Origin of the sequence: Psychrobacter sp. BI730 (assembly GCF_013414195.1) — a bacterium.
Classification (GTDB): domain Bacteria; phylum Pseudomonadota; class Gammaproteobacteria; order Pseudomonadales; family Moraxellaceae; genus Psychrobacter.
This window is the reverse complement of the sequence record NZ_JAATTV010000007.1, coordinates 1-57,671: the sequence shown is the minus strand read 5'-3', so window position 1 is coordinate 57,671 and position 57,671 is coordinate 1. Positions and strand designations below refer to the sequence as shown.

Here is a 57,671-nt window from a genome sequence, read left to right as displayed (position 1 = left end):
ATATAGACTCAGTATATCCAACGACTGAGCCAAGGCAGACTGACCATAGTAGTAATACGCTTAAAAAGGGCACGGGCCTTGGACTCACCTTAGTAAAGCAAGTCATTGAGCACCATGGCGGTCAGGTAACTATTGATAATGTCCATGCCAATGATTATAAAGCAGACACTGATAAAGCTAGAACTGATAACACTGATACTGGTAAAAAGCAGCTTTCTGGTGTGATGGTTAGTATTACCTTGCCCTTAGCTTGAGAGTAATAACTTATAACAGTTCATCAACTTTCCATCATGACTACACAGGATTTCTACTTCTTTATTTTACGATAACACTAGGATCTATTGAACCATCAAATTCGTAAAGCAAATTAGGAGTAGAAAATATATGTCATATCAATTAACTGATAACCTTATCATCAAGAACCTAATCGGCCTTAGTCGTCATCAATGCGTACAAACTTTATTGAGCCAAGGTGTCGGTAGTATTGAGTTTGGACATTGGCTAGCGATTCCTAGTCAGCGGTTATTGTTGGTGTTTCGGCATCAGCAATGTGTGGCTATTGATGAGTATCAACTGGCAGCCTGATATCTTGCTCGCTCAACACATTAATTGTATTTAGGTAACACCTGTATTTTATTTGGACATAAAAAAGCCCTTTATTATTTCTAGTATTAAACTACTGGAAACAACAAAGGGCTGATTACTCTACGACAAAAATACTAAGTAATCGATTCTACTGGTGGCTTTACATCCGCATTTTGACCGCGATGGCGCAGATAGTGATCTAGCAAAACAATGGCTAACATGGCTTCTGCAATCGGCGTGGCACGGACACCCACGCAAGGATCATGACGACCCTTAGTCAGCATATCAACTGCTTCACCTTGAGTGTTGATGCTCTTGCCAGCAGTGGTAATACTAGACGTTGGTTTTAGCGCAATACTCACACGGATATCTTGGCCTGATGAGATACCGCCCAAGACACCGCCAGCATGGTTGGCTGCAAACCCATCTGGCGTCAGCTCATCACGAGCGCTATGTCCGAATTGACCTGCCACCGCCATCCCATCGCCAATCTCGACGCCTTTGACCGCATTGATACTCATCATCGCATGAGCAATATCTGCATCTAAACGATCAAATACTGGCTCACCTAAGCCTACTGGCACACCGCTCGCAATGATATCAAGGCGTGCACCACAGCTAGTGCCTTCGCGGCGCAAGTTATCAATCAACGTCTCAAAACGACCGATCGCTTCTTTGTCGGCACAAAAGAACGGATTACTATTTACAAAATCCCAGTCAATTTGGTTTGGGTCTAAGACATTACTATGCTCATTGCCAATCTGAGTCACGTGACCACGGATTTGTACGCCCAAACGTCCTTGCAGATATTTCTTGGCAATAGCACCAGCTGCCACTCGCATAGCCGTCTCACGCGCTGACGAACGACCACCACCACGATAGTCACGGAAACCATATTTCATACTGTAAGTATAGTCAGCGTGTCCAGGACGGAAAGTATCTTTGATATCGCTATAGTCTTTAGATTTTTGATTGGTATTGCGAATCAATAGACCGATAGACGTACCTGTGGTTTTGCCTTCAAACACACCAGAGATAATCTCAACTTCATCAGACTCACGGCGCTGGGTTGAATACTTAGACGTACCTGGTTTGCGACGATCCAAATCTACTTGTAGGTCGTCTGCAGATAATGCTAAACCTGGTGGTACGCCATCAACGATGGCCATAAGGCCTGCCCCATGCGACTCACCGCAAGTGGTAACCGTAAAAACCTGCCCAATACTATTGCCTGCCATAACTGTCCTTAAACAAGTAAACGCTACTGATGACTATTTGACCAATCACTCATGCCACTTATGATGACTGCTTATACTGCTTGTATGTAATGAGTGATTGTATTGTTATTTATAGTTTCGGCTCGTGCAGCCGATGTCTATTTAACCTAATATTTGTCTATTGAAGGCTATCTAATAGCTGAACATAAGAGGCAAACAATTGACGGTTTGAAACTAGCTCATCATAGGTAATCGCAAAGACACCATGTCCACCATGTGCAAACTTCAACCAATCAAATTGGATTTCAGGATAGGCTTGTTTTAATGCCCATTCGCTGTCGCCTACTTCACAGACCAGCAACCCATCTGGGCTAAGGTAATCTGGCGCTTCAAATAAAATACGATGTACCAAATCCAAGCCATCTTGGCCCGCGGCTAATGCATGCTCAGGCTCGTATAAGAACTCAGGCGGTAAATCTGCCATGATAGCAGCGTCTACATACGGCGGATTGGTGACGATAAGCTCATACTGATTTTCAGCAGGTATCTTGGCAAACAAATCAGACTCGATTACGTTTACTTGATGGCCAAGGTCATGATGATCTACGTTGACCATTGCTACTTCTAATGCGCCTTTATCGATATCAACGGCATCAACCAACGCATCAACGAAACGAGTAGCAAGCGCGATAGCGATACAGCCAGAGCCAGTACACAAGTCCAAGATACGCTCAGGCTGCGACAACTGCTTCACATCTAGGCCATGGTCATAAAATACCGCTGACTTTTCGTTCGGACTGACACCCAGTGGTTTGGCCAACTCGGTAACTTCAAAGTACGGATGGAACTGCTGACGAATCAACTCTGCAATCGGTGAACGAGGGATAAGAACACGCTCATCAACATAAAAAGGCAAATCGCAGAAGTACGACAAGTTAATCAAATAACTTAACGGCTTACGTTCAGCGATACGCTCTTCTAACAGCCCTAGTACCAACTGCTTTTCAGACGTGGTCAGACGACAGTCTAAAATCTGCTCATTGGCAGACCAATCGAGAGACAAAGAATGCAAGACAATGGCTGACGCTTCTGCAAACTCATCGGTCGTGCCTTGTGCAACAACAACGTCATAGTTACGCAGCTGCGTGACTGAAAAACGAATAAAGTCGCGAATACTGACGAGCTGCTCACGTGCTTCGTTTAGCTCTGCATGTAAGTTAGCAAATTCATCGTGCTCACCAAGAAGTCCAGTCTCTAAATCATACTCCATCTCACCGTCTAAGCCCTCAGACTCATCATTGAAGTATTGGTTTTGAAACTCTTCTGCACTCATTGTTTGGTCTTCTGACATATCGCACCTTGTGGATTAACTGCTAGCGGGTTAAATTGCTTTTTGCTAAAAATCGTTATATTAAATAAAATTCAGTCATACATTATAGACGTAAACCTCTAGTAGCGCCAATAACTGTCATTTTTACTTGCACAAAAAATAGTGCGAATAATGAACAGTTTGCGTAAGAATCGAGCACGACGCCATACACACCTTGGTTAAATTATTACCCAACTGTAGCGAATACGTCAGCAGTTGACGTTTGGCAAGTCTTAAATGCAAAAAGATGTGTCAAAAATTTGCGATGCAATCAAATTATGCGCATAATAGCCGCATTAGTAGCAACCACAAGTGACTCAATATGATGAAAATAAAGCCAATTATTACTGCCATATCTATCGCAGCTGTAAGTGCTAGTGTAGCCGCACTTGCTGCACCTGCCGATAGTACTCGCACATTGCCAGTACGCACGGCTGACGCTATGCCAGGTCTTGCAAAAAAGGTTAGCCTTAATGTGCAAGAAAACCGTAGTCGCTCAGATGGCGCTGCTACTGTACAGTTAAATACAGAGAAAGCGAAACCAGTCGACAGCATGAACCAGCTTATCAATAATAAGCAAGAAGCCAACCAAAACGTGCCAGCCCCAGTTGCTGATAATATGAGTGCAGCAGAACTAACGCGTAAAGATGAGCAAGCTGACCGCAATGATGACATTAGTGAAGGTCAAGCCGTCGCTGCGCCTAGCGACCTATCATCTATCGACTCGTCTGATCCACTCGCTTTTGAGTTACCAGAGAGTGAGAAGCGTCAAGACTTTAGCGATGATCCAACCATCAAAAACATCGAAGACAAGGATGGTAAGAAGCACACAACGCTGAACTTGTCGAACTATGCTAAGCAAGTGAACGGTGCTGTCTGGTCACCTAATATGAAAGTCAACTCAGCGATGACCATCAAAATGCAGGCGCTGCTCGATTGGAACCATGCTTCTCCTGGTCCTATCGATGGTGGTTGGGGCATGAACAGCAAAAAAGCCCTTGTTAACTTCCAAACGATGAAAGGCTTGCCAGCGACTGGTAAAATGGATCAACAAACTTGGGACGCCTTGGTTAAAAATATCCCTGCAAACAAACCTGTACTGGTCACTTATACGTTGACCGCAGACGATATCAATACCAATTTTGCGACTACGCCTTCTGGTTCAGAAGCGAAGTCAAAAATGAAAGGTCTTTATTATCAAGATATTAAAGAGATGCTAGGTGAACGTTTCCATATGGATGTACGTTACTTAGATAAACTCAACAAAAATAAAAAGTACGCTGTTGGCGAGACTATCACAGTACTAAATACTCGTGACAAGCTGAACCAACGTATCAATCGCGTAGTCGCTAACAAAGCCGACAAAACATTGTATGCCTATAATGGTGACAAATTGGTTGCTACTTATCCGACGACCGTCGGTAGCGATGCCACACCGTCTCCAAAAGGTACGTTCAAAATTATCAATAAAGTGAAAATGCCTTGGTATAAATCAACCGTTGGTGAAGGCGCTCAAAAGAAAGTTCATATGATAGCACCAGGACCAAACAACCCAGTCGGTGTCGTTTGGATGGGATTATCTAAGCCTTCTTACGGTTTACATGGCTCACCAGTACCTGAAGGTATCAGTCGTCAAGGCTCAGCAGGTTGTGTTCGTTTGACCAACTGGGATGTGTTAGAAGTTTATGCCAACATCGAAAATGGCGCGGTTGTCGAACTTCAATAAATAGAACTGTATTAAATCTAGCTTCGATGCTAGTTAGCAAATATTTTTAATGATGACAAAAAAGACCTCAATATTGAGGTCTTTTTTTGTTTGTTGATAGGTGGTTCCACTTTATATCGATAACACTGCTTGTCTTTATTTTTGACTGTTTGACTTTATGTTTTATAGCCTTCTTCATTGCCAGTAATACTGCCAATTTTTTTGGTAAAGAATAATCCTGCAGGTATCGAAGCTAGAACGCCCAATCCCACTGCTATTTGAATATGAAATATCTCATCGAACCCTGTAATGAGAGCACCAATCATAAAAAGTCCGATAGTCACAGTAGCTGCCATTGAGTAGATGACAGAAAATAACGGCCAGTTCATAAATTATTCCTTATCTTTATTGTGGATATAATATATTTAACCTTAATTCCACAAAAAAAGTAAGTATTTATCGTGAACCCTTGTAGCATCTATATTGAATGACTTTAGAATAAAAACCATGCTATTATTAAGGTTTTAGACTTAATCATAAGAAATACCAGTTCTTACTCCCACCTTCTCTCAACTCTTTTTTATATTTTCAAGAATCTCCTATATCTTTATCTATTTATCATTACAATAATGACTTTCTTTACCTACTAAGAACGCTATCTGCTATGTCCTCATCTGAAAAAAACACTGCGCCTAACTCAGTGGATCAAAACGATTCATCAATCGCTACTGACGCCTCTCACAATCAAGACGCGACAATTGACCCAGTAGTTGATGATGCCGCTGTAGACAATGATGAAAGCGAAGACAATCAACACAAGCAATCGACTGATACAGATAGCAAAACAGACTCCGAAGTAGACACTGAATGTGCGCAGCCACCTGACGCTGAGATAACCATGGAAACCATCAGTGACGATGTGGTCGTAGCAACATTGGAGTCGACAGAACCTGAGTCACAATCAAATACTGAAGCATCAGAGGTTGCAGAGTCAGAAACTATAGAAGCGAAAGAAAAGTCCGATTTCTTCCAGTCGGATACGGCAGAAACAACAGAAAAAAGTGCTCGAGATGATAGTGATGCTGAAGTAACGGTAGAAGCAGAAGACAACTATGCCGATGACCCTGCTGATGACACAAATATCGCAGCACAGTCATCAGATAACAAAACAGCCAATCAACAAAAGACAAAAAACAAATCTAGTCGCGATGATGACAATCAAAATAATGACTCAGAAGATAATAACCAAAGTAAAGACACTGATGTAGAAGATAGCGATGTAGAAGACAGCGACGCTCAAAAGTCTCAAGGTGAAAGTGACGAAGATGAGGTTCAAGAGGAAAAAGAAGCCAAACTTGAGTCTTATAAGCAATTTGTCGCCGAGCAATTTAGCAATCAAAAGGTAGATTACCCAGAAGTACGGGTTAGGATTGAGGCGAACGCGCTACCTAGCAAGATGTACTTCATCATGAACATTTTGTCTGCCATCATTGCCAGTTATGGCCTAGTGACCAATTCAGCAGCCGTGGTCATCGGAGCGATGCTGGTTGCGATGATGCTAGGCCCTATCACGGGTATAGCGCTAGCGATTATCGATCACCGTATGCCCTTACTGCGTAAGTCGCTTTTTACCGTCATTATCGGTGTCTCGCTGGTGGTATTGGTCGGCTTTATCGTTGGTTGGCTACATAAAGATCAACCGCTAACGGCAGAAATCCTATCACGTACCCAGCCTACTTCCATGGATCTGATGATTGCCTTAGCAGGTGGTACTGCTGGCGCGTACGCGATGGTATCTCCGCATCTCTCGGTTGCTGTTGTTGGCGTTGCGGTTGCCACAGCCTTAGTACCACCACTGGCTGCTAGTGGTATCTTACTCGCTAATGGCGAGATGCAGCTTGGGCTTGGTGCGCTGTTATTGGCAGCGACAAACATTCTTGCTATCCAGTTTACCAATGCGCTTGTATTGTGGGTGTTAGGGTTCCGTCGTTTGGTCGATGACGATTACAAGTCCAATACCTATCTGACTTTTTTGCAGCGTAACGCGGTGACTTTATTACTACTTGGCGGCTTAGGTGCCTACTTAACCATCAACCTACAGACCAATGCTAAGCAGCAAGTATTCGAGAGTAGTGTCAAAGAAGCCATCAACAACTACTTTATCGATCAAGGCAATGTATTGACCAATACACAGTTTGATACCTCAGAAGAGAACCAAGTGGTGCGGGCGATCGTACGTGGAGAAACTTTACCGAGCTCATACGATGTACGCCAGATTGAGACACTCATTACTAATGATATGGCAGAGAATTTCCCAGAGTACTTGCCAATCAAGCTTCAACTACGTTATTTGCCTGTGCAAGTAATCGAGTCTAATCCAACGACGCAAGACAAATTGGATGAAACGGATGCGGCCATTTTGACCAACTAATATGCATACTTTACAAATTATGCAGTGACTAGCACACGTATAATAACCTAGTAGTTATAACTCTTGTACCAAGAGCTTGGGCGTTTGTGCTAAAATCGCTTGCAAAATTATTTTATGTCATTTACTCAATTCTATCCGTCAGTAAGGAGCCGCTGTGAGCCAGCCATTTCGCTCAGCCGATATTCGCCAAGCCTTTATCGATTTTTTCATAAGCAAGCAGCACACCCAAGTTTCATCGTCTAGCTTGATTCCACACAATGATCCGACATTGCTATTTACCAATGCCGGTATGAATCAGTTTAAAGAAACCTTTTTGGGTATGGAACCACGTGACTATACACGTGCGGTAACCTCGCAAAAGTGTGTACGTGCTGGCGGCAAACATAATGATTTGGATAATGTCGGCTATACCGCCCGTCATCATACTTTCTTTGAAATGCTTGGCAACTTCTCATTTGGTGATTATTTCAAGCAAGCAGGCATCGAGTATATCTGGGAATTTCTAACCTCGGAGAAGTGGTTAGCGATTGATAAAGATCGTCTCTACGTCACTATCTATGAAACTGATGACGAAGCTTTTGAGATTTGGAATAAAAACATCGGCATTCCGAGTGAGCGCATCATTCGTATTGGTGATAATAAAGGTGCTCCCTACGCTTCTGATAACTTTTGGACAATGGGTGACACTGGTCCTTGTGGTCCTTGCACCGAAGTCTTTTATGACCACGGTGCCGATATCGAAGGCGGCCTGCCAGGTACGCCAGAAGAAGACGGCGATCGCTATATTGAGATTTGGAACTGTGTATTCATGCAGTTCAATCGTCAAAAAGACGGCACACTATTACCACTGCCTGCACCTAGCGTCGATACAGGCATGGGGCTTGAGCGTATTAGTGCCATCATGCAAGGCGTTCATGGCAACTACGAGATCGACTTATTTGTCCATTTGATGGATGCAGCGGCTGAAATCCTAGAGATCAATAACGAGCAACAATCATCATTGAAAGTCATCGCCGACCATATTCGTGCCGTGGCGTTTTTGATTGCTGATGGTGTCACGCCAAGTAATGAAGGTCGCGGCTATGTATTGCGCCGTGTCATTCGTCGTGCGGTACGTCATGGCAACAAGCTTGGCGCTGATAGTGAGTTTTTCTATAAAATGGTTGCGCCACTCGTCGCTGAAATGGGCAGTGCTTATCCTGAGCTAAAAGACAAGCAGAGCGTCATCGAAAACGCCATTCAAAAAGAAGAAGCACAGTTTGCTAAAACATTGGCTCAAGGCTTACGTTTACTTGCCAGCGAACTTGAAGGCTTACAAGATGGCGATACGCTATCTGGTGAAGCAGCATTTAAGCTTTATGATACCTATGGTTTCCCACTTGATTTGACCGCCGATATCACTCGTGAGCGTGGTATTGCTATTGATGAAGCCGAATTTGATGAGCATATGCAGGCACAACGTGAGCGTGCGCGTGATGCTGGCAAGTTTGACGTCGATTACAGCAGTGTCATCCAAGTAGAAACGCCAACGACATTTATCGGCTATGAGCAGCTTGAAGAAGACGGCGTGACTATTGACGCGCTTTATCAAGACGGCAACCCAGCAGACAGCTTAACAGAAGGCATGGAAGGCGTTGTGGTATTGGATCGCACCCCATTTTATGCTGAAGGTGGTGGTCAAGTTGGTGAGCTTGGTGAAATCCGTACGGCATCTGGCGTTTTTGAAGTTCAAGACACCAAAAAATCTGGTCAGGCGATTATCCATTATGGTGTCGTGACCATGGGCGATATCAGCACTAAGCAAACCGCTGAAGCACAAGTACTTTCTAGCATTCGTGCTGCTAGTGCCAAAAATCATTCGGCCACTCACCTGTTGCATGCAGCACTAAGAGAAGTGCTGGGCGATGCGGTCACGCAGAAAGGCTCGTTGGTCTCAAGCGAAGTGTTACGTTTTGACTTTGCTTATGACAAACCTGTCAGCGCCGCTGAAATCATGCGTGTTGAACGTCTCGTTAATGAACAAATTCAAGCCAATACCCCTGCCCGCATCGAGCACATGTCGATTGATGAAGCGATGAATCAAGGCGCTATGGCACTGTTTGGTGAAAAGTACGGTAGTGATGTTCGAGTCCTAACCATGGGTACAGACCGTATCGTTGATGGTCAGCGTAAGCCTTTTTCTATCGAGCTATGTGGTGGCTTGCACGTACAGCGTACGGGCGATATCGGTGTGCTAAAAATCACTAGTGAGTCTGGTATTGCGGCTGGTATCCGCCGAGTTGAAGCTGTCACTGGCATGAACGCGGTCAAAAATATTCAGCAAAGCGAGCAACAACTGAGCGAATTGGCAAGTCAGCTGAAAGTAAAACGTCCTGAAGTGGCGCAGCGTGTCCGTACGATGGCTGATAAGCAACGTGACCTAGAAAAACAACTAGAGCGCTTAGAGCAGAAAATCGCCAGTGCTCAAGCAGCCAATTTGCTTGATGATGTACAAACGATCGCAGGTACGCCAGTTCTTATCAGTACTTTAAGCGGTATCGATGGTAAATCCATCCGTACGCTAATGGACGATATCAAATCAAAACTCCCTGATAGCGTGATTGTATTGATTGGTGATAAAGATGACCAATTAGCACTCGCAGCGAGCGTCGCAAAACCTGTCACTGCCAAAGTGAAAGCTGGTGATATTATTCGTCATTTGGCAGGTGAGCTTGGTGGTAAAGGTGGCGGTAAGCCTGACTACGCACAAGGCGGCGCACCGAAGTCTGGCAACAGTACAGCGGTTATCAGCGCTCTACCTGCTTGGATTGAAACCCAGCTAAGCTAAGCTAGCGAATACTAAACTCGTGAATATATTGGTATAGCGCGTCACAATGTACTTTATATTTATCGCATAGCTTTACTCTATTACACATAGAATACGTGATTGGTTATAACTACTATAACCAATCGCCATACATCTAAGCGCTCCTGAGGCTTAAAGTTATGCGGTAGATATGGTATAAAGGTCAACGTTTGGGCATATTGTTCATTCTATAAGGTTGATAGATACCATTAGAAGAATGAAAAACCTAAAGGCATAACTCTTATCATCTGGCTTTATCTATACAAGCATTGACGAGCATCACATTGACTCTCATCAATGACAATAAAAAGTCATTATTGAATAAATAGGTAGATTTTTATGGCGTTAATAGTACAGAAATACGGCGGCACCTCGATGGGTAGTATCGACCGCATCAAAAACGTCGCCAAACGAGTCAAACGCTGGCATGACAATGGTCACCAAGTGGTCGTCGTAGTCTCAGCCATGAGCGGCGAAACCAACCGTTTGATTGATCTAGCTCGCCAAATTAGCACACAGCCTGATCCTCGCGAATACGATCAAATGGTCTCAACAGGTGAGCAGGTTTCTATCTCACTACTCGCTATGGCGATTAAAGAGCTTGGTATTGGTGCCCGTTCAATGACTGGTCGCCAAGTCGCGATTAAAACCGACAACGCCCATAACAAAGCCCGTATCGAAAGCATCGATGACAAAAACATACGCGAGCAATTAGATGCTGGCAATATCGTTATTGTGGCAGGTTTCCAAGGTATCGATGAAGAAGGCAACGCGACCACATTAGGGCGCGGCGGTTCTGATACCACAGGTGTGGCGATTGCTGCTGCCTTGGGCGCTGACGAATGTCAAATTTATACCGATGTCGATGGTGTCTATACCACTGACCCTCGTGTGACCTCAAAAGCCAAAAAACTTGAAAAAATTACGTTCGAAGAAATGCTTGAAATGGCAAGTCTTGGCTCTAAGATTCTACAAATTCGCTCAGTAGAATTCGCTGGTAAATATGGCGTGCCGCTGCGTGTACTCTCTAGCTTTGATGAAAACACAGACGGTAGCTTTGACCAAGAATTTCAAGACAACGTTGGTACCCTAATTACGATAGACGAAGGAGACAATATGGAACAGGCAATCATCTCAGGTATCGCGTTCAACAGAGACGAAGCAAAAATCTTAGTACGCGGCGTGCCTGACCATCCTGGCATCGCCTCTGCTATCTTAAGCCCAATTGGTCGTGCCAATATCGAAATCGATATGATTGTACAAAACCTTTCGGATAACGGTACCACTGACTTTACTTTCACAGTTAACCGCACTGATTTAGATAAGACGCTAAAAGTGCTTAACGAAGAAGTGAAAGATGAAATTGGTGCCAAAGAAATATTGGGTAACAGTGAAGTTGTTAAAGTGTCACTAGTTGGTGTTGGCATGCGTTCACACGCAGGTGTCGCTAGCCTTATGTTCCAAACACTGGCTGAAAACAACATCAACATCCAAATGATTTCAACCAGCGAAATCAAAGTGTCTGTTTTGATTCAAGATCAACACCTAGAAAAAGCCGTTAAGTCATTGCACACGGCATTTGGCCTAGATCGTGAAGACGGCGAAAGTAAAATCGCTGGGCTATAAGACATAAAAACTGTTAAAATATAGCATTAGCATTGATGGTTATCTATTAACCGCTATTAATAACTTTATATAGTATGTAGATAAACAGCATATAGATTAATAGCTTTTGAATTAATAATATCTAAATAAAAACAGTACTTAAATAAAATAGGATCTTTTTAGGTCCTATTTTTATTTTTTAGCATAGTTGAAATGAGCATTTACCTAATAGTTTTGTGAAAAACCGTGACAGTATCTGTTATGCCGCCTATAATGGGGCTTTCATTTGGGCTAAATGAATCTACCTATCATTACCGCTATTGGCACGATATCGAGCATCGTGATAATGGTTATATTGCATGTTTGGTGCTGCGGTGATGTTCTGCAATTGAGAAGTAATCTGATGAGTAATAATTTGTTGATGCGACATAAGGAGTGTGACGCATGTTAATTTTGACACGCCGCGTGGGCGAAACGCTAATGATTGGCGACGAAGTAAGTGTGACGGTTCTAGGCGTCAAAGGCAATCAAGTACGTATCGGTGTAAACGCACCTAAAGATATTGCAGTACACCGCGAAGAGATTTATCAACGTATTCAGCATGAGCGTTCTGTACAGTCGCAAATGCAGCATCTTGAACAAGGCAACTTTTCGCCTTCGTTTGATGATGAAGACTACTTTAATCGCTAAGCTAGCTAAATTATAATGCTGAACGCTCAACGGCTACTATCATCATTGAGCACACATAAATATTATATTGTTTTTTTAATCTGCTCTGAGGTCATTTATTTATGAGTATCCGCCAATCAGATGTATCGGCATTACTTAATGGTTTGAACAAAAAAGCCATTGGATTCAATGATGTCATCAGCTTTATCGATGATTTTTATCGCTATGCGCCTGCTCCTTTCGTAAATGGAATGGTACATAATGCAGCCGGTGAGAACGAAGGTAGCGCAAAGATTTTTGGTTTTGCTAAGCACCATGGCCTGAACCAATTAGACACGCTTAAACTATTTGGCGAGCATTATGCCAAGGTTCAAGCAACGCCTAACGGTACCGATCATGCCAATATCCGTAATTTTTTACATTGGGGCTGGCAAGGATTTTTGATGCAAAAGAACCCGCTAACGGTTCGTCCTAGTGTTGATACGACTGCTATTTAATCATTTATGATGATTAAGCTATTTCTGATAATTTAATAATTGATAAAATAAAAAAAGCCACGCTATATAGCGTGGCTTTTTTATGATAATTGTCTTTATAACAACCATTATAGACTTCTTATAAACCTATTTATCACGAAACTTAACAGGCTGTACCGCACCTTTAGGATTTGGCATATTAGGGTAGTGATTCTCATGCTCGACATCACATTCAGCACCAACGACAGAGCCATCGTCTTTTACGGGTTTATGAATATAACCTGTACGCTCAGCTGGCGGCAGATGCTCATGCTCCCATACCATCACTGCTTGCATACAAGTCTCGCGCTGCTCAGCGGTAATCTTACGACCGTCAGGCCATTTACCTAGCTCAATTGCCATACGAAATTTATCAACCACTTCCGGTGTTAGACTGGCTAGTATTGTTTGTTTATCCATCTTGCCTACTCTCCACTACTATTTTTTCATCATATTTTTTTGATGGCTATTGGACGATTTGAAAACATGCTCTAATAGATACGCTTATTCATCGTCTATAATATCATCATCGACATCAAGACTGAATTCTTCGGCATGTACGTTCCAGTGCAGCTTTGTACGGCAGGCCTCATAAAAATCAAACCCAGGCGGGTGCAACAAGGTAAGCTTATCCGGATGCTTACGAATATGTAAGCGCTGCTCTTGCTCAAGTGGCACGCTTGGCTTACCATCCGCACTTACCATCGGCTGAGTACGATTGTCTTCGTGGATACGAATACAGACCTCACTGTTACCGCTGACCACAATCGGTCTGCTAGATAATGTATGGGGATGCATCGGCACCAGACAAATAGCGTCCATACTCGGATGAATGATTGGACCGCCGCCTGATAAGGCGTAAGCGGTAGAACCAGTTGGCGTTGCCGCTATCAAGCCATCACTATGCTGTCTATAAACGTCATGTCCATCAATTTTCATCTGAAAATCAATCATATGTACCGATTTACCAGCGTGCAGTACGATGTCATTCAGCGCCATATCTTCATGAATAATTTTGCGCCCTTCTCGTATCTCCATCGTCAATAAAAACCGATGATCCAGTTGATAGTCTCCCATCAATACTTGGCGTAACTTAAACGCAGCTTCATCAGGTTTGACATCTGCCAAAAACCCGAGACGACCACGGTTAACCCCTAATACTGGGACACGGTAGCGTGCCAATGCTTCGGCAGCATGCAATATCGACCCATCACCGCCAACAACAATAACCAAATCACAAATCTCACCAATCAAACCACGTTTGACGATTTTGACTCTTTCTATATCTGTGAGGTCAAGCGTTGGTAAATTGGCCGTTTGTACATCCATTATTAACGTCAAATTCATATCATTGACGGTTTGGGCAATCTGTACCAAGCTTTGAGTGACACTACGTTTACCAGCACGGCCCATTAGACCAATACGCCTAAAGGCGGGGTTTTTAATAGCGTGGAATAGCTCTGATTCATGTAAGTGTGGCAATCTTGCTGACTGCGCTGAGTTTTCCATAAAACGACTCGGTATAACGGTGAGGTACAAGGTAATGATAGCGATAAATGCGCGCTTAGACTAGCATGTTTATGAATTATCGTTGTTAACTGTCGTAACTGACCCCATATCAAAGCTATCGAATGTTTTACTTAGCCGAGTCTGTCTGTTCAGTTTTTCAATTAGCGTATTGAGCGATACAGTAGCCCGATGCGCTAGCCAATGAGCAGCCTGAGGTTGCACCGCAGCAGTTGTCACGTAAACACAGTTGACAATAATGGCGGTTTTGCTAAAGTAACTAACATTACTATTTTTATATTTTATTATTAAGGACTTATGTATGGCCAATCCTATTGTCAGTCGCGCAGAACTTGCGATCGGCGGTAATCCAATGACGGTCAAGGGCGTAATTCAAAAGACCAGCTTGTTACTTGGTTTATCAGCCATTACTGGTGTGGGCTTTTTCTTTTATGCGCTTATGGCAGGTTTATCGCAAGGTTTTATTACGATGGCAGCCTTTGGTAGCATGATTGCTGCGTTTGTTCTGGCTCTTTTTATTACCTTTAAGCCGCAAAAAGCCAAGACTTTGGCAGTGCCTTACGCCTTGTTAGAAGGTATCTTTTTGGGCGGCATCTCATTATTTTTCATGAGAATGTATCCAACAGTACCAGTCACTGCAATGTGTGCAACTTTCGTCACAGCTGCAGTTATGCTTGGTCTATATCGTTCAGGTCTAGTTAAGGTTACTGAAAAGTTCCGCTCTATCGTGACCTCAGCGGTTATTGCCATTATGCTTGTTTATGTAGCACAGTGGGTACTTTCTCTAGCGTTTGGTTCATCATTGCCGTTCCTATTTGAAGGTGGCGCTATCGCTATTGGCTTTAGCTTATTTGTCATCGTTATCGCTTCTTTCACCTTGCTATTAGATTTCGATAATATTGATCGCGGTGTTGCGATGGGTGTGTCTGAAGATTACGAATGGTTGTTCAGTATTGGTATTCTTGCAACCCTCGTCTGGATGTATATCGAATTTATGCGTCTGCTAAGCTATCTACAAGACTAATTGTAAGAGTAACCTAACAGTATCTCTGTATAGAAAAAACCGCCTTCCATTTGATGCAAGGCGGTTTTTTTATGGGCAAACTTTACAGACCTGTTTACATTAAATGCTTTTTAAAGAGACTAAGCACGTTTTAGACGCAATGCATTTAATACAACAAACAATGAGCTGAGCGACATACCAATTGCAGCGAGCCATGGTGGCACATAGCCTAAAGCCGCTGGTATCAGGACGATACTGTTGTAAGCGAGCGCCCAACGGAAATTTTGCTTGATAATACGTTCCGTCTTATCAGAGATGCGTTTAGCCGCAGTGATGGCCTCGATCTGTCCATTTAAGATAATACTATCACTAGATACTTGTGCTAAGTCTGCCGCACCTGCAATCGAGGTCGACACATCTGCTGCGGCTAGCACTGGTGCATCGTTGATACCATCACCTACCATCAATACCACAGCACCATTAGCTTGCAACTGCTGGATATGATTGACCTTATCAGTTGGTGATAGTCCATTGTATGCTGCTTGCATTCCCAAGTTCTCAGCCATGACTAGCGCTTGCGGGCTTGGATCACCTGTCAACATAACAGACTCGATACCTAGTCCTTTGAGCGTATTGAGCATCGACTGCGCACTATCACGTACCTTGTCATTGAAATAAAAGCATGCCAGCGCCTGCCATCCGTTATCATCAGTGTTCTGACAAGATAACAGCACTGCTGAGCTGGCTCGTTGCGCTACTAGATCGATGGTTAAATCATTACTAGCATCTATATCATTGACGCTATTATCTGTTTTATCTAACGCAAAGTCTTTATGACCGATTCGATATACAGTGCCATCAATCATTGCTTCTACACCGCCTGCTGGATAATGCTGTACGGCTTGCGTCGATGGCAGGTGTAACTGATAGGCCGCCGTCAGTAACGCGTGGGCAATTGGATGACGACTCCCTACTTCTAGTGCAGCTGCAATGGCCAGCAGCGTATCTTTTTGCGCTGTTAATGATAAATCGTCAATTTCGGTCTGGCTTTTTGGTCTTATTAACTCGATATTTAATAAATTTGGTTTGCCATAAGTCAGCGTGCCTGTCTTATCAAAAGCGACATGCGTGATTTCAGCTAGCGTTTGTAGTGTATGTCCACGCGTCGTCAAAAAACCATAACTCGCCAGACGATTGGTTGAGACGGTCAAGGCAATCGGCGTCGCCAATGACAATGCACAAGGACAAGTAGCCACTAAGACTGCCACGGTTGCCCAAATCGCTTGGCTTGGGTCAACAATATACCAGCCGACAAATACTAAGACGGATAACACCAAAATGCGCGCCACAAACCAACGTGCTAGCTTATCTGCTTGCTGCGCCAATTTGGGTTTTTCGCTCATGGCACGATTCATCAATCGATCAATTAAACCTATCTGACTATCTTTTGGCAATGCAGTGACTAGCATTTCAAACGGCTGGCTATCGTTTTGTGCACCGCCGACAATATAATCACCTTGGGATTTGATGATTAAATCACCTTCGCCCGTCAGTAGACTTTGTGACACCGTTGCAGTAGAACTTAGCAAAATACCATCACTGATAATCTCAGAGCCCGCCTCAACCAAAATAATATCACCCACTTGCAGACTGTGAGCGGTGACCATTTGCTTCGACTCTATATCGCCTTCGGGTTGTGATAGCGCACTCTGTTGGTTGCGTGACTGCTGCCAATCTTGAGCGATACGCGATGTGATCTGATGAACATTGGCATCCATACGCTGCATAAAATGAGGCATAACTTCAGCCGCTACACTCGAACCCTTTTGAGCATTATCTTCGATAGCTTCATCTTGTTGAGACGTATTTTCTTTCAGCTGCTGTAAAATATGCTCAGCTGCTGATTTGTCTTCAGCGACTTTTTGTACTAATACCGGCTCAACTACGACCAAATCATTAGCCATAGTCGCAGCTTTTAGACGTGCGTTATGCTCGATATAACGCCCTGCCAACAAAAAGAAAATAAACATGCTGACCGAGTCATAGTATGTCTCCCCTTGCCCAGTGATAGTGGCGTAGAGACTGGCAAAGAAAGTAATAATCAACGCAAGACTGACGGGCACATCCATATTGACTTGGCGCGCACGAATCGCTGACCATGCTGAAGTGAAAAACGGAATACCAGCATAGAAAAATACAGGCGTGCTCACAAATAAAGATACCCAACGCAAAAAGTCACGCTGGAATATCAACATGTCGCTATACTCGCCAAAATAAAGCGCAACGGCATACATCATCGCCTGCATTGAACCTAACGCTGCGATACCCAGACGCAATAACATCTGACTGTTATGACGCGCCAACATGGCTTCGTGGGTATCTTGGCGATAAGGCTTGGCTTCGTAGCCGATTTCGTTGATGACCGCTAAAATACGACTGATAGGTAATTTGTTTTCATCCCAAATGACCCGCATACGCTGGTTGGTCAAATTTACCTGACATTTACCAATACCCTCTAGCTCATCGAGACGTGATTCAATCAGCCAAGTACAGGCAGCACAGCGTAAGTTATTAACAGACAGCTCTGCTACTGACATGCCATCTTGCGCATAAACGAACTGCGATTTTATCTCGTCATGATCATAGACTTCGAGGCGCGTCAGCTGAGTTGGCAAACTTGCCGTACGGTTAATCTCTGAACGGTCAAGATAGTATTGCTCAAGACCAGCCTCTACAATGCTTTGGGCAGCTAACTGACAGCCCATACAACACATCTCTCGTGACTGACCTAATATCTCAGCATAAAAGGGTGGCTGAGGTACGGGGTCGCCGCAGTGGAAACAGTGATCAGCCAGCGGGAGCACTAAGCCTTCGATGATAGAAGTGTCTTCATAAGAATGATTAGTAGCAGATGATACTGATGATGGGATACTAGACATAGTCGCGCTTACTTCCTTTGACAGGCTTGCTTAAAATGCATTCATTTAAAGCAAACTTGCTCGTATTAACTGTACTGTACGTCATGCAATAGAGCCGTTTTTAATCACATAAATATCACTACCGCTAGTAGCATAGTATTAATAACAAACGGCTAATAGCAAACAATTAGCAACAGCGAATTCATACAAAATACATCGTGAGGGCAATCGTAAATTGTTATCTTATATGGCGTTTATCTACCAGATTGAAAGTGACTGATGCTTTCTTACAAGTATCGGTATTTTAATAGGGATTATACTATAAGCCATTGCTATGAGCAGTACCATCGCTCATGGCCTACGACCAATAAATGCCCGCGTTGACGATGATAGATTGAAAAATTTATCAATTTGCGTCATTATGAGGCAGTTTTTTATCCAAAAATGGTGCGACATCCGTGCAAAAACCTAATTACAAGTTACCAAATACCAAGTTATCAGCGTCATCTAAGTCTGCTATGCGCACGCTACCCTCGCAGCAGCGCGGCTTGGTCTTTAGTAGTCTGCTATTAATTACCATCATCGCAGGCATGGTGCTGTTGGCGCTATATTTGATCAAACTTGATCGCACCATTACTCATAAGTTTGAGGGCAAGCGCTGGGACATTCCAGCCAAAGTGTATTCGCAGCCGCTTGAGCTGTATCAAGGCGCCAATGTCGATAGAGATACAATGAAGACATGGCTAGAGTTGCTTAATTATCAAAGCAACAAGGCTTATGACCGCACAGGTACTTATCATCGGACTGGCAATACTTACTTTATTCACACGCGCGGCTTTACGTATAGCGCCAATGACAAAGATGCCGAGCAAGTCATTAAGATGACGATTTCTGGCAATAAAGTAGAATCTATCCAGAGTACCCTACCTGCCAAAAGCGGTATCATTCGTCTAGAGCCTGTTAATATCGGTGGTATCTATCCCGACAGTAATGAAGATCGGATGGTTGTGTCTTTGGACGAAGTGCCTCAGCCGTTAATTGATGCCCTTATCGCCACCGAAGATCGCGCGTTTTATGAGCATAAAGGGGTATCGGTACGTGGTATCGCCCGTGCCGTAATTAATAACTTTACTGGTGGGGCCAGACAAGGTGGCTCGACCATTACCCAGCAGCTGATTAAAAACTTTTACCTCAATTCAGATCGTACCATCAAACGCAAAGCCAATGAAGCATTGATGGCCGTGCTACTTGAGATGCATTACAGCAAAGATGAAATTTTACAGACCTATTTGAACGAGATTTATTTAGGTCAAAATGGCAATCGCTCTATTAATGGTTTTGGTTTGGCATCACAGTTTTATTTTGACAAACCACTTAATGAGCTGCGCTTAGATCAGCAAGCGATGCTGGTTGGTATGGCAAAAGGCCCAAGTATCTATAACCCACGTCGTAACCCAAACGACTCAAAAGCACGCCGTGATGTGGTGCTTAACAACATGCTGACCATGGGCACATTGAGCCAAGAAGACTACGACAAAGCCTTAAAGCAACCGCTTGGCATCGTGGATAAGCCTGCTGAAGGCAAAAGCCAGTTCCCTGATTTCTTAGATATTGTCAAACGTGAACTAAATACCGTTTACTATTCTGACGACCTCAAAAACGAAGGTCTGATTATTATCAGTACTCTAGACCCTATCGCTCAATTGGCCGCAGATAAAGCCGTTGATAGAAAACTTGGTGAACTGCGCCGTAATAGTAGCAAAACTAAGGATTTACAAGGCGCGTTAGTGAGTGCCAATCCTGAGACTGGCGAGCTAGTATCTGTCGTAGGTAGTGGTAGTGAATTTACAGGGTTTAACCGCGCGGTCGACGCCAAACGCCAAGTTGGCTCACTGCTGAAGCCTATCATTTATATGACTGCGCTTGAGAGCGGTCGTTATAACTTAGCCAGTTCAGTAGATGATTCCCCTATTACGGTCAATCTAAACGACGGTACTGACTGGAACCCTAAAAACTATGACAATCGTGATCATGGCTATGTACCATTTACCACGGCATTGTCTCAATCATATAACCAAGCGGCAGTACGCTTAGGTATGGAGTTCGGCGTTAATACCTTTGCTAAGCAATTACAGCGCATGGGCATCAAAGAAAAAATTCCACCTTACCCATCAGCATTACTAGGCTCAGTTAATTTGAGTCCAATGGATATGCTTGGCATTTATCAAGTCTTTGCCACTGGTGGCTTCCGTACGCCTATTCATAGTATCCGTACGGTCATTGATGATCGCGGCCGTATTTTACAGCGTACTGGGCTTAACACTCAGCGTAGCATTCCACCTGAAACCAACTTTTTGACCAACTATGCATTACAGCAAGTCGTCTCAAATGGTACGGCTAGACGTGCGCAATCGCTCGGCAGTAATTTAAACCTAGCCGGAAAAACGGGCACAACAAATGACTACCGTGATGCTTGGTTTGCAGGCTATAGTGGCAACTATGTGAGTGTCGTTTGGGTTGGTCGTGATGATAATAAACCGATTGGCTTGAGTGGTGGTACTGGCGCCTTACCAGTTTGGGTAGATTATATGAAACGCCTAAAACTGACTCCGGTTGCTCTACCAGAGCCAGAAGGTATCGAGTGGTTATGGCTAGAGAACAATTCAGGCAAACTGTCTAATGAGCGCTGTGCGAACGCTCGCTACCTACCAGTAATGTCAGCTCACCTACCAGAAGAAGCCAGCAGTTGTGCGCTAAGCCTGTATCAGCAAGATCGCGCTCGTGAACAGATACAGTTCCAAAATCAGCAAGGTGATATCAATCAACAACGTCGCCGCGAAGGTTTAGAAATTCCAAATGGTGAAGCTGTTGAATCTGAGGGTGCAGAAGGTAGCAGCGAGCAAAGTGAAGGTGATGACAACCGTGCTGATACTTGGTATGACCGCGCTGTTGAATGGTTCTAGCTGTTGAATGGTTCTAGCTGTTGAATGGTTCTAGCTGTTGAATGGTTCTAGCTGTTGAATGGTTCTAATAGTGTTTTTGATATTTAGCTCTTAATATTTAAAAAAGGTTTTAACATGATGGTGTCATCTTTACGGACAACTACTTCAGTAAAACAAACCATAGTGCTATGGCGCAATAAAATTACGTCAAGCAATACCTTACTTGCAGGCAGTGCGATCGTTGGCATGCTAAGCCTAAGTGCCTGTCAAACAGCACCTAGCACGTCGACTACAGTGCAAACCACGCCTGTTCAAACATTACCAACGTCACAACCGACTGTGCCATCAACGACAACTGCTCGGGCGCCTATCACGGAAGCAAATGATCAAAGCAACTATCCAACCGAGCCTTACGATGCAGTTGAACAGTCCGAAACCCCAAATCCGTTAACGCAAGAGACACCTGTATTTACACCTCCTGCACCAGACGTGATTCAGCCTGACCCTGTTATCATTGCGCCTTCTCGTAACGACTATATAATCTCTGAGCCATCGGTACCGTCGCATAATGAGCTACTAGAGCACGCTAGAAGAAACTCGCAGCAACGTACTCAACAATCTGCCAGCAACAATAGTAATCTGCCTGCGTTTCGCAATTTGATGCAAGTAGGCATCAGTCAATTGAAAGCGGGCAATCTAACCAATGCCGAGAGCAGCTTTACCCGTGCGCAGCGTTTAGCGCCCAAATCATCGGCGGTATACTTCTATTTGGCACAAGTAGCATTAAAAAAAAACCAACCTCGTAAGGCAGAAGCGATGGCACGTCGTGGTCTTAGTGTCTCTCAAGATAGCAATCGTAGACGAGCACTATGGCAAGTTATATTGCAATCAGGACAAGCTCAGGGTAACTCACGCGTGGTCAATGAAGCAAAACAAGCATTGCGCTAATAACCGAGTATTTGTACCTCTTAGATTTATTAGTTAAAACATCTATATACATTATTCATTTCATTGTATGTAGACTTATCTAGGGCAGCCCCCTAACACCTACACTTATTTTTATTTCCGCTTAAGGTTATCTTTATGGCATGGCAACAACTGCATTTACAATGCGAAAAATCAAACGTCGACTTGGCTGAAGCGCTTTTGTTAGAAGCAGGCGCATTATCAATAGCTTTAGACGATGCTGGCGATCAACCTTTGTTTGAGCCACTTCCAGGTGAATCGCCGCTTTGGGATGAGGTGATACTAACAGGATTGTTTGATGCGACTACTGATGCAGGTAGTCGTCAAGCGGTTGAGCAATTAAGTCATGAAATTGCTGCACAAGTACAGGCTACTCGTATCTGGCTAACGGCTGTTGATGATAAAGACTGGGAGCGCGAATGGATGAGCAACTATCATCCTATCGAATGTGCTAATGACCTATGGATTGTGCCTGACTGGCTAACACCGCCTAACCCTGAAGCCACCAATATCATTATGGACCCAGGCTTGGCATTTGGTACTGGCTATCATGCTACGACTCGCCTGTGCCTAGACTGGCTAACAGAGCAAGACCTAACAGACAAAGTGGTTATCGATTATGGTTGTGGCTCAGGTATTCTAGGGATTGCTGCTTTGCTATTGGGTGCACGTCAGGTATATGCAGTCGATATTGACCCGCAGGCGGTACTTGCTACCAATCAGAATGCAGTACGCAACAATGTAGGCGAACGTTTACAGGCATTTCTACCAGAAGAATTTACAGAGTACTGCTCGCAACATGATGTGTTGCCTGTAGAAGTGATTGTTGCCAATATTTTAGCAAAGCCGCTTATTGGTTTAGCACCTTACTTTGCAACACTGGTTGCGCCAAAGGGCCGTATCGTTTTGGCAGGTTTGATTGAGTCGCAAACCGAGCAAGTCACTGAAGCTTATCAGCCATATTTTGCACTGGATCCGAAGCATGCTTTTACTGCGCAAGAAGACCAACACTGGCAGCGTTTATCAGGTACATTTACCAGCTAGCAACATTTAATTACATCTGTTACGATAGAGGGCAGTCAAATATTATGTATTTGACGCCACTCTGTCTTTGCCCATAATTCATCGAAATTGAAAAAGTACAATGAGTATTGTGGGCAGCTATTGGTGAGTGGCTAAGCGGTATTGATAACCATACTTTTTTGGATTCGCCTCTATGACCACGCCAATAAAAACCCAATGCCCCCATTGCCAAGCTTGCTATAGTGTTAAACAAACTCAACTAAATCAAGTCAATGCTACCATCAGCTGTGATCGGTGCCAGCAAAGTTTTTTGGTCAATAAACATCTTGTGGTAAATTCTGAGGTCATTCAAAAACCAACACCACAAAAAAATATTCCTGCTCAACAAAAAGCTCAAACTCAACCAATTTCGAACGAGCAAAAAACGTCTACTAATAGTAATCAGCATAAACCTCAAAATGTGCCAAATCGCCCTACATCTTCAATCAGTAAGAAAAAATCATCTGATACTTTGATTCATGACGACTTAATTTATGACGATATGGATATAGACGAGCCAGAAGAAGACGTTCAAGAGTATGACTCTTTAGATAATATGGATGCATGGTTAACCCAAGCCAGTAATACCAGTCCTAGCGCAGCAACCACAGAAAAACCAAAAGCGCCCTCTTCTAAAGAAACTATCAAAACCTCTAATCCATCAACAAAGAAACCGTCTACTAGTACAGCATCAGCATCAACACAGAACATGCTCAGCTCGGCAGCGGCCAATGATATTCATGCCAATGTTGAGAGTAGTGATAACAATTCATGGCTACAAAAACTATTAGAAGAACAAAATCAAGACGAAGAAACACCGCCAGATGACACAGACTTATCACAGCTTCTATCTGATATGGGAGTACCCGTTAAAGATGAAGACCCTGCTGCCGACGATCGTTTAAGAAAAACCCAGTTACCGTTTGCACCAACCCAAACGACACGTTCAATTGCATCATTGTTATGGGTACTAGGTTGTTTGGTCCTAGCACTGCTACTCGCGGCACAGTATGTTATTTTTAACTTAGAAAATTTAGTCAAAAACCCAGCTTATGCTCAGCGTCTCCAATCGATATGCTCTGTCGCTGCCTGCAGCTTGCCCAGTGCAGACTTATCAGCGCTTACCATCAACAATACCTTTCATAGAAGCAGTCAGATTAAAACTGCTGGTACATTTAGCGATATAGGCGCTACTCTAAGTAATGGCAGCCCGCAATCACAACTATACCCAAATGTAAAAATAAGTGTTTATGGTAAAGACGGGCTTATTGGAGAGTCCATTGCAGATCCAAACGATTATTTATTAGGAAAGCAAAGTCAGTTAGCTGCCAATACAGATAGACAGCTATTATTTACTATCCCTGTCGCTAATGCGCAAATTCGCGACATTACTATGACCGCTCTTTATTAAATTAGAGTGTTATATATAAATAAGTCTGAGTAGAAAACACGCTGTAAATTCATTTTCAATTAAACCGTGATAGCTAAGATAACGATGAATCTATCAGCGCTAGGCGATATTAATTTGATATACTATGGTTCTGACCCCTTACAATCAGAATTTTTCTTCATCTCAAGGATATTATTTTATGGCACCTCATGCACAGCATAATGCCAATCATTTTGCTAAAAGCTCTGAGCACCCTGCCGATTATAATAAAGACGAATACCAACCACCTACGCAGGGCTTTGATTTTGCTAGTCAACACTATACAAGTAGTGCGCAGCAACCTCTACGAGTTCATGTAGAGCGTGTGGTACGTCAGTACTTTGCGATGTTAGGAGATGAGATGCCCACTGATTTATATGAGCTGATTTTGAAGCAAGTCGAAGAGCCTCTCTTATCTGTCGTCCTAGAAAAAACCAGAGGCAACCAAACCAAATGTGCTCAGATATTAGGACTAAATCGAGGCACTTTGCGCAAAAAAATGAAGACCTATGATTTAATGTAGCATTGTTATATGAGCTTACCCATCATCATTGACTATCATTATGTATGGCAATCAAACGTTCGTCGCTTTATCTATCATGATACGGCATACCGTTGTCATCATCACCTTGCCAGACGTTTACGTCAGGCTTTTTTTATGGAAAATTTCTTATGAGTACAACCCCACTTGCCCTACTATCGGTCTCCGATAAGTCTAATATCGTCGAGTTTGCTCAAGGCCTTCTCAAAGCAGGTTTTGGTTTATTATCTACTGGCGGTACTTATCGTCTGCTCACAGAAAACAATGTCGCCGTGACTGAAGTATCAGATTACACAGGCTTTCCTGAAATGATGGATGGCCGTGTTAAAACGCTACATCCTAAGATTCACGGTGGCATTCTAGGACGCCGCGGTACAGATGATGCAGTTATGAGCGATCATTCGATCGAACGTATCGACTTAGTCGTCGTGAACTTATATCCGTTTGCTGAAACGATTGCACGTGCTGACGTAACTATGAACGACGCTATCGAAAACATCGATATTGGTGGCCCTACCATGGTACGTTCAGCGGCGAAAAACCACGCTCATGTAGGTATCGTAACTGATCCAGCTGATTATGACCGTGTACTTAGCGCCTTAGATGGTGGCACCGAACTGACAACTGCTTTGCGTTATGATTTGGCAGTAAAGGCGTTTGAGCATACGGCACAGTACGACGGTATGATTGCAAACTTCTTAGGTAGCCGTGTCAACGAAACTCAAGAACCAGAAAACTTCCCGCGTACATTCAATGTACAGCTTGAAAAAGCACAAGACCTACGCTATGGCGAAAACCCGCATCAAAACGCGGCTTTCTATACTGAAAACCAGCCTTTGAAAAGCAAACAAGCTTCAATCGCAACGGCTAAGCAGTTACAAGGCAAAGCGCTATCTTATAACAACATCGCTGATACCGATGCTGCGCTTGAGTGCGTTAAAGCTTTCAGCGCGCCTGCTTGCGTTATCGTTAAGCATGCCAACCCTTGCGGTGTCGCGGTTGATAATGACCAAGTAGCGGCTTATCGTACTGCTTTTAGCACCGATCCTGAATCGTCTTTCGGCGGTATCATCGCATTCAACCGTCCGTTGACGCTTGCTGCTGCAAAAGCCATTATCGACAATCAGTTCGTAGAAGTAATCATTGCACCTAGTATCGAAGACGGTGTACTTGAAGCGACAGCCACTAAGAAAAACGTACGTGTCTTGGTATGCGGCGAGCTACCAGCACCAGATCAGCGCAATATCCAACTTGACTATAAGCGTGTCAACGGTGGCCTACTGGTACAAGAGCAAGATCTAGGCTTAATCACGGCTAACGACCTAAAAATCGTCACTGATGTACAACCAACTGAAGCGCAAGTGGCAGATCTACTGTTCAGCTGGAACGTGGCAAAATACGTCAAATCTAATGCCATTGTCTACGCAAAAGGCCAACGTACTATCGGTGTTGGCGCAGGCCAAATGAGCCGCGTTAACTCAGCACGTATTGCTGCTATCAAAGCAGAACATGCTGGACTAGCAACTGAAGGTGCTGTTATGGCATCAGATGCGTTCTTCCCTTTCCGTGATGGCATCGACAATGCTGCTGAAGTAGGTATCTCTGCTATCATTCAGCCAGGTGGCTCTATGCGTGATGACGAGACCATTGCTGCTGCTAATGAGCATGGTATTGCGATGGTATTTACTGGCATGCGCCATTTCCGCCATTAAACAATCACCTATTAATTTAAGACTGGGATTAGTCACAGCAATTGTATTTATTACTGCGACTAATTTTCAGTCTATATAATATTTGTGATAATTATCGTTAAAGTATCACTCAAAAAAAGCCACTGTATCAATCGATACAGTGGCTTTTTTACGTCTAAAAATAAGAATAAGAATAATAATCTAACAAATACTTAGCGTCCTTGCGCATTTGCCATGTTGCTTTCATTAATCTCAACCGTATACACCATACGTAGATAGTCCAAATAGTCTTGCAACTGGTCTTGGCCTAAATTGTCACGGATAATACTGGCTGTTTGCGCTCTTTGCATATCAGACAGTGGTGACTGCTGCTCAGTTTTAATACGGTCTCCAACCAGTAGCGTTGCACCCATCTCAGTCTCACTAACAATCGCAACGACACCATTATCAGCGGCTTGCTGACTAAATGCCAATCCACGCTCTTTGTCCGTTAGCTGCGTCGTTTGACGGTTAATCTCACCCAGTGCTTGGAAGCTTACCGACTGCTTACTAATATCAGCTGGCGTCTTGATACCAGCAGCCAATGCTTTAGCGTCTTTTAAAGCTAATGCTGTCGCTTTCTGCTGACGAAGTATTTGAGTGATTCTTGGGGTTGCATTTGCTAGAGCAAGCGTCTTAGTAGGACGATAATTGCTTGGCTGTAGCCATACGGTACCGTTACCAACTTCTACGCCCGCCGTTACCGCTTGATCTTGAATAGTAAACTCATCAAAGGCCTGTTTAACGACTGCTGGTTGCGGCAGTGCAGACTTGTTATTCACTTTACGATAATCTTTGATACGCTTTAAACTGACGTTTTCTTGCTGTGCAATATCTTCGATACTGAAACCATCTGCCGCCAAATCATTGATTGACGTTACTTTATCAGCATAGATTTCCTGACGTTTATACTCTTTTGCTTTCGCAGTCAGCTCATCACGCATACTGTCTAGGCTTGGAATTTTTTTGCCATTGTCTTCAGTAACCGTAAATATCTGATAACCAAAGCTAGTCTTGATAGGCGCAGTCACATCACCAACGCTCAACCCTTCTAGTGCCTCTTGTACAGTATCTGCATCACTTCCAAACACTGACGGATTAAAGCGTCCGATATCACCACCTGTTTCACCTGATGGATCGTCCGACTCTGCTTTAGCAAGCGCAGCAAACGCTTCACCTTTATTCAGACGTGCTTTCACTTTATCGGCTCTTGTCTTGGCATCTTTACCAGTAAACAGAATCTGACTGACTTTACGCTCATCAGTAGCCGAAATGCTCTGCTTATATGCTTCATACTGCTGCTGCAACTCTTCTGTGGTTACCTCATCAACCTTGATAGCTTGCGGGCTGAGCTGGATATACGCCAAGTCAACCATCGCTGCACTTTTCAATGTGTCTTTGTTGGCATCATAATAGGATTGAATGTCTGCTTTGCTAAGCTTAACTTTGTCAGCATAATCTTGCCAATTAAAGCGATGTACCCAAACGTTGCGCGACTCAAGTTGCAAGTCAATCAATTGACTGACCGCTTGCATAGGATAAACGGCCGTACCAACGATACTGGCATTTAATTGATCCAAGCTTAACTGATTGCGAAATTCTGCAAATAGCTGGTTTTTGGTCATGCCGCGCTGACGCAAGAAGTTTGAGAACTGATCGTTTGAAAAGTTACCCTCTGCATCTTGGAATATTTCTTCTTGACGCAGCAGACGATTGATCGTGTCGTCAGACACTGTCATACCAAGCTTGCCTGCTTGCTGCTCTAACAACGTACGGTCGATTAGACCCTTTAACACTTGCTCATGAAGCACATCTTCATTCAATAGGCTGGCATCTTCAACTTGCTCTAGTACTTCAGAACGACGGCTATTAACAGCAGTTTGATACTCGGACAGTCCTACGCTTGCCTCACCTACCTGCGCAATCTGGTTGGGATCGACGTTGCCGCCAAAATAGCTTTCGACACCCAAGAGAGCGAGCGGCGATAGGCATAAAATCAATAAAATGCGACCTGGCCAGCTTTTTAAGAAATCGCGCAATTTATCCATAGTTATCTCTGCTTTATTAACCTATATTGATGAAAAACCATTGTAATACTGTTAGGAGCTGTTAAGTGCAACCTGCCAATATCAGTGCTATCTAAGCTCGCAATGGTAAGAGTAAGAGCGTATGCATTTTATAGTAAAAAACGAAATTTACTAAAGAAATCTGACTTAAATGACACACCTATCGCGCGCCCTATGATACGTGATTTTTCATGCAGACTCAAAATATTCACGACGCATGATACAAACTATAGCGATAAAAAAAGCACCTAAATATTAGGTGCTCTCTTCGATGGTTAGCTTATTACCTCAGCTATGGACCACCGACTATCATTTTATGCTTAAAAAATCGGCTTAGTTCAAGCGCTCTTTTAAGTTTTTACCAGCTTTGAAGCTTGGTACTTTGCTTGCTGGAATGCTTAGCTCTTCGCCAGTCTTAGGGTTGCGACCAGTGCGTGCTTTGCGATCTTTTACACTGAAAGTGCCAAAGCCAACTAATGAAATGCTATCGCCAGCTTCTAGCGCTTCGCCAACACTTTCCATAACAGCGTTTAGTGCATCACCAGCTTGGGTTTTATTTAGACCACTTTTGTCTGCGATGCTATCAATTAATTCTGACTTATTCATAAAATTTCCTTCAAGTTTAAGGGGGTAATAAATGCTCACGCCAAGTATTGTAACGCTCTCATGGTGCTTACGCAATAAAAACTACCTAACTGGCGCATTAACAGGTTCTTCTTTGTTATCGTCTTTATATCAAGGCAGCATAAGGAGCGCAAGCGATTTTACATATTTTTGTGCTCTACACTACGTGTTTGACACCTAATGTTACGCAAAGCGTTAGGAATTTATATATAAGTGGCTCTGTATAACTGAGACGATTGGCTTTCCTATTTTCTACGCTTTGAAAGATTTGTCAATTGCCGTCTGTGCATTGCTATACATTAAGTTTGTATATTACTGGTCATAAATAAGAGTGTCTTTATTGACGGCTAAATTGTAATGTAATAGTTTAGCCACTACAGAAACTAGCGTTACTTTTTATTATAAAGACGTTACTATAAGCAAAATATCACTGCAAGTTTTGGGCAAATACAGACTTCTGTTTGCTCAATATCTAAAACTTGCTAAATAAAAAACGGATTACTTACATGAAGCGTTCTACGTTGTCTCACTCTTTTCTTAATATCATTTTAGTATTTATCGAGTCGGCGCTGACATTATTGTTACGTTTGGATCCTGAATTGCGTAAGGCCGCTTATCCGCTTGCCAAGCAAGGCACTGTAGTAGCACTTCGCCTGTATTTACCACATGTAGAAGTATTTGCCACCTTTAGTACCAAGGGCGTGTTACTAGATGCCCAGCTGCCGATTGGTCGTAGTGAGCCTGACGTGGTTATCAATGCCTACAGCATTCAAGTTATCAACGCCATCACCACTCATGATAGCGAAACCACCGAAAAGCTACAGATGCGCGGTGAGTCGATTCAAGTACAACTGGTCAAACAGTTTATTATGCAACTTGGGCTTGGCAGCTTGATTCAGGGGCTGATCAAAAAGATAAAGGGTGGTAAGACTAAAACCAAACCTACCGAAGCTGACTTGGAAGAAAAAAAGAACAACTACAAACTTCGTATTAAAGAACAGCAAACACAGATTAATACCTTGACCATTAAAAACCGTGAACTTGAAACAACCGTGAGAGAGCTTCAGAGCAAGCAAAAAATGTTGATGATTGTCAGTGTTGTCGCCCTCGTCATTATGATCGGTTCAGTTATCGCACTATTGATGAATTAGTTTTGGTTCGCTGAATTACTTATAAATAAGCGTTCAATGTCTTCTACAGATATTGAACGCTTATTTTTTACTTAATCAAATATATCTGTACCAAATAAATTAAGCTGCTTATATCTCACTCATATCTCTCTTCTAAACATCATTGTTTTTATCAATTACAGCAATAAGCTTGATTAACCATTGAACCACACTTTAATCTTGACTAAATTACTCGGGATTAAGTATAATTACCTTAATCGTTGCACACATCGGGTTAATCATCTGTTGTTCAATAACGATAAGACAAAACTTAGCTGACGTATGATTGGTTGCTCTTTTTATCTTATGAGTACTTATTAAGACTTTTGGCTAAGATCGTTGTTAAACATAAATGACATCAAGTTTGGAGATAACACATGCGTTTGACTACTCGGGGCAGATACGCTGTTACCGCATTATTAGATTTGGCATTACAGACCAGCCAACAAGACAGTGCTGTATCATTATCCGATATCGCCAAACGGCAATCGATTTCAATCTCGTATCTTGAACAGTTATTTTCTAAGCTTCGTAAACGCGGCCTTGTCACGAGTATTCGCGGTGCTGCAGGTGGTTACCACCTAGCTAAACCATTGAATGAGATAGATGTGATGAGCATCATATCTGCGGTTGATGAGTCAGTAAACGCGATGCAGTGTGAAGGACGCGGTGACTGTCAAGGTGGTACAATGTGCCTAACTCACGATCTGTGGTGTGCACTGTCGAATCATATCGAACAGTACTTGAAAAATATAACATTAGCGCAATTATTAGATATGGAAAACGTGCAGTCAGTCTCAGAGCGTCAGCACATCTCTACAAAAGATATTTCCATAAAAGACATTAATACTATTACTCTATCGAACAGCGAGGCAAACCCAGCATGAGCCAACATAACAACCTTATATACTTAGATTATGCCGCCACTACCCCAGTTGCTAAATCAGTAGCTGCTAAAATGAGCGAGTATTTGACTGTAGATGGTGTCTTTGGTAACCCAGCTTCACGTTCACATGGTTACGGCTGGCAAGCGGAAGAAGCAGTAGAAACTGCTCGCGGTCAAGTTGCTGAAGTTATCAACGCTGATCCACGCGAAATCGTCTTTACTTCTGGTGCGACTGAGTCTGACAACCTAGCCATTAAAGGTGCGGCACATTTTTATCAGTCTCGTGGCAAACATATCATTACCAGTAAAATTGAGCACAAAGCTGTATTAGATACCTGCCGTGAGCTTGAGCAAGAAGGTTTTGAGATTACGTATCTTGAGCCACAGCCAAGCACAGGTCTTATCCTGCCAGAGCAAGTAAAAGAAGCACTGCGTGATGATACGATTTTAGTATCACTTATGATGGTGAACAATGAGCTTGGTACTATTACTGATGTTGCAGCGATTGGTGAAATCACTCGCGAAGCTGGCGTAGTTTTCCATGTTGATGGCGCTCAGTCTGTTGGCAAAGTAAAAATCAATCTTGAAGAAATGAAAATTGATTTGATGAGCTTCTCAGGTCATAAAGCATACGGCCCTAAAGGTATCGGCGCATTGTTTGTTCGTCGTAAGCCACGTATTCGCTTGAAAGCTGAACAACACGGCGGTGGTCATGAGCGCGGTATGCGTTCAGGTACACTACCAACGCATCAGATCGTTGGTCTAGGCGCCGCATTTGCTTTGGCTAATGAAAGCTATGAAGCTGACCATGCACATGCAGCCAAACTACGTCGAAAACTTTGGGATGGTCTACAAGATATCGAAGAGATTTACTTAAATGGTGATCTTGAGAATAGCGTACCAAACATTGTAAACATCAGCTTTAACTTCGTTGAAGGCGAGTCATTGATGATGTCACTTAAAGACTTAGCGGTATCATCAGGTTCAGCCTGTACCTCAGCGACGCTTGAGCCATCGTATGTACTACGAGCTATTGGTCGTCCAGATGAATTGGCACATAGCTCAATCCGCTTTAGCTTCGGCCGTTATACTACTGAAGAAGATATCGATACCGTTATCAAACAGATGCATGAAGCTGTTGATAAACTACGTGCTCTATCACCACTTTGGGATATGTACCAAGAAGGTGTTGATCTAAACTCAGTCGAGTGGGCTGAGCATTAATTTCTAATATAGATTTTTAGTATAGCTAGCAATATATATATTTATTAAACAATTGATCAGACAATTAAATTAAGCGTTTGACCCCAATTATCGATGAGTAGTGAGACATTTAAAGTCGATAAACGACTACTCATCATCTAACTAGGAGAAAACCCCATGGCCTATAGTGACCAAGTTATTGATCATTACGAAAACCCACGCAACGTTGGTAATCTTGATAAAAACGCCAAGAACGTTGGTACCGGTATGGTCGGTGCCCCAGCATGTGGCGATGTAATGCGTCTACAAATCCAAGTCGACGATAATGGCATTATCGAAGATGCACGTTTCAAGACTTATGGCTGCGGTTCAGCGATTGCTTCAAGCTCGCTTGTTACTGAGTGGCTAAAAGGCAAAAGCTTGGATCAAGCTGGCGAAATCAAAAACAACGATATCGCTCAAGAGCTAGCATTACCACCAGTAAAAGTGCATTGCTCTGTACTTGCAGAAGACGCTATTAAAGCCGCTATTAGCGACTATAAAGGTAAGCATGGCGTAGCAGCTCCAGCAGAAGAAGCTGCGATCTAAGTTAAGCTAGGCTAAGCCTGCTAGCGTATGCGCTACGTTGTACTAGCAACGCTAAAGTAGCAATGTGTAATCGCTACTGACGCTAAAGAGGTGACAATGACACTTATGTAATTGTCACCTTTTGTTTTCTAATAGTCGCAAGCCTATTGTTTTGGCAATCTTGTAATTCTGGTTGTCAGTTTATCTAGATTTTTTTATTGATATTTATGATTAATAGTCAATGGGAGTTGGTATGATTGAAATGACAGAACGCGCCGCTCAGCATGTTCGAGACTTTTTGGACAATCGCGGCAAAGGCGAAGGCATTCGAGTTGGTATCCGTACGGCGGGTTGCTCGGGCTTGGCTTACGTTTTAGAGTTTGTAGATACCCCTGATGAAAACGACACGCGTTATGAAAGTCGCGGTGTTAGCATCTTTATTGATCCTAAAAGCCTCGTATATTTAGACGGCTTGTTGATGGATTACGAAAAAGAAGGCTTAAACGAAGGCTTCAAATTCACCAATCCTAACCAAAAAGGTGAATGTGGTTGCGGTGAGTCGTTTACAGTTTAATTGTTCAATGGCTGAAAACTGATAGATTTATGCTTCACCAAGCTTTCATAAGAATAGTGCAGTATCTCTGCTATAGCCATGAAGAAAGGTTAATGTAGTTGAGCAGCCAAGCGATTCAGTATTCTTAGCTAGGTCATGACTTCAAAAATAAATAAAAAAGCAAGGCATCAGATTATGACAGATATTACTTCAGAACCACAGTTTGATAACTTCTTTGCCCTATTTGAGCAGCCTGTACAATTTGAAATCAATCAAAACAGTCTAGAACAACGTTTGCGCTTGCTGCAAAAACGCTATCATCCTGATAATATTGCCAAAAATCAGATCGATATGGTTCAAGCACAATTGCAGTCTGAAAAAGCATCGGCTTTAATCAATCAAGCGTATCAAACACTAAGCGCTCCTGATAGCCGTGCTGGTTATTTATTAGACATGGCGGATCAAGCACAAAACATAGAGCACTCAATCGCAGATTTAGACTTTTTGGAAGATGCGATGCAGATGCGTATGGATCTAGATGATGCTATCGAAGACAAAGATCTTGTAGCCTTGCAGCAATTACATCCTCAAATTACAAATCGTCTAGCAAATCAATCTGAACGCTTTAGCAACGCTTATCAAAATCAAGATTGGCAAACAGCGATTGATGCGACACAGAAACTAAAATTTTTAGTTAAGCTAAATGCTGATGTGACGACGGGGCTTGATGACGTTGCAAATTCATCGCATTCAGATGACGATGACTTATACGTTTAAACATGTGTGGTTATGGCTTTCACTAACAAGCTAAATTCTATATATTTGGTTAAAATGGTGACCGTGATACCGTATAATCTTTGAGTCTAAGCGCATCAAACAGTCAGAATCTATCCTTTTTATGGAATGAGATTACCGACGTTAAGCTCTCTTACTGCATATGCTATATTTGCTCCATTTCACTTATTCATTTTATCTCTGAGTTATTCTTATGTCTTTAATGCAAATTGCTGAACCCAATCAAAGCGCTCAACCTCACCAACATAAATTTGGCTTGGGCATCGACCTTGGTACTACACGCTCATTGGTTGCGGTAGTGCGTTCAGGTAAGGCACAAGTCTTAGAGGCAGGCGCAGCGACAGATACATTATTACCGTCTGTAGTTTATTATCCAGCGACTGGTACGCCATTGGTCGGCTATGATGCCCTAGCCCATCTAGCGGATGATCCAAAAAATACGATCGTCTCGGCTAAGCGTTTTATGGGTCGTAGTCAAGCTGATATCAAATTCTCTCATCCTTATGAGCTGTCTGGTAACAAAGACGATATGCCCGCCTTCGTAACTGCTCAAGGTGAGGTTTCTCCTGTTGCAGTATCGGCGCGTATCTTAGCCTCTCTTGAGCAACGTGCAGCGAGTGCCCTACCTGCAGATAGCATTGAAGGTGCCGTGATTACGGTTCCCGCTTATTTTGATGAAGCACAGCGTCAAGCAACCAAAGATGCCGCTCAAGCAGCGGGTATCAATGTACTTCGCTTGTTGAATGAACCAACAGCGGCGGCAGTCGCTTATGGGCTTGACCAATCATCAGAAGACAGTCAAAAAGAAAGCTATTACTTAATCTATGATTTGGGCGGTGGTACTTTTGACGTCTCTATCTTAAAACTTACCGACGGTGTTTTTGAAGTATTGGCAACTGGTGGTAATAGCGCACTAGGCGGCGATGATATCGATCGTCTTATTACTAATTGGATTATTAAACAATTAAATATCGATCCAAAAGACGTAAGCCTGCATGACAAATCAATACTAGCTCAACAAGCCAAAGCTTATAAGCAAGCATTGACTGATGCTGAGCAAGTAGATATCAGTGTCACTGTCAATGGTCAATCTTATCAAGGCGTATTAAGCCGTACAGATGTACTAACTATCGTAGAGCCTGTTAGTCGCCGTACGCTAAGCGTATGTGAACAAGTCCTACGCGATGCCAAGCTGTCTACTACAGATCTAGACGAAGTTATTTTAGTGGGCGGCTCGACTCGTATGCCTGCAGTACAGCAAGTTGTGACTGAATTTTTTGCTAAGCAGCCACTTTGCCGTCTGAATCCAGATGAGGTGGTTGCATTAGGTGCTGCTCAGACTGCTCATCAACTGGTCAATGGTGATAGTGACAACAATTTATTGTTATTGGACATAACGCCATTATCATTAGGTCTTGAGACCATGGGCGGTTTGGTCGAAGTACTTATCCCACGCAATACGCCTATTCCTGTGAAGAAACGTCAAGTGTTTACCACTTATCAAGATGGTCAAACAGGCATGGTGATTCATGTGGTGCAAGGTGAGCGCGAAACAGTAGAAAACTGTCGTTCTCTTGGACGTTTTGAGCTGTATGGCATCCCGCCAATGAAAGCTGGGTTTGCTCGTATCGAAGTCACCTTTAGCATCGACGCTAATGGTCAGCTTACTGTCAGTGCGCAAGAAACTACGACCAAAACAGAAAGCAAAATCGAGATTGTGCCTTCTTATGGTCTATCAGATGAGCAAAAAGAACAGTTACTTGTTGCAGGGTTTAAACACGCAGAAGAAGACAAAAATGCGCGTTCTTTAATTGAGACAAAAGTAGAAGCGGAACGTGAAGTACTTGCCCTAGAGTCGGCACTTAACGAATTTGCGGCGTTGCTTTCTATTGAAGAACAACATTCACTAGCAGAGCATATACAAGCGTTACGTAACTCTCTTAGCACTAATGATTTAGCGCTTATTGAAACGCAACAAGCACAGCTTAAGCCACATAGTGATGCCTTTGCTGCACGTATTATGAATCAGAGCGTCAAGACCAGTATGGCCGGTACTAGTGCCAAAGACTGGTAATAAATACATCGACATATATCGCTTAGCTAACACGTTAAGCTAACTTCTAATATTTTTTAAATTGATTAGCATCGGACAGATAATTTATGCCAAAAGTTACCGTACTACCCCATCACGAAATTTGCCCTGAAGGCGCAGAAGTTGAGCTACAAGCTGGTGAAAACTTATGCAAAGCACTGTTAGAAAAAGGTATTAAAATCGAGCATGCCTGTGAGATGTCAAAAGCTTGTACCACATGTCATGTTGTAGTACGTAAAGGTTTCAACAGTTTGGATGAGATGGATGATATCGAAGCGGATCTACTTGATCGTGCTTGGGGCTTAGAGCCTGACTCACGTTTATCTTGTCAGGTCATGCTTGATGATGAAGACTTGACCATCGAAGTCCCTAAATATACCCTTAATCACGCTAAAGAAAATCATTAAACACTGAAGATACTTTCTAGTTAAGATTAAAAAAGGCCAGCTATGTGATAGCTGGCCTTTTTCTATATATGCTTTTGAGATATCAAACTTGAAAAGCTTATTTGCGATTAGCATCCTCACGCTTACTTTCTGCTGCTATGTCCTTTACTACTTTTTCTTCCTCTTGCTCGATGCGTTCTAGCGCAAAATTCAAACGAGCTCTAATATCTTGATAATCATTGTCTTTCATATCCTTGAAATTCAAATGCAAATTGAAACCAGGCAATGTGTGGTCAACCCATTTAGACAGATGACCTGTACTGGCACTAGGGTCAAGTACTTGCCATGCATCGATCTTTTCATCAATACCTTTCAAGCAAAATGCGGCAACGTGTTCGCATTCATAATTATGGCAAATATAATCGTAAGTGCTTTCACTGACCAATATCTGATCTTTGCCCGCACAGGACTCAAGCCTAGAAGCTAGGTTGGCTTCTTTACCAATAATTGTATAGCTTAATCGACTATTACTACCAAAATTACCAACGTGACAGTAGCCAGTGGTGATACCAACACGTATATATAAGCCTTCAAACCCCATTAGCCGCCATTTTTGACGTAAAGTGCGCATTTCTCGGCGCATATCAATTGCCATCGCCACACAATCTAGTGCATCTTGACGCGAGCCGCGGCTATTCGGTTCACCAAAAAAACATACCATGCCATCACCAATAAACTTATCAAGCACTGCACCATGCTTATCAGCGATTGACGTCATGCAATGCATATAAGTATTGAGAATGTCTGACAAGTTGTCAGAGCTTAGACTATCAGACAGTTCGGTAAAGCCAACAATATCTGAAAACATGATAGTTATTTTTGCGCGTTTATTAGAAACCCTAACAGGGCTATCCGATTTGACAATAGGCTCCCAAATTTGTGGTGGTACAAAACGGGTAAGCTTATTGATCACTGATACCATTGTGTTTAGGCGTCCACTAGCCTGATGGGCACGTGCTTTAAAAGTAATATGTTGCTGATAGATACGCCAGAACTGGTACAAAATAACGCCTAAACTTGCCACCATTACTATCAATGGTAATAGACCATCATCAAAGTCCATACTATTCGCATTTAAGACTGTGCTGACATAGTAAAATACAATGATCGTCACGGCGGATACGGATAACAGTCTGAGGTGATTCTCAGGTCTGCTAAGAATGATACGTACACCAATCAAAGCAGCCAAACTGATTGATATGACCGTACAGCATTGTAGTGAGCCGATGACAACCGATAATAGAATAATAACGATGTTAGACGTCCAAAAGCTGGTCTGGCGTCGGTAGTTGTATATCAGGATCATGAGGCTTGGCAATGTAATAATAACCAATAGTGCCATTGAGATAGAGCGGAAGTCGTAGTATATAGCACGCAAAACAACCGTCAGTATTAACACGAACACTTCTGGATAATCGAAACGACAAACTCCAGCATCTTTCAGCGGCGACCTTGATTTTAGTGTCTCTGAAAAGAACATATAGAAGTTCACTTAAATGTTTCGAGCGATATGAGAGACAAGGATATAGCACACGTGCATCATTTGCCCTTATGACGATTTATCATAAGATATATCTAATAATATATTATACTTTCGAAATAAGGTAAAACAAGGTTACTGATGACTAAAAGACGACCTTTTGTCTAGTTTGTTCGCTATTTTACAGTTTTTATTAAAATTTAAATAAAAAGAGAGGCCAGATACATTTAAGTATCTGGCCTCCCTTTTTGCATATAGAATTTAGGTTCAAGCTATTCTTATTAAATGCAGGATAGAATGATAATTACATTTGCCAGTCAAACGGCATTTGGTGATGACCACGTAATGCCATCATCAATGTTTGCTGCATTTGCGCCAATACTTCTTTAGTATATGGCACAGCTGGCACACCCCATACTGGGTTTGGCCATTGCATATCATTTTGATAACGGACAATATGATGAAAGTGAAGTTGTGGCACTTGATTACCAAGAGCGGCCACATTCATTTTATCAGCTTGAAAGGTTTTAGCTAACTGACTCGATAACCAGCTGGACTCTCGTAAAAACTGTGTTTGATCTGCCTCAGACAGCTCATATAACTCTTTGATGCCAGATACACGTGGCACCAATATCAGCCAAGGAAATTGGCAGTCATTGATTAAACGACAAGTGGATAATGGAAAATCCCCCACTAAAAAACTATCAGCAGCAAGTTTATGATGAAGTTGGAACATAATGACGGTTCTCTTGTTGTTTAATGCAAATAAAATATAGAAGGTTAAAAAGTTAGTTTGGCTATTTTATCAGTTATCGGGTTGATAAAATAGCACCATAATTTATTGGCTTAGATTAACTACCTAGCCTGCTTGACAGCCAACTATGTACTAAGCAGGCTCTGTCACCATATGCTCACTAAAATAGCGCAGCAGCTCTTGTATGACCGTCACACGCTGTTGCGGTGTAGCCAGTTTATCGCTATTTTGGTAACGGATACCAGATGCGCCATTCATACGATAATGCTGACCATTTGATTGGATCAATTTAATAATCGCTAACGCATCAACTGGAGTATCTGGCGCAAATTCCAGCGTCATACTACTACTGTTGGCATCAATTTTGTTAATCTTAAGCGGCTCTGCTTGTAAACGTAACCCATGAATGGCGAATAGCTGCTTGGTTTGATCTGGAAGTGCCCCGAAACGGTCAATCATTTCCGTACGAATATCCGTCAATGCCTCTTTATCATCGGTATTACTAATACGCTTATAGAACAATAAGCGCTGATGCACGTCATGTAGATACTCTTCTGGAATGAGAGCAGAGCTATGTAGATTAATCTCACTGGTCAACGACAATGGTGTATTTAAATCAGGCTCCTTGCCAGCTTTAATGGCTTTAGTCGCACGCTCAAGCATATCCATATATAAGCTAAAACCAATCGCCTGCATATTACCACTTTGCTGCTTACCCAATATCTCACCTGCGCCGCGAATCTCTAAATCTTCACTTGCTAGCATAAAACCTGCACCTAACGTATTGGCGCGTTCAATCGCATGCAAACGGCGCTTGGCATCGCCTTTGAGGCCTTTAAGGGAAGGCACTAGTAAGTAGCAATACGCTTGATGATGACTACGTCCTACTCGGCCGCGCAGCTGATGTAATTGCGCAAGACCAAACTTATCCGCACGCTCAATGATGATCGTATTGGCATTGGGCACATCAATACCTGTCTCGATAATGGTAGAGCAAACCAACACGTTGAATTTTTTATGATAGAACTGCTGCATGATCTGCTCAAGTTGGCGCTCTTGCATTTGCCCATGAGCTACTCCTACTCGTGCTTCTGGCACTAGGTCACGAATGGTTTCTGCCATACGCTCAATACTGGCAACATCATTATGTAGCAGATAGACCTGCCCACCACGTAACAGCTCACGCAATATGGCTTCTTTCATCAGGGCTTCTGTCTTTTGCATTACAAAGGTTTTGATGGCAAGACGACGAGCAGGTGGCGTGGCGATAATCGACATATCGCGCATACCTGAGAGCGCCATATTAAGCGTTCTAGGGATCGGAGTCGCCGTCATAGACATGCTATCCACATCTGTCTGAATGGCCTTGATACGCTCTTTATGACGTACTCCAAAGCGATGCTCTTCATCAACAATCATCAGGCCAAGGTTGGCAAATTTCACATCCGGTTGTAGCAGTTTATGAGTACCAATGACAATGTCCACTTTACCAGCGGCCAAATCAGCCAATACCATCTCTTGATGTTTTTTGCCACCAAAGCGCGATAAGCTCTCGATACGGACTGGCCAGTCGGCAAAACGATCGCGGAAATTGTCTTCATGCTGACCGGCAAGTAATGTGGTAGGCACCAGTACGGCAACCTGATAACCAGCACTAACGGCAATAAAGGCGGCTCGCATCGCAACTTCTGTTTTACCAAAACCAACATCGCCACAAATAAGACGATCCATCGGTTGGTTTTGTCTCATGTCTTCCATTACGGCATGAATGGCATTGGCTTGGTCGGCGGTTTCTTCAAAGGCAAACTGACTGGCAAATAGCTCATACTGCGATGGGTCTATCTTGAAATGAATTCCAACTTTGGCCTCACGTCTTGCCTGCATATTGAGCAATTCAGCAGCGACGTCATGAATCTGCTCTAATGCTTTTTGCTTGGCTCGATCCCATTTACCACTACCAATCTTATGTAACGGGGCTAACGCTGGATCACCGCCACTATAGCGACTAATCATTTGCAAATTGGCAACTGGCACATAGATACTAGCGTCATCAGAATATTTTAAATGGATAAACTCTTGCTCACCATCGCCCACATCTAAGGTAATCAAGCCATTATAACGACCGATACCATGCTCGATATGCACTACTGGACTACCATCTGTTATTTCAGTGACGCTCTTAACCAAGAATTCTTCTGATACCCCGCTTTGGCGACGACGGCGTGTCTGTAAAACTTGACGACCAAACAGCTGCGTCTCACTAATCATCACCAAGCGCTCAGGCACATAGACACCGCGCTCAATTGGCGCTACGGTCAGACCGACATGTGGTAGATGACTGTTATCAATAGCGCTGGTTTTATCTGCGGCTAAAAATGCCTCAAAGCTATCATACGCCTTGATATCAATCTTGCCTTTGAACAGTTCGATTAGAATCTCACGACGGCCTGCGGTTTCTGCAACGATTAATACGGGTGTTGTAGTCTTCGATTGCGTATCCAAGAAGTCGAGCAATTCTGATAATGGTTCAGACTTTTGATGATTGACTGCTAATTGTGGCGGCTCTTGAGCACTTAATGTCACCAGTCCTTGTTGTTTAGTAGGCGTTAGTGAGAGTTGCGGCTGAGAGGAATCTTGACCTTCTAGCGCTGCCACATCATTCATCATAGCCAGTTCATCACGAGCACTTAATATTACTCGTGGATACTGGTTTAACTGCTCGTTAAGCGCGTTAGATAATAGATACAGCATTGCTGGCGCTACGATAGGCTTATCAATATCATGGCGACGCTCTTCGTAGCGGCGCTGAATTTGTGACCAGTAATCAGCTTGTTTTTCATTGATTAATTCATCGGTGATAAACAACGCATCGCTTGGTAAATAGGAAAATAAGCTACTCTCTGCCTCCCAATCTTTTAAGTTAAAAAATAGCGGCTGATAATACTCTAATCCACTACTTGCAATTCCTGCCATTACGTCTTTGTGCAGCTCAGACTTGCGGCTACTGGTATTAGGGAACATTGCAGCAAAGTTCGTGCGAAACGTCTCACGCCCTTCATCGAGCGGGAATTCTTTTGCGGGCAAGATTTGAAATTGGTCAATAGGTTTAGAGATATCTGGCATTTTGTGCAGTAGTGACAATGACTCTTTTGCCATACTGGTATCATTGCCTGTTAACATCGCCTTCAAATCATCGGCAGTCAATGTACGCTGCGTTTGAGGATGAAAAAAGCGAATCGTTTCGATTTCATCATCGAACAAGTCTAAACGTAGCGGAAAAGGCTGACCCATGGCAAAAATATCAATGATACTGCCACGTACTGCAAACTCACCTGGTTCAAAGACATTTTCAACCGCGCGATAACCTGCTTTTGCCAATAGCCCTCGCTGGGTATTGATATCAAAACGATCGCCGACACTCAAATCAAAATGCTGTCCAATCAACCAGCTTGGCGGTGCGACGCGATGCATGAGCGCTTGTATTGAAATAAGTAGCACGCCCGTTTTTGGCATATCCGTCAACAGATTAATGCGTTCGCTAACGATGTCTTGATGCGGAGATAGCTCATCATAGGTTAGCGTTTCCCAGTCAGGGAATACGTAAGCATCGACTCCGCAAAATGCCAGCTCAGTCTCTATTTGATTGAGTTGGTTCTGGTCACGTGCCACCACAACTTTTAGGCGCTCGGCAACATTCCACATAGGCGTTTGCACCAAGCTTGCCAACCATAAACTGCTGACCGCACCATGGACAGGCGCTAGCCAACGCCGCTCGGCATTTTGGATAGGAAACAACTGCTGGTTAATAGGGTCAAACGCGTCAGTCAAAGCAGTAATAGGCATAAAGAGTAGAATCAAAGTTAAGGAGTCAGAAAGCTATTATACGAATATTTGAGCAATTACCAAAACTTATGCCGTAACGGTTTGTCACTTAAGAGTTTACTCATTAATGATTGAGGGTTAACAACGATTATTGCGCTTTAACTGTCGTTACATAACAAAAAACCCCAACTTATCAGCTGAGGTTTTCATTTTTGATAATCAAGCCAAGCCTAAAACTTCAGCTGATAAGTGGTTTATCGCTAGCGATGATGCCATTATTATCCGCATAAACAAACATACCCGAGTTCAACGTTAAATCACCGAAGCTGATTTCGATATCCGTTTGACCTTCATCACGGCGAGTTGATTTGCGCGGGATACAACCAAGCGCCATCACGCCAAGATCCATCTCTGCCATGTCATCAACATCGCGAACACAGCCATATACAATAACCCCAGCCCAGCCGTTGTTGATAGCTGATTGTGCAATCATATCGCCTAGCAATGCACATCGCATAGAGCCGCCACCATCAACGACCAACACTTTGCCATTGCCTTCTTTATCTTTGCCATCGCTATTCAACAGTGACTTAACACGGCTATTGTCTTCAAAGCACTTGACCGTCACGATTTCACCGCAGAATTTGTCTTTTGCACCAAACTGACGGAATGACTTACCTTCGATATTTGGTAAGCATACTTGCGACTCAGGATTGGCATCCAATAGATCACAAGTGACAAAAGTCCCTCTATCCATTTGTATCGATTCTGACATTGCTTCTGCTCCTTGTTTTAGTGATTCAACTGACTGTTATTGAAATACTTATTGATGCTTTGATAATAGTTATTGTATTTTTTACTCTTGTATTCTTGTTCTAATGCAAACTTGTCCTGACATAATTAACAATCGGTATCTGTAGCTTTCCAGTTTTGAGACTGAATCTGTCACTAGAAAAACTGTCCTTTTATTTTTTGACACGGGTCATCGCTAGCATCTGCTTATTTTCGATAATGTCGATATGCTTAATTTGAGGTTCAGTACGATATTTACTACGATGGTAGATATCATGAGCACTCATCGCCATGGCACTGGCAACGCGTTTAGCAGAAATAGGATGTAACGATAGTGACTCTGACACGAGCGGCGAGATAAGTTTAAAGGCTTTTTGACCAATGCTCTCAAGCGGACGACCTTTATGCTTACCAAGCAATAATGACGGACGAAAGACGACCAATTGGCCAAAATCTAATGCCATAACAGCCTGCTCTGTCTCAGCCTTGACTCGATTGTACAAAAAACGACTATCAATATCCGCATTCATTGAGGAGAGTAAAAAGAAATTCTCTACCCCTTTGTCACGACATAACTTGGCAAAGTTTACATTATAGTCTCGATCTACTTTGCGAAACGCCTCATCACTACCAGCCTGCTTTTTTGTCGTACCCAAACAACTAAAAGCATCCGTGGTTCGATCGGCACCGACACTTGCAAACACTTCAGAGAGATTATCAAAATCATTGATTTGATAAAAACGCATGCTGGCATTAATGTAGCGTGGCGGGCGACGAGCAATCACAATCAATGTGTCATAAAGCTCACTCAGTTGCTTTACCAAATGCTGCCCTACTAACCCCGTTGCGCCAATCACAATTGCTTTTCGCTGCATATCCTATCCACTTATATAACATTAGATGAACTATATTGATGAGAAAATACCTATATCAAGGTCTATCGTTAGAATATCATACCTAAATTCCTCAATAACTGACGCTATTATATAGGATATATTGTAAGAGATTTTATCAACCCTCTACGTCTATCAACGCTTACTATTGATTTAGTTACTAGAATGACCCAAATTCGATGATATTACGTAACTTCTTTGAGCATTAATCATCAAATATATTGTCCTTAGTTCAATAATTTGCTAAGATAATCGGCTTTACACGTCAACGCTGTTTAATTATTCCAAACAGCTCTGGCGCTTACGATGATCTATTCATATTAGATACTTTAATATCAGACATCGACATCATATTTGACGAGACGGCTGCTCGTCACCGATGATTGTTAAACCCATTATTGCAATCAACATTCATATTTTTATCTATCTTTATCAAGGAGATACGCGTGGCTAATACTGCACAAGCTCGTAAACGCGCCCGTCAAAACACCAAACGTCGTCAGAACTCTGCGTCACAACGCTCTATGGTTCGTACTTACTTAAAACGTGTTGATGCGGCTATCGCAGCTAAAGATTATGACGCGGCTACCGAAGCTTACAAAAAAGCGGTACCAGTTCTTGATCGTATGGCTGACAAAGGTATTATTCATAAGAATAAAGCTGCTCGTCGTAAGAGCCGCCTAAACAAAACAATCAAAGGCCTACAAGCTTAAGATTTGTATTGGTTAGACCGCATTTCGCTTTTATAGCGTAATGACTAAAACCTTGTCACTGGTTCTAATACCGTGGCAAGGTTTTTTTATGCCTATTCAAAACGTATTTAACGAATAGCTGCTCTATCAACTCATTCAATGTTTAAACAAAACATTAATTCCACTGCACTTCTGGCGGCAATAGCAATTTGCTAGGATGGTAACCAGCTGCACGATAACCGTCTAATAATGAACTAATCGGCCGAGTATATACTTGACCCCGCCAAATAAAATGCGCGCTCGCTTGATCAAATGGCTTATCATCAAACCATAAAAATACGCCCTCCATCATCTTCGGCCAATCATTCCAATCAATCTCTACCACATCGAACATGACTGCTAAGAACGCAGATAGCAACGTGTCATGACTCACAGCTAGCATCAGATGGCCATGCTTCGGCTGATTCTGGTAAAAAAGCGACAGAATATCTAAACCGCCTTGATAGGTGTTTTTAGTCCCTTCCAGATTTCCTTGCAAAAAGCGATTAATAAAGTTCAGGACGCCAATTTCTTTAAATACTGGATTGGCTATTTCAGGTTCAGTGACAAGGCTACCAGGCTCAACTAACAATGATTGATGCGTAATGTCACGCCGTAGTCCTGCCCCCTCTTGCATCAGCTGCGCGGTATCGATACAACGTCCAATGGGGCTAGAAATACTATCGACGTCGAGCGAATATGGTAGATGACCTGATAACCAACGACCCCAAGACTTTGCCAGTATACGGCCTTTAGGAGTCAACGGTAACTGATAGCTGGCAAAACCATTACCATCAGAGCGCTCTCGTAAAGAGTGCCTAGTAAATAGAATCAGTCGCTTATTTTCAGGCAATAAGCTGACGGAGGAGATCATGCTATCTGGTAGGTGCGAAGGTGCAGGCGCGCTTGGGGTGTGACTCGCAAGCTTGTCAGCAGATATTTTTGACAGGGTGTTATTCAAATATTTACTCATGACAGCAAGCCTAGCAGATTTCTTATTAGGAATGAACCACAGACAAATCTAGTTGCAATATATCTTACAAATACTCTGCACTCTTTCGAAAAGACACTTTATTCAAAAGAGTCTATACCTAAAATAAATGGAGGTTTGCCAGATATTTATACACGGTCCTAGCCAACATCAATGACTTTGTCCCACGCGAACTCTAATGCGGTACTACTAACCTCATTTGGATAAGCTCGCGGATTGACGATCACTCGCGTATTACCAATTTTATAATCAAATGCTTCATGAGTATGTCCATGTACCCAAAGCATCGGTGCCCAATCTTCATGCATCCATCCTGACAAGTCACTGACGAAAGCCGCATTACTCGGTAGGTTGGCATATTTTTCAGATACCGATAACGCACTGACGCTGTGATGACTCATGACCACTGTTTTTTTACCAAGTTTATGAGACTCAATCAAAGCTTGCTGTAGCCACTGACGATGCTCAGCATGAATCTGCATAGATACTTCAGGTGAAAACAGTTCATTGCCTGCATAGATTTGCTTATAGTCACGCATAAAATGCCTAGCAGCGGCCATGGTGTCTTCGTTAGCATGATACTGATAGTCTGTCCAAAGGGTACAACCTAAAAGGCGTATATCACCGATATCGATATGCTGACATTGTAAGACGCGAACCCCTTTTTTAGACGCAGTATCATAGTTATCCCAAGTTGCCAATTTATAGTCAAAGCTCAATACGTCTTCATCAAAGTATTCATGATTACCAGCGATAGTAATCAGGGGAACTTCTAAGCGCGCCGCTTGTTCTTGCAACCACGGCATACCTTTGTCGCTGTTAGCAGTATCTCCTGCTACTAATACTAAATCTGCATCGGTTTTGGGAATATGTCCAACGGGGTGCGATTGACGTGCATAACTATCAATATGTAAGTCACTCAATATCTGTAATTTCATATTATCCAACATCACTTAGTGGCGTTATTATTAAAAATCTAATTAGCGATAGACGCTCATAGCAGTACTACTGATATTTAGCTAAATGAGCGTTTTTAATATAGTTATTATATTTTAGACAGGTTGTAACAATAAATTTAAGTAGTGTAGCAGCTTTTCCTCGACCATCAAAAAGTAAAAAGACAGCCATTTAGGCTGTCTCTTTTTCTTAACATTTATTCAAACTTAAATACTTTGAAGTATTGTCTGTAGTTTAGCAGCAGGGTCTGAGGCTTGAGTGATCGAACGGCCAATGACTAAATAATCAGAACCGTCTATTAGCGCCTGACTTGGTGTACAGATACGTTTTTGATCATCTGCATTGTCTTCAGCTAAGCGAATACCAGGCGTTACCAGTTTGAAGTCTTGACCACATAATGCTTTGAGTGCCTTTGCTTCTTGAGCCGAGCAAACTACCCCATCAAGACCAGCTTGCTTGGTCAATTGTGCTAATCGGCTTACTTGGGTATCTAAGCTATCAGTGATGCCTGTTTGCATCAACGCTTCACTATCCATGGAGGTCAATACGGTAACTGCGATGAGCAAGGTATCAAGATCTCTATCTAGCAAGCGCTGTTTTGCCAACGACATGGCCTCTAGACCTGCGCTAGCATGGACATTCACCATCCAGACACCAAGCTCAGCGGCAGCCAATACTGCTTGAGCAGTGGTATTCGGAATGTCATGGAATTTTAAGTCTAAGAACACTTCAAAATCACGTTGATGTAATGCCTTGATGATATCAGGACCACAACGGGTAAATAGCTCTTTACCGACTTTCAATCGACATTGGGATGGATCTAACTGGTCAGCTAGCGCTAGAGACGCCTCTATCGTCATATTGTCTAGAGCGACGACAACTGGAGAGTTAATTACATTATTCATGGTTTTACCATATATTTTGAATTATCAAAGTATTGTATTTGAGGTCAGTACTGCGTTCGTTAAGCTATCACTTAGCAGATCACATAAAAAATCACTTAACGACTTAATCTCGTCTACGCTTGGACAGAGTAGAGCCTTCAGTAAGGCTAGTTGCGTCAGTATTCTGTACATTGGTAGCAGAAGCACCATAAACAGCTTCATCTACTGTTGGCGCGCTTGCTTGACGATCGATAACTGTATTGGCCTGAGTCAATTGCTCTTGTAGATTTACATTTGCTTTTTGCAGACGTGAGATTTCCCACTTATTTTGCAGCACACGAAAGATAAGCAATGCCAGTAAAATACCAATAACAATACCTAGCATCAAGCACAAAATAAGTAGCAACCCTAGATTCATCGTAGGTGCTTGTGAAAACAGTAGGTTGACTCCGACCTCAGTATTATTTGCTAATACCAAACCAAGTGAATAGGCAAAGCTCAAGAATAGCAATACAAATAGTAGAAAGCGCATGAGACAGTTACCTCAGTTTGGAATGATAAATTTTGACGGTTAGATAGCCAGTGCTGGTTTAATTAACCGTTTGCTACCGTATCGTTTACTGCTTCGCGTAAGGCCTTGCCTGGCTTAAAATGTGGGATCGCTTTAGCCGGCACAGGTACGCTTTCACCTGTCTTAGGATTGCGTCCCATACGGGCACGGCGGTGATGTAGACAAAAACTACCGAATCCGCGAACTTCGACTCGGCCATCATTGGCTAAAGTATGGGTCATCAAGTTTAAGATTTCACGCACTGCGTCATCAACCACGGTGTCTGCCATGTTGTCACAGTTTGCACTCAAATTACTAATAAATTCGGATTTGTTAATCGCTTGCTGCATTATTACGCTTGCCTTGTTGATTGATGGATAAGCTGATGATAAGTCAACGCTCTATAGTACGTAAATGCGTTTGGATAATTAAACTATATATACTGAATCTTTGAAAACTAACATTCAGAATCATATTATGACTATAAAAAGCTTATAACTATCATCTCGTTACTCAATGGTGCAAATGATAGCGGATATTAGCGTAAATGGGAATAAGAGTTTGCCCATTTGGCTAAAAACCTCTATTACTAACTGTGTTAATAAAATCTAATCATAAAAAAAGCGACCGAAGTCGCTTTTTTTATATTACTTTTATATCAATAGTTTGCAGCTTACTGCATTTGCTCTTTGATCAAATCACCAATCGTTTTTGGCTGTGCATCAGAACCTGGAGCAGCAGTAGTATTCGTGCTACCAAGATCTTTAATCGCTTGACGCTCTTCAGCTTCGTCTTTCGCTTTGATAGACAAGTTGATATTGCGTGTTTTACGATCAACACTGATGATTTTCGCTTCAACGTCATCACCAACAGTCAGATGCTTAGTTGCATCTTCAACGCGGTCACGTTGGATTTCAGAAGCACGTAGATAAGCTTCAACTTCGTCAGCAAGTTCGATAGTAGCGCCTTTAGCGTCTACTTCTTTTACTTTACCATTAACGATAGCACCACGGTCATTGTTGACTAGGTATTCGTTGAATGGATCAGAGCTTAACTGCTTCACGCCTAGGCTGATACGGTTAGCTTCTGCATCTACAGACAATACCATTGCTTCAACGGTGTCGCCTTTGTTGTAGTTACGAATAGCATCTTCGCCAGTTTCGTTCCAAGAGATATCAGATAGATGAACAAGACCATCAATACCACCGTCTAGACCGATAAAGATACCGAAGTCAGTGATTGATTTGATAGTACCAGTGATTTTATCACCGCGCTCATGTTTCTTATCAAACTCATCCCATGGGTTAGCTAGAGTTTGTTTGATACCTAGGCTGATACGACGACGTTCTTCATCGATATCAAGAATCATTACTTCAACTTCATCGCCCACTTGAACAACTTTAGATGGGTGGATGTTTTTGTTGGTATGATCCATTTCTGATACGTGTACTAGACCTTCAATACCTTCAGAAATCTCAGCGAAACAACCATAGTCAGTCAAGTTAGTTACGCGAGCTTTTACAACACTACCTACTGGGTAAGTGCCGCCAACGTTATCCCAAGGATCAGTACCAAGTTGTTTTAGACCTAGGCTAACGCGGTTGCGTTCACGGTCAAACTTCAGTACTTTAACTTTTAGGTCTTGGCCAACTTCAACAACTTCAGATGGGTGCTTGATACGGCGCCATGCCATGTCAGTGATGTGCAATAGACCATCGATACCACCTAGATCAACGAACGCGCCGTAATCAGTAAGGTTCTTAACGATACCTTCGATCTCGATGCCTTCTTCAAGCTTGTTCAATAGCTCTTCGCGCTCAGCTGAGTTTTCAGCTTCCATAACTGCACGACGGCTAACAACAACGTTGTTGCGTTTCTGGTCAAGTTTGATGACTTTGAATTCTAGCTCTTTGCCTTCAAGATGCGTTGTATCACGGATAGGACGTACATCTACCAATGAACCTGGTAAGAACGCGCGTACTGAACCGATATCTACAGTGAAACCGCCTTTAACTTTGCTTGAGATAATACCTTTAACGATTTCATCGTTATCAGCGATTTTTTCAAGGAAGTTCCAAGTTTCAACACGTTTAGCTTTCTCACGTGACAGCAAGGTTTGACCCATGCCGTTATCAACCGCTTCAACTACGACATCAACGCTATCGCCAACTTCAACTTCAAGTTCGCCTTCTTCGCTTAAAAACTCTTCACGAGCGACGATACCTTCAGATTTAAGACCAGTATCTACTGTGATCCAATCGCTATCGATGGCCACAACAGCACCTGTAATAACCGAGCCACGCTCGATATCTAGGCCCTGCTCTTCAATGCTCGCTTCAAATAGTTCAGCAAATGATTCCATTATGTCTACCTTTGTATAGCCGTATCCTGTCCAGCACAGTACGGATCAAATTTATGATTGTATAGAACGAAATACTGGTTTTATATCCCATGCAATCATATAAAAAAACGTTTGTTGATAGCGAGCTCATCGTAATTAAAACTGACTAACAACAACTGTCTTATATCGAATGCAATATCTTGAATAAACTAAGTTTTTCTTACCGCTTTAATAAAATTTAACTTAGCCGTATTATTTTATACTAAAATAATGATTAATAGGAAACTTTTTAGTACTTAATATGTTGTTTTTACTAGCTATTAAATAACTAACTAGTGAAAAACACACCTTTATCTTGGCAATGCTTTTTGACTTGCTCATATACTGCATCAGCATTAAGCGCTGAACTATCAAGCAATAAAGCATCTGCCGCAGGCTTCGATGGCGCTGTACTACGATTTTCATCACGGTCATCACGCTCTTTTATCGTCGCTAAAATTGCCTCAAAATCTGCTGTTTGACCAGCGTTCAATAACTGAGTCACACGGCGCTCAGCACGTGCCTCAGCACTGGCTGTCAAAAACACCTTAACATCAGCATCTGGAAAAACAACTGTACCCATATCGCGACCATCAGCAACCAAACCTGAACGGGTAGCCATATCTTGTTGTAGCTTAAGCAATGCTTGGCGAACCTGTGGAAAGACAGCTATCTGTGATGCATAGCCTCCAACCGTTTCATTGCGTACTTGCTCACCTACTGCTTGTCCATTAACAATGATGTCTACACGCCCTGAGTCATTGTTCGGCACAAACGCTATCTCTAAGCTTTCAGTCAATGCTAATACAGTATTTTCATCAATTGGTTGGCTAGCATCTGCGCTAATCAAACCCGCTTCAAAGGCTTTTAGCCCAACAATCCTATAAAGCGCACCAGAATCTAACAACTGATAGCCTAACACTTGTGCTAGACGCCATGTGACAGTGCCTTTACCAGCGCCACTAGGACCATCGATACAAATAACAGGGTAGCGCACTGATGAGGTATGGCTATCCTCTGTATTGAGTAAAACATTATCAGGTGTAGAACTAGTCATAATACTTACTCAATAATATGCGTTACTTATATCGCTTATCGTATGTCATTAATAAAACAATATTTATTCGTATGTTAGATCTTTAATAGCCCATTAAAATAGGTACTATCAAATAGGGCAATATTATAGCAAAAAATCATCGTGACCACTAGCACCAAGACTGATATCTTGTTTATTAGTATTTTGAATTTACATAGTGACCTTATTCTTTTTTGCCACTTGCCTACGCTCACGAAAAAACGTCTTGAGTATTTGACTACTATGCTCGCTGCATAATCCACCATAGGCTTGAATACTGTGATTATAGAAAGGTTGTAATGATAAGTCCATTTGACTACCAACCATCCCAGCACGCGGTTCACTCGCTGCGTACACCAGCTTGTTTACACGCGCATGAATTAATGCACCAATACACATTGTACACGGCTCCAGAGTGACATATAAAGTAGTCTGTAGCGGCAGTCGATAATTTTCTAAACGCGTACAAGCATCTCTTAATGCAACTATCTCTGCATGAGCAGTAGCATCATGGCTACTGATGGGTTGATTAAAACCTCGGCCGATAATCTGCTGATCATGTACCAATACCGCACCTACCGGCACCTCTCCACGCTCAGCACCTTGCTTAGCAAGTTGGATTGCTTGTTGCATCCATATAACATCTTCAGCTAACCAAAAGGTGCTGACCTGAATATTTAAAGATTGGTACGGCATTAAGCTTACATTCTGTATATTTTGCATTTATTGTGGTAATTGCCAGTCAATTGGAGTTTGGCCATACTGCACCAAATAATCATTTGTTTTAGAAAAAGGTTTAGTGCCAAAGAAGCTGCCACGGTTTGCCGCAAGTGGTGATGGATGTACCGCTGTCAGAATCAAATGCTTATCTGTATCGATATACTTGCCTTTCTTCTGGGCTTTACTACCCCACAAAATAAACACGGTATGCTTGGTCTGTTCATTGACTGCGTCGATGACGGCATCAGTAAACTGTTCCCAACCTTTATTTTGATGACTGTTTGGCTCGCCTTCTCGCACAGTTAGTGAGCTATTAAGCAGTAGAACGCCTTGCTGCGCCCAGTATGTCAAATCGCCATGCGCTGAAGGGCGAATACCAATGTCATCTGCCATTTCTTTGAGCAAGTTATTTAGTGATGGTGGCTTAGGAATGGCTTTAGGAACAGAAAATGATAACCCCATAGCCTGACCTGGACGATGGTAAGGATCTTGGCCCAAGATTACCACTTTGACTTGCGATAAAGGCGTGAGGTTCAGCGCATTGAACATTAATGGTGCAGGCGGATAGATACTATCATCCGACTGATACGCCTCTTTTAAGAACGCACGTAGATTGTCCATATTCTCAGACGTTAATTCATCTGCTAATGCCGTTTTCCAATCTTCTGGTAAACGGACATTATCTAAAATCGCTTGTTTTTGTTCTGGAGTCTTGGTTGTCGGTTCATCGAACAGTTCCATAGTGTGTCCTTTTTATACTTGTTATCTTGTTATAAGTTCAATAGATTTGTTAAAGCCAGCTTACTATAAATAATCATACTAACAAAAAATAGTGTGCACTTTGTTGATGAATTATAGCAATAAAAAAACGGCTACCGCAGTAATACGGTAGCCGTTTTTGTGACATCAATATTAAACAACTTAGCTAGCAAGAGATTCAGAATCGGGTTGTGGTTCATGAGTTTCAACGACTGTCAGAATAATACGACTATCAGCTGAGCCTTTGTCTGACACCTTATCAGGCTTCATCGTATCATTCTCTTGAGAATCATCGACTTTAGGCTCTAAAGTCAGATGTACGACACCGCCATTGACCAAATCACCAAACAAAATCATACTTGCCAATGGTTTTTTGATTTCATCCTGAATCAAACGCTGCATCGGACGTGCACCCATTAGACGGTCATAGCCTTTATCCGCCAAGTAGTCACGTACATCATCATCAATCTCTAATGTCACTTGCTTATCATCAAGCTGCACTTGCAATTCAACCAAGAACTTATCGACAACTGATACAACAACTGACGTATCTAGAGGGTTGAACTGAATAATGGCGTCTAAACGATTACGGAACTCTGGCGTGAAGACACGTTTCAGTGATTCTGTATTATCACGGCTATGGTCTTGTTGAGTGAAGCCCATTGACGAGCGACTGATACTATCAGCACCAACGTTCGTTGTCATAATAACGATGACCTGTTTAAAGATTGCCACACGACCATTGTTATCGGTCAACGTACCATGATCCATGACTTGTAGTAACAAGTTAAAGACATCTGGATGCGCCTTTTCAATCTCATCAAGCAACAACACACAATGTGGATGCTGATTGATTTTTTCGGTGAGCAAACCACCTTGATCATAGCCAACATAACCTGGAGGCGCACCGATCAAGCGTGATGCCGTGTGCGCTTCCATATACTCTGACATATCAAAGCGTACTAACTCTACACCTAGCAAATTGGCTAGCTGACGCGACACTTCTGTTTTACCCACACCAGTTGGACCTGCAAACATAAACGAACCGATTGGCTTATCAGGTGCTTTTAATCCTGCACGTGATAGCTTGATAGCATCAGCCAACGTGGCAATCGCCTCATCTTGACCAAATACCAAGTGCTTAAGATCTCGATCTAGGTGCTCAAGGATACTCTTATCATCACTTGATACAGATTTGGGTGGAATACGTGCCAATTTAGCAATAATAGCTTCGATATCAGCAACATCAATTTTCATCGGTGGCTTTTGACCCTTTGATAATTTCACACCATCTGCTGACTTAGCACTATCGCTTGCTTTCGCAGTCGCTGCTTCATCCTGCATTTCATTATCTGTATCATTATCGATACCTTCGATATCAGCATCAATCTGCGCATCGAAATCTTGCTCTAAATCAGCAATGAAACTTTCTTCCGCTTCGATATCATCGACATCAGGAACCACGCCTAAGCGCTTGTACGCACCTGCTTCATCAATTACGTCAATGGCTTTGTCAGGTAAAAAACGCTCATGAATATGTTTGGCTGATAACTGTACCGCTGTGACCAACGCTTCATCCGTATACTCAACATTGTGAAATTCTTCATAACGAGGTTTTAGACCACGCAGGATATCGATGGTATCATCCACACTTGGTTCTTTAACATCGATTTTTTGGAAACGACGTGACAATGCATGGTCTTTTTCGAATACTTGGCGATATTCAGTAAAGGTTGTTGAACCGATACAACGTAGCTCACCGTTAGCAAGTGCTGGCTTGATAAGGTTCGATACATCCATATTGCTGCTCATAGATGAACCAGCACCAATAATCATATGAATTTCATCGATAAAAAGAATAGCATTTGGTTTTTTCTTTAGCGCATCAAGCAATGACTTCATGCGTTTTTCAAAGTCACCGCGATACTTAGTTCCCGCAATCAGTGAACCAATATCTAGGCTATAAATCACGCAACCGTTAAGGGGCTTTGGTGCTTTGTCGTTAATAATTAACCATGCTAAACCTTCAGCGATAGAAGTTTTACCTACACCAGGCTCACCTACTAGCAATGGGTTATTTTTACGACGACGGCACAGTACTTGGGCAGCACGTTCAATTTCAGAAGCACGTCCAATCAAAGGATCGGTTTTACCTTCAGCAGCTCGCTGGTTTAGATTGGTCGCAAATTCAACTAAGGGATCTTTACTGGTCTTTTCAGAAGCACTACGACGCTCAGTGCCTGCAGAACCACGTGATTCAGATGGCTCTTCTTTATCTTGACCATGTGATAAATACTGGGTTAGCTCAAGGCGACTGATGCCTTGTTTTTTAAGCAAGTAGACAGCATAGGTATCATGTTCTGAAAACATAGAGACCAAAATATCAGACCCTTCCACCAAACGACCACCACCGATCGATTGCACGTGAAAAATAGCACGCTGCAAGATACGATCAAAGCTTTGAGTCGGCTGCGGTGACTGTTCTGTATCAGCATCGATGGTTGGCGTGTGTTTATTAATATAAACCTCAAGCTCAGTACGCAACGCCGAGACATTAGCATTACAAGCAGTCAACGTATTGGCAGCATGAGTGTTTTCTAATAAGGCCAAAAGCAAGTGTTCAACAGTGAGATACTCATGCGATTTTTGGCGCGCAAGCGTCATTGCTAAACGTAGAGAAACTTCAAGATGACGACTTAACATAACAACTTCCTACGGTTATATCTATCTTTATAATTGATAGTTTTATGAATGAGTTAGTAAGTAAATCAGGGCGGTAGATGAATTGTTCAAGGGCTATATTCGTATTATTAGAAGTCATGAATAAATGAGGTGAGCGGTAGACTATTGATTAAATACTATAATCTCGCTATCAGCCAACAGTAATCATAACTATCAATGGCCGCTTTTCTTTATATCAACACGATACTTCAACGGAGTCAATCTATTAACACAGACTAAAATGTATCAAAGCGTGCTACAAGCTAGTAGCGACAACTCTAATAACGAATATTAAATGTTGAAAAACTGATTAGATAAAAAGAGAGATTGATAGTTGAGAAGCTAGTAATGACGTGGTTTTAGCAGGTTTAACTGAGATACTTAGTCTAAAACTATTGAACAGGCTATTTTAATAGATAGGGTTATTTATTATAAAAATCAAGACTCTATGGATAATAAAACTATTTTAAGAGGCAAAGTTCATATATAAGAGAGGTGACTGAAAAGTCGAAAAAGCTCACTATAAAGGTGAGCTTTAATATGGATTGCTTAGAAGGAGTGAACTGTAGGTAAAGCTTTAATAGAGCCATATATCAGTATAAGAAATTAATAAATTGCTCTACTCTCGAGCCTTTCCTAAAAACTGTGTAACTGCTTATAATCCACTAACAGGAGAATAAGCAATGACTACTCAATCTGACA

The 57,671-nt window shown here is 42.5% G+C and carries 46 protein-coding genes and 1 pseudogene (1 of these 47 running past the window's edge); 24 read left to right on the top strand and 23 right to left on the bottom strand.

Annotation, left to right across the window (positions count from 1 at the left end; genetic code table 11):
• On the top strand, nt 1–254 hold the 3' portion of the coding sequence (creC, locus tag HCZ91_RS06690; protein WP_179798767.1) for a two-component system sensor histidine kinase CreC. It extends 1,567 nt beyond the left edge of the window; only the last 254 of its 1,821 coding nucleotides appear in the window; its start codon lies off the left edge, out of view; its stop codon occupies nt 252–254.
• A gap of 130 nt (nt 255–384) precedes the next feature.
• Nucleotides 385–585, top strand: coding sequence for a hypothetical protein (locus HCZ91_RS06685; protein WP_179798766.1), 201 nt, complete (start codon nt 385–387; stop codon nt 583–585).
• Nucleotides 586–719: 134 nt separating this feature from the next.
• Here HCZ91_RS06685 and aroC read toward each other — a convergent pair whose 3' ends face one another.
• Nucleotides 720–1,823, bottom strand: a complete 1,104-nt coding sequence (gene aroC, locus HCZ91_RS06680) for a chorismate synthase (RefSeq protein WP_179798765.1) — start codon at nt 1,821–1,823, stop codon at nt 720–722.
• 157 nt (nt 1,824–1,980) lie between these two features.
• A complete protein-coding gene (gene prmB / locus HCZ91_RS06675) occupies nt 1,981–3,153 on the bottom strand; it encodes a 50S ribosomal protein L3 N(5)-glutamine methyltransferase (RefSeq protein WP_179798764.1) in 1,173 nt (390 codons plus the stop codon).
• Nucleotides 3,154–3,493: 340 nt separating this feature from the next.
• Between prmB and HCZ91_RS06670 the strand changes: the two genes are divergently transcribed.
• Nucleotides 3,494–4,897 (top strand): L,D-transpeptidase family protein, encoded by a 1,404-nt coding sequence (locus HCZ91_RS06670; RefSeq protein WP_179798763.1) that lies wholly within the window; start codon nt 3,494–3,496, stop codon nt 4,895–4,897.
• A gap of 155 nt (nt 4,898–5,052) precedes the next feature.
• On the opposite strand, the gene HCZ91_RS06665 is transcribed toward HCZ91_RS06670, so the two are convergent.
• Nucleotides 5,053–5,265, bottom strand: coding sequence for a hypothetical protein (locus HCZ91_RS06665; RefSeq protein ID WP_102094255.1), 213 nt, complete (start codon nt 5,263–5,265; stop codon nt 5,053–5,055).
• 275 nt (nt 5,266–5,540) lie between these two features.
• On the opposite strand from HCZ91_RS06665, the gene HCZ91_RS06660 reads away from it, so the two are divergent.
• The 5 genes and pseudogenes from HCZ91_RS06660 (at nt 5,541) to HCZ91_RS06640 (ending at nt 12,923) form a co-directional block, all read left to right on the top strand.
• Nucleotides 5,541–7,307, top strand: coding sequence for a DUF389 domain-containing protein (locus tag HCZ91_RS06660; RefSeq protein ID WP_179798762.1), 1,767 nt, complete (start codon nt 5,541–5,543; stop codon nt 7,305–7,307).
• Between the two features lie 154 nt (nt 7,308–7,461).
• Nucleotides 7,462–10,134, top strand: coding sequence for an alanine--tRNA ligase (gene alaS / locus HCZ91_RS06655; RefSeq protein WP_179798761.1), 2,673 nt, complete (start codon nt 7,462–7,464; stop codon nt 10,132–10,134).
• A 357-nt stretch (nt 10,135–10,491) separates the two neighbouring features.
• Nucleotides 10,492–11,778: an aspartate kinase gene (locus tag HCZ91_RS06650; protein WP_057759246.1), complete on the top strand. Its 1,287-nt coding sequence runs from the start codon at nt 10,492–10,494 to the stop codon at nt 11,776–11,778.
• 423 nt (nt 11,779–12,201) lie between these two features.
• A pseudogene (csrA, locus tag HCZ91_RS06645) lies at nt 12,202–12,369 on the top strand (carbon storage regulator CsrA); the annotation flags it as partial.
• 179 nt (nt 12,370–12,548) lie between these two features.
• Complete coding sequence (locus tag HCZ91_RS06640) at nt 12,549–12,923, top strand: HopJ type III effector protein (protein WP_057759243.1); 375 nt, start codon at nt 12,549–12,551, stop codon at nt 12,921–12,923.
• Between the two features lie 126 nt (nt 12,924–13,049).
• On the opposite strand, the gene HCZ91_RS06635 is transcribed toward HCZ91_RS06640, so the two are convergent.
• Both HCZ91_RS06635 and HCZ91_RS06630 read right to left on the bottom strand, forming a co-directional pair.
• Nucleotides 13,050–13,361 carry a DUF1315 family protein gene (locus tag HCZ91_RS06635; protein ID WP_179798760.1) on the bottom strand — a complete coding sequence of 104 codons (312 nt, stop codon included), beginning with the start codon at nt 13,359–13,361 and terminating at the stop codon, nt 13,050–13,052.
• Nucleotides 13,362–13,445: 84 nt separating this feature from the next.
• The gene (locus tag HCZ91_RS06630; RefSeq protein ID WP_179798759.1) at nt 13,446–14,450 is read right to left on the bottom strand and encodes an NAD(+) kinase; all 1,005 of its coding nucleotides are present in this window, start codon (nt 14,448–14,450) and stop codon (nt 13,446–13,448) included.
• 319 nt (nt 14,451–14,769) lie between these two features.
• Here HCZ91_RS06630 and HCZ91_RS06625 point away from each other — a divergent pair, with 319 nt between their 5' ends.
• Complete coding sequence (locus tag HCZ91_RS06625) at nt 14,770–15,492, top strand: Bax inhibitor-1/YccA family protein (RefSeq protein WP_057759239.1); 723 nt, start codon at nt 14,770–14,772, stop codon at nt 15,490–15,492.
• A gap of 119 nt (nt 15,493–15,611) precedes the next feature.
• Here the strand turns inward: HCZ91_RS06625 and HCZ91_RS06620 are convergent, their stop codons facing one another.
• On the bottom strand, nt 15,612–18,410 hold the full coding sequence (locus HCZ91_RS06620; protein ID WP_179798758.1) for a heavy metal translocating P-type ATPase: 2,799 nt from the start codon (nt 18,408–18,410) through the stop codon (nt 15,612–15,614).
• A 497-nt stretch (nt 18,411–18,907) separates the two neighbouring features.
• Here HCZ91_RS06620 and mrcB point away from each other — a divergent pair, with 497 nt between their 5' ends.
• The 6 genes from mrcB to purH all read left to right on the top strand — a co-directional run bounded on the left by mrcB (nt 18,908) and on the right by purH (nt 27,041).
• Nucleotides 18,908–21,352, top strand: coding sequence for a penicillin-binding protein 1B (gene mrcB / locus HCZ91_RS06615; protein WP_179798890.1), 2,445 nt, complete (start codon nt 18,908–18,910; stop codon nt 21,350–21,352).
• 114 nt (nt 21,353–21,466) lie between these two features.
• Nucleotides 21,467–22,279 carry a tetratricopeptide repeat protein gene (locus HCZ91_RS06610; RefSeq protein WP_227526650.1) on the top strand — a complete coding sequence of 271 codons (813 nt, stop codon included), beginning with the start codon at nt 21,467–21,469 and terminating at the stop codon, nt 22,277–22,279.
• 135 nt (nt 22,280–22,414) lie between these two features.
• Nucleotides 22,415–23,341 (top strand): 50S ribosomal protein L11 methyltransferase, encoded by a 927-nt coding sequence (prmA, locus tag HCZ91_RS06605; protein ID WP_102094262.1) that lies wholly within the window; start codon nt 22,415–22,417, stop codon nt 23,339–23,341.
• Between the two features lie 172 nt (nt 23,342–23,513).
• On the top strand, nt 23,514–24,770 hold the full coding sequence (locus tag HCZ91_RS06600) for a DUF3426 domain-containing protein (RefSeq protein ID WP_179798757.1): 1,257 nt from the start codon (nt 23,514–23,516) through the stop codon (nt 24,768–24,770).
• A 178-nt stretch (nt 24,771–24,948) separates the two neighbouring features.
• The gene (gene fis / locus HCZ91_RS06595) at nt 24,949–25,311 is read left to right on the top strand and encodes a DNA-binding transcriptional regulator Fis (RefSeq protein WP_179798756.1); all 363 of its coding nucleotides are present in this window, start codon (nt 24,949–24,951) and stop codon (nt 25,309–25,311) included.
• Between the two features lie 149 nt (nt 25,312–25,460).
• Nucleotides 25,461–27,041 carry a bifunctional phosphoribosylaminoimidazolecarboxamide formyltransferase/IMP cyclohydrolase gene (purH, locus tag HCZ91_RS06590; protein WP_179798755.1) on the top strand — a complete coding sequence of 527 codons (1,581 nt, stop codon included), beginning with the start codon at nt 25,461–25,463 and terminating at the stop codon, nt 27,039–27,041.
• 191 nt (nt 27,042–27,232) lie between these two features.
• On the opposite strand, the gene HCZ91_RS06585 is transcribed toward purH, so the two are convergent.
• Nucleotides 27,233–29,107 (bottom strand): SurA N-terminal domain-containing protein, encoded by a 1,875-nt coding sequence (locus tag HCZ91_RS06585; RefSeq protein WP_179798754.1) that lies wholly within the window; start codon nt 29,105–29,107, stop codon nt 27,233–27,235.
• Nucleotides 29,108–29,458: 351 nt separating this feature from the next.
• The gene (locus HCZ91_RS06580) at nt 29,459–29,731 is read right to left on the bottom strand and encodes an HU family DNA-binding protein (RefSeq protein WP_045445077.1); all 273 of its coding nucleotides are present in this window, start codon (nt 29,729–29,731) and stop codon (nt 29,459–29,461) included.
• A gap of 524 nt (nt 29,732–30,255) precedes the next feature.
• On the opposite strand from HCZ91_RS06580, the gene HCZ91_RS06575 reads away from it, so the two are divergent.
• The 8 genes from HCZ91_RS06575 to fdx all read left to right on the top strand — a co-directional run bounded on the left by HCZ91_RS06575 (nt 30,256) and on the right by fdx (nt 37,421).
• Nucleotides 30,256–30,900 carry a hypothetical protein gene (locus tag HCZ91_RS06575; protein WP_179798753.1) on the top strand — a complete coding sequence of 215 codons (645 nt, stop codon included), beginning with the start codon at nt 30,256–30,258 and terminating at the stop codon, nt 30,898–30,900.
• 395 nt (nt 30,901–31,295) lie between these two features.
• Entirely contained in the window at nt 31,296–31,805 is a 510-nt protein-coding gene (locus tag HCZ91_RS06570) for an Rrf2 family transcriptional regulator (RefSeq protein WP_165597994.1), read from the top strand.
• Nucleotides 31,802–33,028: an IscS subfamily cysteine desulfurase gene (locus HCZ91_RS06565; protein ID WP_179798752.1), complete on the top strand. Its 1,227-nt coding sequence runs from the start codon at nt 31,802–31,804 to the stop codon at nt 33,026–33,028. The genes HCZ91_RS06570 and HCZ91_RS06565 overlap by 4 nt, the downstream gene beginning before the upstream one ends.
• Nucleotides 33,029–33,184: 156 nt before the next feature.
• A complete protein-coding gene (iscU, locus tag HCZ91_RS06560) occupies nt 33,185–33,595 on the top strand; it encodes a Fe-S cluster assembly scaffold IscU (protein WP_057759218.1) in 411 nt (136 codons plus the stop codon).
• 232 nt (nt 33,596–33,827) lie between these two features.
• Complete coding sequence (gene iscA / locus HCZ91_RS06555; RefSeq protein ID WP_021814983.1) at nt 33,828–34,148, top strand: iron-sulfur cluster assembly protein IscA; 321 nt, start codon at nt 33,828–33,830, stop codon at nt 34,146–34,148.
• A gap of 174 nt (nt 34,149–34,322) precedes the next feature.
• Nucleotides 34,323–34,904, top strand: coding sequence for a Fe-S protein assembly co-chaperone HscB (gene hscB / locus HCZ91_RS06550; RefSeq protein ID WP_179798751.1), 582 nt, complete (start codon nt 34,323–34,325; stop codon nt 34,902–34,904).
• A 211-nt stretch (nt 34,905–35,115) separates the two neighbouring features.
• Complete coding sequence (gene hscA / locus HCZ91_RS06545) at nt 35,116–36,996, top strand: Fe-S protein assembly chaperone HscA (RefSeq protein ID WP_179798750.1); 1,881 nt, start codon at nt 35,116–35,118, stop codon at nt 36,994–36,996.
• 86 nt (nt 36,997–37,082) lie between these two features.
• On the top strand, nt 37,083–37,421 hold the full coding sequence (gene fdx / locus HCZ91_RS06540; protein ID WP_101206134.1) for an ISC system 2Fe-2S type ferredoxin: 339 nt from the start codon (nt 37,083–37,085) through the stop codon (nt 37,419–37,421).
• Nucleotides 37,422–37,518: 97 nt separating this feature from the next.
• On the opposite strand, the gene HCZ91_RS06535 is transcribed toward fdx, so the two are convergent.
• The 5 genes from HCZ91_RS06535 to HCZ91_RS06515 form a co-directional block, all read right to left on the bottom strand.
• Complete coding sequence (locus HCZ91_RS06535; RefSeq protein ID WP_218870078.1) at nt 37,519–38,940, bottom strand: adenylate/guanylate cyclase domain-containing protein; 1,422 nt, start codon at nt 38,938–38,940, stop codon at nt 37,519–37,521.
• Nucleotides 38,941–39,244: 304 nt separating this feature from the next.
• Nucleotides 39,245–39,676, bottom strand: a complete 432-nt coding sequence (locus HCZ91_RS06530; protein ID WP_057759208.1) for an HIT family protein — start codon at nt 39,674–39,676, stop codon at nt 39,245–39,247.
• 150 nt (nt 39,677–39,826) lie between these two features.
• Entirely contained in the window at nt 39,827–43,537 is a 3,711-nt protein-coding gene (gene mfd, locus HCZ91_RS06525; RefSeq protein ID WP_179798749.1) for a transcription-repair coupling factor, read from the bottom strand.
• A gap of 217 nt (nt 43,538–43,754) precedes the next feature.
• Nucleotides 43,755–44,291: a ribonuclease E activity regulator RraA gene (rraA, locus tag HCZ91_RS06520; protein ID WP_257019994.1), complete on the bottom strand. Its 537-nt coding sequence runs from the start codon at nt 44,289–44,291 to the stop codon at nt 43,755–43,757.
• A gap of 190 nt (nt 44,292–44,481) precedes the next feature.
• On the bottom strand, nt 44,482–45,183 hold the full coding sequence (locus HCZ91_RS06515; protein WP_057759204.1) for an NAD-dependent epimerase/dehydratase family protein: 702 nt from the start codon (nt 45,181–45,183) through the stop codon (nt 44,482–44,484).
• Nucleotides 45,184–45,647: 464 nt separating this feature from the next.
• Here HCZ91_RS06515 and rpsT point away from each other — a divergent pair, with 464 nt between their 5' ends.
• Nucleotides 45,648–45,914 (top strand): 30S ribosomal protein S20, encoded by a 267-nt coding sequence (gene rpsT, locus HCZ91_RS06510; protein WP_010200097.1) that lies wholly within the window; start codon nt 45,648–45,650, stop codon nt 45,912–45,914.
• Nucleotides 45,915–46,068: 154 nt separating this feature from the next.
• Here the strand turns inward: rpsT and HCZ91_RS06505 are convergent, their stop codons facing one another.
• From HCZ91_RS06505 to HCZ91_RS06460, 10 genes are all read right to left on the bottom strand, one after another.
• Complete coding sequence (locus HCZ91_RS06505) at nt 46,069–46,905, bottom strand: histidine phosphatase family protein (protein ID WP_179798748.1); 837 nt, start codon at nt 46,903–46,905, stop codon at nt 46,069–46,071.
• Nucleotides 46,906–47,063: 158 nt separating this feature from the next.
• Nucleotides 47,064–47,861: a metallophosphoesterase gene (locus HCZ91_RS06500; RefSeq protein WP_257019993.1), complete on the bottom strand. Its 798-nt coding sequence runs from the start codon at nt 47,859–47,861 to the stop codon at nt 47,064–47,066.
• Nucleotides 47,862–48,086: 225 nt separating this feature from the next.
• Complete coding sequence (gene pyrF / locus HCZ91_RS06495) at nt 48,087–48,785, bottom strand: orotidine-5'-phosphate decarboxylase (RefSeq protein WP_179798746.1); 699 nt, start codon at nt 48,783–48,785, stop codon at nt 48,087–48,089.
• Between the two features lie 103 nt (nt 48,786–48,888).
• Entirely contained in the window at nt 48,889–49,296 is a 408-nt protein-coding gene (locus tag HCZ91_RS06490; protein WP_179798745.1) for a lipopolysaccharide assembly protein LapA domain-containing protein, read from the bottom strand.
• 62 nt (nt 49,297–49,358) lie between these two features.
• The gene (locus tag HCZ91_RS06485; protein WP_057759195.1) at nt 49,359–49,664 is read right to left on the bottom strand and encodes an integration host factor subunit beta; all 306 of its coding nucleotides are present in this window, start codon (nt 49,662–49,664) and stop codon (nt 49,359–49,361) included.
• A 323-nt stretch (nt 49,665–49,987) separates the two neighbouring features.
• The gene (rpsA, locus tag HCZ91_RS06480; RefSeq protein WP_057759193.1) at nt 49,988–51,676 is read right to left on the bottom strand and encodes a 30S ribosomal protein S1; all 1,689 of its coding nucleotides are present in this window, start codon (nt 51,674–51,676) and stop codon (nt 49,988–49,990) included.
• A gap of 307 nt (nt 51,677–51,983) precedes the next feature.
• Nucleotides 51,984–52,751 (bottom strand): (d)CMP kinase, encoded by a 768-nt coding sequence (cmk, locus tag HCZ91_RS06475; protein WP_179798744.1) that lies wholly within the window; start codon nt 52,749–52,751, stop codon nt 51,984–51,986.
• A 189-nt stretch (nt 52,752–52,940) separates the two neighbouring features.
• A complete protein-coding gene (gene tadA, locus HCZ91_RS06470; protein WP_257019992.1) occupies nt 52,941–53,465 on the bottom strand; it encodes a tRNA adenosine(34) deaminase TadA in 525 nt (174 codons plus the stop codon).
• Between the two features lie 27 nt (nt 53,466–53,492).
• Nucleotides 53,493–54,230, bottom strand: coding sequence for a uracil-DNA glycosylase (locus tag HCZ91_RS06465; RefSeq protein ID WP_179798742.1), 738 nt, complete (start codon nt 54,228–54,230; stop codon nt 53,493–53,495).
• 180 nt (nt 54,231–54,410) lie between these two features.
• Nucleotides 54,411–56,951, bottom strand: a complete 2,541-nt coding sequence (locus HCZ91_RS06460; RefSeq protein ID WP_179798741.1) for an AAA family ATPase — start codon at nt 56,949–56,951, stop codon at nt 54,411–54,413.
• Nucleotides 56,952–57,671: the final 720 nt, after the last annotated feature.

Coding starts and splice junctions, on each gene's coding strand:
- HCZ91_RS06685 (WP_179798766.1), top strand. CDS start 385: ATGTCATATCAATTAACTGATAACCTTATCATCAAGAACCTAATCGGC.
- aroC (WP_179798765.1), bottom strand. CDS start 1,823: ATGGCAGGCAATAGTATTGGGCAGGTTTTTACGGTTACCACTTGCGGT.
- prmB (WP_179798764.1), bottom strand. CDS start 3,153: ATGTCAGAAGACCAAACAATGAGTGCAGAAGAGTTTCAAAACCAATAC.
- HCZ91_RS06670 (WP_179798763.1), top strand. CDS start 3,494: ATGATGAAAATAAAGCCAATTATTACTGCCATATCTATCGCAGCTGTA.
- HCZ91_RS06665 (WP_102094255.1), bottom strand. CDS start 5,265: ATGAACTGGCCGTTATTTTCTGTCATCTACTCAATGGCAGCTACTGTG.
- HCZ91_RS06660 (WP_179798762.1), top strand. CDS start 5,541: ATGTCCTCATCTGAAAAAAACACTGCGCCTAACTCAGTGGATCAAAAC.
- HCZ91_RS06650 (WP_057759246.1), top strand. CDS start 10,492: ATGGCGTTAATAGTACAGAAATACGGCGGCACCTCGATGGGTAGTATC.
- HCZ91_RS06640 (WP_057759243.1), top strand. CDS start 12,549: ATGAGTATCCGCCAATCAGATGTATCGGCATTACTTAATGGTTTGAAC.
- HCZ91_RS06635 (WP_179798760.1), bottom strand. CDS start 13,361: ATGGATAAACAAACAATACTAGCCAGTCTAACACCGGAAGTGGTTGAT.
- HCZ91_RS06630 (WP_179798759.1), bottom strand. CDS start 14,450: ATGGAAAACTCAGCGCAGTCAGCAAGATTGCCACACTTACATGAATCA.
- HCZ91_RS06625 (WP_057759239.1), top strand. CDS start 14,770: ATGGCCAATCCTATTGTCAGTCGCGCAGAACTTGCGATCGGCGGTAAT.
- HCZ91_RS06620 (WP_179798758.1), bottom strand. CDS start 18,410: ATGTCTAGTATCCCATCATCAGTATCATCTGCTACTAATCATTCTTAT.
- mrcB (WP_179798890.1), top strand. CDS start 18,908: ATGCGCACGCTACCCTCGCAGCAGCGCGGCTTGGTCTTTAGTAGTCTG.
- HCZ91_RS06610 (WP_227526650.1), top strand. CDS start 21,467: ATGATGGTGTCATCTTTACGGACAACTACTTCAGTAAAACAAACCATA.
- prmA (WP_102094262.1), top strand. CDS start 22,415: ATGGCATGGCAACAACTGCATTTACAATGCGAAAAATCAAACGTCGAC.
- HCZ91_RS06600 (WP_179798757.1), top strand. CDS start 23,514: ATGACCACGCCAATAAAAACCCAATGCCCCCATTGCCAAGCTTGCTAT.
- fis (WP_179798756.1), top strand. CDS start 24,949: ATGGCACCTCATGCACAGCATAATGCCAATCATTTTGCTAAAAGCTCT.
- purH (WP_179798755.1), top strand. CDS start 25,461: ATGAGTACAACCCCACTTGCCCTACTATCGGTCTCCGATAAGTCTAAT.
- HCZ91_RS06585 (WP_179798754.1), bottom strand. CDS start 29,107: ATGGATAAATTGCGCGATTTCTTAAAAAGCTGGCCAGGTCGCATTTTA.
- HCZ91_RS06580 (WP_045445077.1), bottom strand. CDS start 29,731: ATGAATAAGTCAGAATTAATTGATAGCATCGCAGACAAAAGTGGTCTA.
- HCZ91_RS06575 (WP_179798753.1), top strand. CDS start 30,256: ATGAAGCGTTCTACGTTGTCTCACTCTTTTCTTAATATCATTTTAGTA.
- HCZ91_RS06570 (WP_165597994.1), top strand. CDS start 31,296: ATGCGTTTGACTACTCGGGGCAGATACGCTGTTACCGCATTATTAGAT.
- HCZ91_RS06565 (WP_179798752.1), top strand. CDS start 31,802: ATGAGCCAACATAACAACCTTATATACTTAGATTATGCCGCCACTACC.
- iscU (WP_057759218.1), top strand. CDS start 33,185: ATGGCCTATAGTGACCAAGTTATTGATCATTACGAAAACCCACGCAAC.
- iscA (WP_021814983.1), top strand. CDS start 33,828: ATGATTGAAATGACAGAACGCGCCGCTCAGCATGTTCGAGACTTTTTG.
- hscB (WP_179798751.1), top strand. CDS start 34,323: ATGACAGATATTACTTCAGAACCACAGTTTGATAACTTCTTTGCCCTA.
- hscA (WP_179798750.1), top strand. CDS start 35,116: ATGTCTTTAATGCAAATTGCTGAACCCAATCAAAGCGCTCAACCTCAC.
- fdx (WP_101206134.1), top strand. CDS start 37,083: ATGCCAAAAGTTACCGTACTACCCCATCACGAAATTTGCCCTGAAGGC.
- HCZ91_RS06535 (WP_218870078.1), bottom strand. CDS start 38,940: ATGTTCTTTTCAGAGACACTAAAATCAAGGTCGCCGCTGAAAGATGCT.
- HCZ91_RS06530 (WP_057759208.1), bottom strand. CDS start 39,676: ATGTTCCAACTTCATCATAAACTTGCTGCTGATAGTTTTTTAGTGGGG.
- mfd (WP_179798749.1), bottom strand. CDS start 43,537: ATGCCTATTACTGCTTTGACTGACGCGTTTGACCCTATTAACCAGCAG.
- rraA (WP_257019994.1), bottom strand. CDS start 44,291: ATGTCAGAATCGATACAAATGGATAGAGGGACTTTTGTCACTTGTGAT.
- HCZ91_RS06515 (WP_057759204.1), bottom strand. CDS start 45,183: ATGCAGCGAAAAGCAATTGTGATTGGCGCAACGGGGTTAGTAGGGCAG.
- HCZ91_RS06505 (WP_179798748.1), bottom strand. CDS start 46,905: ATGAGTAAATATTTGAATAACACCCTGTCAAAAATATCTGCTGACAAG.
- HCZ91_RS06500 (WP_257019993.1), bottom strand. CDS start 47,861: ATGAAATTACAGATATTGAGTGACTTACATATTGATAGTTATGCACGT.
- pyrF (WP_179798746.1), bottom strand. CDS start 48,785: ATGAATAATGTAATTAACTCTCCAGTTGTCGTCGCTCTAGACAATATG.
- HCZ91_RS06490 (WP_179798745.1), bottom strand. CDS start 49,296: ATGCGCTTTCTACTATTTGTATTGCTATTCTTGAGCTTTGCCTATTCA.
- HCZ91_RS06485 (WP_057759195.1), bottom strand. CDS start 49,664: ATGCAGCAAGCGATTAACAAATCCGAATTTATTAGTAATTTGAGTGCA.
- rpsA (WP_057759193.1), bottom strand. CDS start 51,676: ATGGAATCATTTGCTGAACTATTTGAAGCGAGCATTGAAGAGCAGGGC.
- cmk (WP_179798744.1), bottom strand. CDS start 52,751: ATGACTAGTTCTACACCTGATAATGTTTTACTCAATACAGAGGATAGC.
- tadA (WP_257019992.1), bottom strand. CDS start 53,465: ATGCCGTACCAATCTTTAAATATTCAGGTCAGCACCTTTTGGTTAGCT.
- HCZ91_RS06465 (WP_179798742.1), bottom strand. CDS start 54,230: ATGGAACTGTTCGATGAACCGACAACCAAGACTCCAGAACAAAAACAA.
- HCZ91_RS06460 (WP_179798741.1), bottom strand. CDS start 56,951: ATGTTAAGTCGTCATCTTGAAGTTTCTCTACGTTTAGCAATGACGCTT.